We start from the raw sequence: 49,167 nt of genomic DNA, 5'->3' as shown, positions 1-49,167 counted from the left end.
GCTTTGAAACATTCTATTTGAAGGCTTCAAACTGACTCGTTAGTTACCGCAATAATGGCGTGAGCCGCTTGCCGTGTCAGTGGTTGCGCATTATAGGGAGCTTAATTTTTTACGCAAGGGCTTTTGTGTAAAAAGATCATCTTTTAGCGATCTTTTTTCACCTTATCCACTTAACTACACGATACGCACCATTTACCCCCAAAGTTATCCACAATTTTATATTTTAAGGTCATTTCAACACTCTCTCTAATGAGGGATAATACGATTCGTTCGCGGTTTAGCTACTGCTAAAAATGAAAAGGCAGCCAAATAAGGCTGCCTTTAACTGACTGAGTCTGATTTATTTGTCTTTAATAAGTATCTAAGACGGTCATCAGCTTACTATTGGTTAGCTTAATTTGCCGTGACACTGTTTGTACTTTTTACCAGAACCACAAGGGCATGGATCGTTACGGCCCACTTTGTCACCTTCGCGGATCATTGTCTTTGGCATCTCATCGCTTGGCTCTTGCTCATCATCTGTTAATGCTTGCGCTGCTGCATGTTGGTAGTCACGCTGGATCTTAGCTTCTTCCTCACGATGACGCTGTTCCATGTCGTCCACATCAGATTGTGCTTGAACTTGCACTTTAGACAGCACGCTTATTACATCATGCTTCAATGAATCTAACATCTGCTGGAAAAGCTCGAATGATTCACGCTTATATTCCTGCTTAGGATTCTTTTGCGCATAGCCACGTAAATGTATGCCTTGACGTAAATGATCCATCGCTGCTAAATGCTCTTTCCAAAGTCCGTCTAACGTTTGCAGCATAACTGCTTTTTCAAATTGACGTAGCACATCAGAACCAACCATGGTTTCTTTAGCTTGATAGGCTTCACTCCATGAAGCTACGATGCGTTCACGCAAGGTTTCTTCATGCAAGTCTTCTTCTGTCTCTAACCATTGCTGAATTGGCAACTGAATGCCAAACTCATGATTAAATCTCTGTTCGAGCCCTGCTACATCCCAAAGCTCTTCCAATGATTGACGTGGAATGTATTGATCAACAAGATCGTTAATCACATCGGCTTCAATATTTTTAATGGTATCTTGGATACTTGTGGCGTCCATCAATTCATTACGCTGTGAGTAAACCACCTGACGTTGATCATTTGCAACATCATCGTATTCAAGTAATTGCTTACGAATATCGAAGTTACGCGCCTCAACTTTACGCTGAGCATTTTCAATTGCCCTTGATACCCAAGGGTGCTCAATGGCTTCGCCTTCTTCCATACCAAGCTTTTTCATCATGCCTGATACTCGCTCTGATGCGAAGATACGCATTAAACTGTCTTCCATTGATAAATAGAAGCGTGATGAACCCGCATCGCCTTGACGACCTGAGCGACCACGGAGCTGATTATCAATGCGACGAGACTCATGGCGCTCTGTGCCTAAAATATGTAAACCACCCGCTGCAATAACAGCATCATGATGAACTTTCCAATCAGCACGAATTTTTGCGATTTGCTCATCGGTTGGATCAGTTAAGTTTTCAATTTCAACTTTCCAGTTACCACCCAAGACGATATCCGTACCACGACCAGCCATATTGGTGGCGATAGTTACCGCGCCGCTGCGACCTGCTTGAGCTACAATCTCAGCTTCTTTTTCATGGAATTTAGCATTTAACACGCTATGAGGTATTTTGGCTTTTTTCAGTAATGACGCTAACAGCTCAGACTGCTCAATTGACACAGTACCCACGAGTACGGGCTGCCCGCGTTCACGACAAGCTTCTACATCTTTAATAATCGCGGCATATTTTTCACTTGCGGTCAAATAAACCAAATCAGCCATATCATTACGAACCATAGGCTTGTTGGTTGGCACCACTACAGTGTCGAGACCATAGATGTGCTGAAATTCAAATGCTTCAGTATCGGCAGTACCCGTCATACCAGCAAGTTTTTCATATTGGCGGAAATAATTCTGGAATGTAATCGAAGCGAGCGTTTGGTTTTCATTTTGGATATGAACCTGCTCTTTGGCTTCCACAGCCTGATGTAAGCCTTCTGACCAACGACGTCCTGGCATAGTACGACCAGTATGCTCATCAACGATGATCACTTCATTGTCTTGTACTATGTAATCCACATCTTTTTCAAATAAGGTGTGAGCACGTAATGCTGCTGTCACATGATGCAATAAAGAAATATTGGTTGCTGAATACAGAGAATCTCCTTCAGCTAACATGCCTGCCTCGATTAACAGCAGTTCAACTTTCTCTTGACCACGTTCAGTTAAATGCACCTGCTTTGCTTTTTCATCTATGCTGTAATCGCCTTCACCTATTTCATCTTCGGTATCTTCTTTATCTTGGCGAATGAGCGATGGAATAAGCACGTTAACTTTACGGTAATGCTCTGAACTATCTTCAGCAGCACCGGAAATAATCAGCGGCGTACGGGCTTCATCGATTAGGATCGAATCCACTTCATCGATAAGTGCGTAATGCAGTGGACGTTGCACGCGCTCTTGAGGTGAGAACGCCATATTATCGCGCAGATAATCGAAACCAAATTCGTTGTTAGTACCGTAGGTGATGTCAGCGTCATAGGCCATCTTCTTTGCTTCTTGGCCAATACCTGCTACGTTAATCCCAACTGATAGACCTAAAAATTCAAATAATGGACGGTTATTTTCCGCATCACGACCTGCCAGGTAGTCGTTCACTGTAATTACGTGCACGCCTTTACCGCTTAAACCATTTAAATAAGCGGGCAGTGTCGCTGTCAAGGTTTTACCTTCACCTGTACGCATTTCTGCAATACGGTTACTGTCCAACACCATGCCGCCTAAGAGCTGGACGTCGAAAGGACGCATATCGAATACACGAACAGAAGCTTCACGCACAGTAGCAAAAGCTTCCGCCATAATGTCGTCTAAGGTTTCACCTTTTTCTAAACGCTCACGAAACTCAAGGGTTTTTGCTTTGAGTTCATCATCAGAAAGCTTCTGATAGTCAGCTTCTAAGGCGTTAATTTGGGTGACGATTTTGCCAAGGTTTTTTAAGGTACGGTCGTTTCGACTTCCGAATAATTTTGTCAGTAGTTTGCCTAACATCTTAATCACTATCTCTTGTAGGTTGAGTTTAATTGAGTGCGCTAACCGCTAATGCTATTAACTTGTCTTGCGATAGACATATTTTCGAGGATCGATTTGCTGTCCACTACGTAATACTTCGTAATGTACATGGGGACCGGTAGACCGACCTGAACTTCCCATTTTGGCAATCTTCTCGCCTTTGGCAACCACGTCACCTACGTTTACTGACAAAGCCTTATTATGCCCATAGCGGGTGCGCAGACCATTACCATGATCTATCTCCACTAACTCACCATAACCAAACATGTTTCCGGCCCAAGTGACAACACCAGCTGCTGTTGCTATCACATCGGCCCCTTCTGTTCCGGCGAAGTCTATGCCTTTATGCATAGTCCTGCGACCATTAAAAGGGTCATTTCGTAAACCATAGGGCGAAGATAACCAACCTTTATAGATTGGTCGCCCTGATATATAACGCTCTTCATCTATATGGAGATTAGATGCCACTGTTTCAAGTAGAGACAGCTGAACATTATTATTATCAATTCTTGAAGCCAGCTTATCCATGTCATCGATAAGCTGATTTAATTCAATACTAGAGCCTAACTCACTCGGTCCACCGACTCCGATTTCATTGGTGAAATCAAATTGGTCATCGAGAAGATTATGTTGAGCCACTTGTTGACCAAGGGCTTCGAGGCGGGTAATTTTTGCTTGCATCTTGGCGACATGAGTCACTAACGTCACCAATTGAGATTCGGTTGCATTTTTAAGTTGCAGTACTTGCTGCTTTTGTTGTTCGCGCAGTTTTTGATTTTTGTCAGCTTTAGCCTGCTGGCTTTCAAAGCGCTCACTGCTATATTGATATATGCCCGTGCCGGAGGCGAGCAAAAGGATAGGCAGCAGTAACCAACGCTTGCTCGGTTGCCAACGGGTTACGCCATTTCGGCCTTGGATAAAAACTGTTACACTCATAGCCTAAACCAGCCATTTTATTATCATATGAAAAAGCCCCCCCAAGACCTCAGCAATTTAGTATATCAATTCGGAAAACTGCCCGAAATGGCTGAGAAAGCAGAACTATTGAATAATCTTAATCAATACGTAAAACAGATACTCAATGGCCCTGTGGCGCAGGAGCTGAAAGTCGCTAACCTTCGCCAGGGTGTTCTTGTGATTGAAACCACATCGGCAGCGTGGGCCGCCAGGATAAATTTTCAGAAATCTGCACTATTAACTCAACTGCAGAATGAAACGCTCCCAATGCTTACCGCTATTGAGGTTAAAGTCAACCCAGGATTAGCATTAGCGCAATCGAAAACCAACATTGCTCACAATCAATTGAGCTCGGTCGCCGCTGAACACTTGCAGGCACTAGCTGAACACGTGGAAGGATCCCTAGGGGAGAAACTAAAACGGCTGGCTGCTTTGGCCAGCCGTAATAGGCAATCTTAACGCGTCATGCTAAGGCTTGAGCGCCTGGCACCATAAAACTCACGGGGACATCAGCCTCTTTGTCGAAGCTTACTAATTCCCAAGCGTCTTGCTGTACTAATAAGGCTCTAACTAACTGGTTATTCAGCGCATGGCCGGTTTTGAATGCACAAAACTCGCCTACTATCGCATGACCTGCTACATACAGATCACCGAAAGCATCAAGGATTTTGTGTTTTACAAACTCGTCCTCATAACGCAGACCATCGGGGTTAAGGACGCGGTATTCATCTAACACAACCGCATTTTCCATGCTGCCACCCAGGGCTAGATTATTAGCACGCAAGTACTCAATATCGCGCATAAAACCAAAAGTACGTGCACGGCTGATGTCTTTTACAAACGCTGATGTCGAAAAATCCATCACCATATGTTGCTGACTGCGGGCAATTTCAGGATGAGCGAAGTCAATTTTAAAATTAACTCTAAAACCTTTGAATGGCTTTAACTCAGCCCATTTCTCACCGTCTTCGACACGTATAGTCTTATTGATTTTGATGTATTTTTTAGCTGCTGCTTGCTCTTTAATACCCGCACTTTGCAATAAAAACACAAAGGGACTCGCACTGCCATCCATAATGGGGATTTCAGGGGCATCAACTTCGATAATCGCGTTATCAATGCCAAGTCCAGCTAATGCTGCAAATAGGTGTTCAATGGTTGAGATACGGATACCGGCATCATTCACAAGCGCGGTACACATAGTGGTTTCACGCACTAAATCAGCCTTGGCAGGGATAGACACTGCTGGGCTTAAATCAGTACGGGTTAATACTATTCCAGAATTAACCGGTGCAGGCATAATGCGCAGCGTCACCTTGTTGCCGGAATGTAATCCAACACCAGTGGTCTGTACCATTTTTTGAACAGTTCTTTGAAAAATCATTCAGTTACCCGTCGTAGTCTCAATAAAAATCTCATTAAATACTGCCATGACTTTAGCTCAAGCGGCAGACAAGAGCGATATGCTAGCATAAATTTAGCTGATCACAAAAAAATCAGTCAGAAAGACTACTGCAATCGTCACCTTTAACAACATCTGCTTGCAACTATTCAGCGCGCTGCACTCATGCCATAGCTAAGACTTAAGTGCATCACTGGTTCATACTTAATCGGCTTGCTTGCGCAAAAAAGCCGGGATATCTAAGTAATCACCATCGGCACGTGACATAGGTGCAGGGCTTGGCGCACTAACACTTTGCATCGCTGCTGCTGTGTTGCCATTGCCTTTTGTCGACATGTAGTTTTGCATTGGTTCTTCTACAGGCTCTGGACGCACTTCAACTGCGGCAATTGGTTCAGGGCGGCTAACAGGCTTAGCAACCAATTGAATATCAGCCTTTTTCTCGGCACCAATACCTGTTGCAACCACAGTCACACGTAGCTCATCGCTCATTTCTGGGTCGATAACCGCGCCCACTACCACAGTCGCGTTTTCAGAAGCATAGGCTTTAACATGGTTACCCACGGTTTCAAGCTCTTCGATGGTAATATCCATACCCGCTGTAATGTTAACTAACACGCCACGCGCACCGGCTAAATCAATATCTTCAAGCAGTGGACTTGCCACCGCAGCCTCGGCTGCTTCTTCGGCGCGATCATCACCACGTGCCACCCCTGTGCCCATCATGGCATTACCCATTTCTGACATCACGGTTTTCACATCGGCGAAATCGACGTTAATTAAACCAGGGCGAGTGATTAGCTCGGCAATACCTTGTACCGCACCAAGCAATACATTGTTAGCTGCGGCGAACGCATCCAATAAAGAAGTACCACGACCCAGTACTTTTAATAGCTTTTCGTTAGGGATAGTAATTAACGAATCTACATGCTTTGCAAGCTCGGCAATACCTTGCTCTGCATAAATCATGCGCTTCTTGCCTTCAAATGGGAATGGCTTGGTCACAACGGCAACGGTTAAAATGCCTTGTGAGCGAGCAATTTCAGCAACCACTGGCGCCGCACCTGTACCTGTACCGCCACCCATACCCGCTGCGATAAAGATCATGTCCGAGCCGCGGATAGCCGCAAGGATATTCTCTCTGTCTTCTTCAGCAGCTTGGCGCCCCACATCTGGATTAGCGCCAGCGCCTAGGCCTTTAGTCACATCGCGGCCAAGCTGAATTGTTGAGCCTGCACTTGATTTACGCAATGCCTGAGCATCAGTATTTGTAACAATAAACTCAACACCTTCGATGCTGTGCTTAACCATATGTTCGACAGCGTTACCGCCGCCACCACCGACACCGATGACCTTGATCACCGCTTCGTCTGAATGTGTATCCATGATCTCAAACATAGTCTGATCTCCGTTAGTCTGCGTTATTAAAATTCACCCTTAAACCAGCTTTTGACCCGATTCAAAAAGCTAGTAACCCCTTGGCGCTCTGGTCGCTCGAACTGACGCTCGATGACTCGTCTAGCACCATAATGAAGCAAACCTATTCCTGTTGAGTAAATAGGTTGATCAACATATTCGTATAATCCTTTTACTGGTAGCGGCGATGCTACCCTAACTGGCATGCCAAAGGTAGCCTCGGCAATATCCACAGCGCCAGAAATCGACGCGGTGCCTCCGGTGAGGACGATACCAGCTGCGATTTGATCTTCAAATCCACTTTTTTGTAATTCTTTAAGCACCAATTCAAACAGCTCTTGGTATCTTGGCTCAACCACTTCGGCCAAGGTATGCCGTGACATGCTCCGAGAAGGTCGGCCTCCCACTGAAGGCACTTCAATACTATCTTCACGGCTTACCATGGCACTACGCGCACTGGCAAACTGCACCTTAATTTGCTCAGCATGAGTCAAGGGAGTTCTAAAAATCTTAGCGATATCTGAAGTCACTTGGTTACCCGCAACCGGGATCACTGCGCAGTGACGTAAAGCGCCATTGGTGTATACCGCGATATCTGTGGTGCCGCCACCAATATCGACAATGCATACCCCTAAATCTTTTTCATCATTAGTCAGTACTGAATCTGCTGAAGCAATACCTGAAAAAACCAAATCATCAACTTTAAGGCCGCAGCGCTCAACGCTTTTAGTGATATTTTTTGCCATATCATTAGCACAAGTCACTATATGTACCTTGGCTTCCATGCGCATGCCCGACATGCCGATGGGACTCTTAATGCCGTCTTGCACATCGATGGCGTATTCCTGTGGCAGCACATGAAGAATACGTCGCTCTGTTGGGATCTTGACCGAACGCGCCGTGTGGATCACATTGTCCACATCTTCTTGAGTCACTTCTTCATCATTAATCGACACCATGCCATTTTCATTTTGACAATGTATGTGCTTACCCGAGATGCTCAAATACACTGATGATACTTGGCAATCTGCCATGAGTTCGGCCTGATCTAACGCCCGCTGTACGCTGCGCACAATAGAGTCGAGGTCGTTAACTCCGCCTTTATCCATTCCCCGAGAAGGATGATTGCCTAAGCCGACAACACTAATTTCGCCGTCAGGTAGCACTTCGCCAATGATCACAGCCACTTTAGAGGTGCCTATGTCTAGCCCGACGATGAGGTTTCTTTCCTGATTTTTGATCATTTATTGTCGACTCTCTTGTTTTGTCTCATTCCAGCCCACCGCAAATCCTGTGTCATAGCGTAAATCGACCTTGGCAACGGGCTTACTACTCTTTTCTAATGTCGGATACACATTAATAAATCGTTGCACGCGGGACATTTTATCCTCGCGGCCAAGTTCAAGCAAAATGCCATTGTCTAACTGAGCACGCCAAGCGCGTCTCGGGCTTAAACTTAAACTCACCAATTTAAAACCGTTTATCGTCAATAAATCATTGAGCTGCTTAAAACTAGTAAGCACTTCATTGGCCATGGTTTCTGGCCCCCAAAGTGCAGGTAGTGCTGCAAGTTCTGTTAACAAGGGCGCTTCAAACACTTCCCCCTGAACATTAAGCCAGGCTTTGTCGTTCCATCTAGCGACTGTCACTTGCTCTGTTAAGTGCACTTTAAACTGTGCCGGCCATTCCCGGCGTACCTTAGCCTTATACACCCAAGGTAAAGATTCTAATACCTGCTGTACCTGAACCACGTCGGCACTAAAGAAGCTACCTTGCATCAAATCTTGTAATGCATCTTGGATCTCATCGTCCTTGGTAAACATCCGTTCGCCTTTGACCGCAATCGCTTCAATGGGCAAAGCATCTGCATCATTAAGTAAGGCATGTAATTGCACACTGCCCCAGCCAATGCCAGCAAGAACACTCACAAGAAACACCAGACCAGAGTAAAAATACCAATTCACCCTAGATAAGGCCTTTCTGAGTTGACGCCCCTTATCACTCCACGACACGCTATTTTCGCCCCTGAGTCTGTCGCAGAAGGTGCTTCTGCCGATCGGTCATTGTATCGACCTTTATCATTAAACTAAAGCTATCAACTAACACCAATCAATTGATTGTTAGCTGATTTATTAACCGTTTTGCTATTCGAAACCTAAATTTGTACTTGCCAAGTGCTTTGACAGGGCGCCTATATTGCCAGCGCCTTGGGTAAAGAGTAAATCCCCGTCTTGTAATACATCAGGCAGCACACTGGCTAATTGCTCTGGACTGGCGACAAAAATAGGGTCTATCTGCCCACGCAAACGAATGGAGCGACATAATGCTCGCCCATCGGCGCCAGGGATTGCGGTTTCACCTGCTGAATAAACATCAAGCAACAATAAGCAATCAACTTGAGATAAGACCTCAACAAAGTCATCATATAAGTCACGGGTACGGCTATATCTGTGGGGCTGATAAGCCATCACCAGGCGCTTTTCCGGCCAACCAGCACGCGCCGCTTTAATGGTCGCCAGTACTTCACTAGGGTGATGACCATAATCATCCACTAACATCACTTGACCATTACTGGTGTTGAACTCGCCCAAATGCTGGAAACGGCGACCTATGCCTTCAAATTCTGCTAATGCTGTAACGATAGACTCATCATCGATATCATCTTCGCTGGCAACAGCGATCGCAGCCAAGGCATTTAAGACATTGTGTTCACCAGGTAAATTTAGCACTAAGGCTAAGTCTTCTTTACCTCTTCTTCGCACCACAAACTGGCTTTGGTGACCAATCTGGCTAAAGTTTAACGCCTGTACATCTGCGTCTTGGCTAAAGCCATAGGTGACAATTTGACGGCCGACCCTAGGCATGATTTCGCGGTTAATGTCATCATCTATGCACATCACTGCCACGCCGTAGAAAGGCAAATTATGCAGAAAATCCACAAAGGTGGTTTTTAATTTCTCAAAATCGCCACCATAGGTATCCATATGATCGGCTTCAATGTTAGTGATAACGCTGACCATAGGTTGCAGGTGCAAGAAGCTGGCATCACTTTCATCGGCTTCAGCAATCAGATACCGGCTAGTGCCAAGACGCGCGTTAGTGCCAGCACTATTAAGCAAACCACCAATCACAAAAGTAGGATCTCGCTGCGCCTGTCCATACACGCTAGCGATTAAGCTAGTCGTCGTGGTTTTACCATGAGTCCCTGCAATGGCAACCCCATGGCGATAGCGCATCAATTCGGCGAGCATCTCGGCTCGGCGAACGATAGGAATACGGCGCTCTTTAGCGGCAATAATTTCTGGATTTTCATGATTAATCGCCGTCGAAACTACCACCACATCAGCATGCTCTACACTTTCAGCATGATGACCAATAATCACTTTAGCCCCTAGGCTAATTAATCTGTCGGTGACGCTGTTGGTGGCAATATCAGAGCCACTAATTTGATAACCTTCATTGACTAGTACTTCGGCAATACCGCCCATACCAGCACCGCCAATACCGACAAAATGGATATGCTTGATCCGTCTCATTTCTGGGATCATGCTACGTAATTGCTTGTACTTCTCGGTATTTGTCATTTCAATTCTTTCTCGCAAGTTCGGCACAAATCTCGGCCACTTTATTGGTTGCATCTAACACGGCAACCTCTCTAGCTTGTTTGCCCATCTGCACCAATACCTCAGGGTTATTGGCGAATAAGCTCAGTTTTTCGGCTAAATTGTCACTGGTTAATATGGCTTGAGGTAATAAAAAGCCCGCGCCTGCGTCCACTAAGATGGCGGCATTGACAGTTTGGTGGTCGTCCACCGCATGGGGATAAGGCACCAAGATACTCGGCAACCCCACGGCAGCAAGCTCAGACACAGTCAAGGCGCCAGAGCGGCACACTACCACATCGGCCCAACGATAAGCCGCTTCCATATCATCAATAAACTCGGCTACATTCACATTGACGGCCTGGCCCATCTGCTGGTAACTGGCTTTAGTGGACGCTAAATTGTTTTTTCCCACTTGGTGCCAGACGGTAATCGACAGGCTGCGGCTCAGCTGAGCCACGACGCTAGGCATCACTTCATTGAGTACCTTAGCCCCCAAACTTCCGCCCACTACAAGCACTTTTAACGCATCATGTTGCCCTTGCTGCTTCATGCTACCCAAGAGTGCCAGCTCTTCTCGAACAGGATTACCGACAACTTGCACATCCGCGTCCTTTAACCCAAAGGTATTGGGGAAGGCACATAACACCTTAGTCGCGATACGAGCCAACAATTTATTGGTCATCCCAGGGATGGCATTTTGCTCATGGAGCACTAATGGAATGCCGGCCAAACGCCCCGCCACACCACCCGGACCACTGGCAAACCCCCCCATGCCTAAAATGACTTGCGGTTTAAATTCAGCAATCACTTCACGGGCCTGCATGATAGAGCGCATGATTTTAAACGGCGCCGCTAAGGTGCGCAGTAAACCATTACCGCGCACTCCTTGGATATCGATAAAGTCAATATCAAAACCATGTTGCGGTACTAGGCGAGCTTCCATTCTGTCAGCTGTGCCCAACCAACGTATTTGCCAACCTTTTTCGGCTAAATTCTTGGCAACCGCTAGCGCTGGAAACACATGACCGCCAGTGCCGCCAGCCATGATTAAAATTCTTGGTGCCATGGGATTTACTGTCATTGTCTTACTCTCCCTTCTATGGCTTGAATGACGTTTAAACGGCGCTCATGATCGATACGAATAAGCAACATAGCCGCCGCTGTCATCACCCATAAACTACTGCCGCCATAACTAATAAATGGCAAGGTTAAGCCCTTGGTCGGTAGCATGCCTATGCTGGCACCGACATTCACCACGGTTTGAAAACAAATCCAAATTCCAATACCGTAAGATAAATAGCCTTCAAAGGGCTTGGCATTGATCAAGCATAAATTACCCAATCGAATAGCCCTCAGCGCCACAAAAAACAGCACTGCCAATACACAGATAATGCCAATAAAACCTAACTCCTCACCTATTACCGCAAATATAAAGTCGGTGTGGGCCTCAGGCAAATACGCCAACTTCTGAATACTATTGCCTAAGCCCTGACCGAACCAATCGCCTCGGCCATAAGCCATCAAAGACTGAGTGAGCTGATAACCACTGCCGAAGGGATCTTCCCAGGGGTCCATAAATGAGGTCACTCGGCGCATACGGTAAGGTTCAAACAACACCAAACCAACAAAAGTGATGACACCAAACATCACCAGCACTAAGAAGTCGACAATTCTAGCGCCAGCTAAAAATAATAAACTCACAGTACAGACGAATAACACCACCACAGTGCCCAAGTCGGGCTGCAAGATGATAAGTAAAGCAAACAAGCTGTAGACGCCGATAGGCTTATAGAAACCTTTACGGTTCTCCCTTAGCTCACCATGGCGGCGCACTAAGTAGCCCGCCATGTAAATCACAAAAACAAATTTTGCCAATTCAGCCACTTGGATGCGAATAGGTCCAATGGATAACCAGCGTGTTGCGCCGTTTACTGTGGTACCTACAACCAATACTGCTATTAACATCAACAGCACCACAAGCACCAAATAAGGGCTGTATTCCTCCCAGCGGCTCAGCTCAGTGTTAAGCACCAAGTAAGCAATCACAGCACAACCCAGCAAGTAAGCAAGATGGCGATAAATAAAATGAAACGGATCATCAGTGAGTTTTTGTGCTTCTGGCATAGAAGCCGACATCACCATAACAAAACCGAAACAAATCAATGCGATAATAGCAAACAACAAACTACGATCGTAAACCGCCATCGTTGGGCTCGCGTTATCGCCAAGTAAGCGATTCCAAGACAAATTCATGCCCTGGCGCTGTGATTGAAACTGCGACTCGTTAGGCACCATCTGGTAGTCGCTCCACCAACTGCCTAAAATCATCACCCCTTGCCATAAAATTCTTATACATATCTAAACTGGCACAGGCAGGAGATAGCAAAACTATATCACCAGAAAACGCCATTTCAGCGGCTTTTGCCACCGCTTCTTCCATGGTGGCAACTTCAATGGTGCCTGGCTTTAACTTAGCAATTTTATGGCCATCACGACCTAAGGTGATAAGTTGCACCACATTACTCAGTGCTTGAGTTAGCGGCCTAAAATCAGCACCTTTACCATCGCCGCCAGCAATTAAATACACTTCACCAAGGTGGGTACTTAAGCCTTCTAATGCCGCCACTGTCGCCCCAACATTAGTCGCTTTAGAGTCATTGATGTATGACACCCCTTGCTTAACACCCACCAATTCACAGCGATGAGATAACCCACTGAAGGTGCTAGCAACCTTAATCATTGGCTCTTTGCCAACACCGCAGGCATGCACCAGCGCCATGGCCGCTAATAAATTACCGTGGTTATGGCTGCCGATCAGCGCCACATCAATCAGGTTGATAATATCGCTATCGCCATGGAAAATTTTGCCATCACCTAAGCCCCAAGCATCACCTTCGGGCACACCTAAACCAAAATGATTCTGATTCATTGGCTCATGGGGGTAGGTAAGCTCGTCATCGAGGTTGTACATAATAAAACGGCTTTGATCATATAAACGCAATTTAGCGTTGCGATAAGCGGTTAAATCGCTGTATCTGTCCATATGATCTTCAGAAATATTCAAACAAGTGGCGGCGATGCAATTTAAGCTATAGGTGGTTTCTAGTTGAAAGCTGGACAGTTCCAGCACAAAATAATCCGCATCCATATCCAGCAAATCCAGCACCGGAGTGCCAATATTACCGCCAACCGCAACCTTTAACCCTGCAGCCAACATCATTTCAAACACTAATGTGGTGACAGTGGTTTTGCCATTAGAGCCAGTAATGCCAATGACGCAAGGCTTTCTGTCGGCAATGGCGCGGGCAAACAACTCCACATCACCAATAACTTCTATGCCCATGTCGATGGCTGCGCGTACTTCTGGAGTATCTATGGCAATGCCCGGGCTAATCACTATCTGCTGTGCTTGTACCAAATAACGGCAATCGAAGCCACCCGCAATCAGTTCAATATCGGCAAACTCTTGTGCTAAGGCATCAACACCTGGTGGATTACGTCTGCTATCCATCACCAAGGGTTTGATACCTTGAGACACCAAATAACGCACTACAGAAAGTCCCGTGGCTCCCAGTCCTAGTACAATGTGCGTAAATTGAGTTTGCATATCTAGTTACCTTAACTTCAACGTGGCTAGGCCAAGTAACACTAAAAACAGTGAGATAATCCAAAAGCGCACGATAACGCGTGGCTCGGGCCAACCTTTAAGCTCATAGTGGTGATGAATTGGTGCCATACGGAAAATACGCTGACCACGCAACTTGTAAGAACCCACCTGCAAAATCACTGACACAGTTTCCATGACGAATACACCGCCCATGATCACTAACAGGATCTCTTGACGTACCAGTACAGCAATTGCACCTAATGCGGCGCCTAACGCCAGCGACCCCACATCCCCCATAAAGACTTGTGCTGGATAAGTGTTAAACCATAAGAAACCAAGGCCAGCGCCCACAATGGCGGTGCAGACTATCACTAGCTCACCCGCTTCAGGTAGATGAGGAATGTGCAAATAATTAGCGAACTGTACGTGACCCGATAAATACGCGATAAGTGCAAACGCACCAGCCACCATGACTGTGGGCATAATCGCTAAACCATCCAACCCATCAGTCAGGTTAACCGCATTACTGGCACCAACAATAGTGAAATAAGCCAGCACTATGAAGACCAATCCCAATTGCGGCATCACGTCTTTAAAAAATGGCACCACAAGCTGGGTTTCACCTGGCAAGGTTGAGCTGCTATACAAGAACACTGCAACCACAAGCGCAGCTAAAGACTGAAGAATATACTTCCAACGGGCAATTAAACCTTTAGTGTCTTTACGCACCACTTTACGATAATCATCGATAAAACCAATAGTGCCGAAGCTACCTAAAACAAACAGCATTACTAGCACATAGCGGCTTTCAAGATCGCCCCACAGCAACACGCTGACAAAAATACCCGCGAGGATTAGCAGCCCCCCCATGGTTGGGGTGCCGCGCTTAGAGAAATGAGATTCTGGGCCGTCATTACGTACTACTTGACCGATTTGCAATAACTGCAAACGACGGATAAGTATGGGACCACACCAGAGACTGAACACTAATGCAGTCAACAAGCCTAAGATGGCGCGAAATGTCACATAAGAAAACACGTTAAACCCAGTGTGAAATTGGGTTAAATATTCGGCTAGATAAACCAGCATCTACACTAACTCCCCATGCTCGTAAGCATTTAATAAATTCTCTACCACTCTTTCCATCCGCGCACTGCGAGAGCCTTTAACCAACACAGTAACGGTACCGCGATTTGCCTTAATGACCGATGTTAATTCCACAAGCAAAGCAGGCAGCTCAGCATAATGCTGGCTGCCAAAGGCTAAACTGGTATGTTCGGTCAAGCTGCCACAACAAAATAGCCCATCAATTTGTGCTTCTTTTGCCTGTTGGCCGACTTGTTTATGTAAAAGGGCGGCATTGTCGCCTAATTCACCCAAATCTCCCAGCACTAAACAACAAAAACCATCACGATTTTTAAGCCAGTCTATGGCGGCGCTGACAGAACTAGGGTTGGCGTTATAACTGTCATCGATGACCAACAGACGCCCTAAGGGGTGAGGCTGCATTCGGCCTTTCACTGGTGCAAGCGCTGAAAGGCCACTGACGACCTCACTCAAGCTAATACCAAGCGCTAAACACATGGCGCTAGCGGCAAGTGCATTACTGACTTGATGAATGCCAGCCAAAGGCAATTGCACTGCAAGTTGTTGCTGTTGATAATTAATAATAAAGCCATAACAACCTGCAACATCCATCTTAAGTGCAGTAGCCTTAATGTCTGCGTGCGTATTAGCCTCACGGGAAAAGCTCAGTTGCTTAAAGGCTGCGGCCTTAGTTTGCATCAATCCAAAAAATGCATCATCGGCATTAATAACCGCAACGCCATCAGCACTTAAATGATTAAAAATTTCCGATTTTGCCTCGGCGATCCCTTCAATGGAGCCAAAACCTTCTAAATGAGCACTACCTATGTTGTTAACCAGAGCAACACTCGGACGCACTAATGAAGAGGTATAGTCGATTTCCCCCTTATGATTAGCGCCCAGTTCAAATACCCCATACTCATCGCCCTGAGTTAAGCGTAGTAAGGTTAACGGCACGCCAATTTCATTGTTAAAGTTGCCTGCAGTGTAAAGCACTTGATGCGCTTGAGACAAAATGCTCGCGACCATTTCCTTAACACTGGTCTTACCGTTTGAGCCCGTTAATGCCACACATTTAGGTGAGACGATTTGGCGTATAAGCGCGCCAATTTCACCCATGGCTTTTTGACTATTTGCAACGACAAGTTGGGGAATATCCACTGCAAGCTCACGTTCAACCAACAGCGCTTTCGCGCCATTATCTATGGCTGTTGCGGCAAAATCATGGCCATCGAAACGTTCACCTTTAAGGGCGACGAATAAACAAGATGCTGGGATTGCACGGCTGTCAGTACTGACATTTGCAATCGTCAAATCTGCGCCAAGATGTTTAGCATTTAAATGCGCTGCTAATGCAGCCAAGGTTAATTCAATCATAATGCCACCTGAGATAAAGCCAATGCCAAGGCGCGCTCGTCATAATCTAAACGCTGCCCGGCTATTTCTTGATAGGTTTCATGCCCTTTTCCCGCCAATAGCACGATATCTCCTGGCTTTGCCAGTGTTGCAACCAGCTTAACAGCACTCGTCCTATCCACTTCTATTAAGGCATTATCAGGCTGAGTTAAGCCCTTAAGCACATCACTAATGATGTCGCCTGGGGCCTCACTGCGGGCATTGTCACTAGTAACCATTAACTTATCGGCAAACCGCTCCGCCGCTTGGGCCATCAAGGGACGCTTGCCTTTGTCTCTATCGCCGCCACAACCAAACACACACCATAACTGTCCATGGCAATGAATACGTAGCGCTTTGAGAGCTTGCTCAATGGCATCTGGCGTGTGGGCATAATCCACCACTAAGCTGGCACCTTGTGGCAGGGGAAAGCGCTCCATTCGCCCAGCAACAGGCACTAGCATTGGGGTAACACTTAATAAATCCGCCATCGCCACACCTTGAAGGTGTAATGCTGCAATGGCAGCCAACAAATTAGACAGATTAAACTCGCCTAGTAGCGGTGATACCAAGCGTGCCTTATGGGGGCTTGACGCAGTTTCATTCCATTGATAGTAATAAATATCGGCTTGCACACCGGCATCATCGAAATGAAGTGCATCAGTGTAATAACTGGCCTGAGAATCGGCCTTGACGCTAAAGCCTTTACGCTTAGTAACTGGGAGATCAGCAAACCACCGAGCACCAGTTGCATCATCAAGATTTAGCAGTGCATGTTTGAGGCTTGCGAATTGAAATAGACGCTTTTTCGCACTGGCGTAAGAGGCCATATCGCCATGATAATCAAGGTGGTCACGAGTTAAATTGGTGAATACCGCAATATCAAAGGGCACTGCCGTAACGCGGCTTTGCACTAAACCATGGCTTGATACTTCCATGGCGCAAACATCGCAGCCTTTGGCATTAAAAGCATTCAGCTGAGCCATAATGGTCACAGCATCTGCTGTGGTATTGCCGCTATCAATTAACTCACCCCATAAGCCATTGCCTAAGGTGCCCATCACCGCAGCTTTACCGCCCAATAAACAGGTAAGCTGAGCAATTAACTGGCTAACAGAGGTTTTACCGTTGGTGCCAGTAATGCCGATTAATGCCATTTTTTGTTGCGCGTTTTGTGGCATTAGTGGGTAAAACTGCGCTGCAACCGCTGAAAGCTGACTATTTAACTGAAAGAAATTGATAACTGGCCACGGCGTCATGCCGCTACCTAAGTTTTCGACTTTGCCATGAGAATCAGGATCGTCAGTATGCACTAAAGCCGCTACCGCGCCTTGGGCTTTAGCTTGCTCGATATAAGTACGCCCATCCACTTGATGCCCAGGCAAGGCGATAAATAAGCCCCCCTGAGTGACCTTGCGGCTATCTAGGTTTAAGCTTGAGGCTGACTCAACGCCAGCATAATGAAACCAAGGTGCTAAAATATCACTTAAACGCATTATTGAGCCCTCCTAGGCGCAGCTGCAAGTTGCACTTGTTCGCGCTCAGTAATGGGCTCCACATTCAGCATTTGCAATGCTGCCGACATAATTTTACCAAAGGCAGGACCTGCCACATCGCCGCCATGATAACGATCGCCCTTAGGCTCATTGATCACTATCGCAATCGCAAGTCTTGGGTTGTGTACAGGCGCAACCCCAGCAAACAGCGAGACATAATTGTCACCATAACCACCAGCAACCGCTTTACGACTGGTACCGGTTTTACCTGCAATGGGATAGCCTTCAATATGAGCCTGAGTTGCTGTGCCGCCTTTTTCAGTAACGCCCACCAGCATTTGCATCACATCGCGAGCGACTTTCTCGTCGATAACACGCTCGCCTTTAGGGGCTTGTCTGAGTTTAAGTACTGACACGGGATAGGATATACCGCCACTACCTAAAGTGGCATACATGCGCGCTAATTGCAGTGGCGTGGCAGTTAAGCCATAACCATAAGATAAAGTCGCACGTTCAAAATCAGACCAGCGGCGACGGTCATGAATAACGCCTGCGCTTTCACCACCAAGATTAATGCCAGAATAATTCCCTAAGCCCATGGCTTGATAAGTGCCAAGTAGCTGCTCTACTGGAATGGCTAGCGCGACCTTACTAATGCCGACGTTACTGGATTTAACCAAAATTTTAGCCAGTGACATATCGCCATAATTAACAACGTCTCGCACTTGGCGTCCGCCAACGCGCATCCAGCCTGGTGATGTGGCAATCACATCATCCGCTTTAATCGCGCCCGCTTCTAAAGCGGCAACCATAGCAAAAGGCTTAATGGTCGAGCCGGGCTCAAAGGTATCGGTTAAGGCACGATTACGCATACGGTGAGACTGTAAATTGTCCCGTGCATTGGGGTTATATGAGGGGGTGTTGACCATGGCCATCACTTCACCGGTATGCACATCTATGATAATTGCAGAGCCTGAAGTGGCTTGGTTCATTTCTGTGGCGCGTTTTAGCTCGCGATAAGCTAATTGCTGTAAACGCTGATCAATACTGAGCACTAAATCATTTGAGCTCTCGCCTTCCTCGACTATATCGAGGCGCTCAACCACTTGACCATCGCGAGACTTGCGCACTTTTTGCTTGCTGGGCGTCCCCGTAAGCCAGTCATTATAGGTATTTTCTATGCCCTCAATGCCCACATCATCAATATTTGTAATGCCGATAAGCTGCGCCGCCGTTTCACCTGCGGGGTAATAACGGCGAGATTCAGCTTTAAGGTAAATGCCACCAATTTTTAACTGCTTAATATAATCGGCAACCGCTGAGGTGACTTGGCGCTTTAGATAGATAAAACGTCTTTTAGGATCCCGCTTAACTTTGTTAACAACTTCATCCACAGGCTCTTGCAGCACATCAGCCAGAGCTTGCCAACGGCGCATATCTTTGAATGCATCTTGATCAAACGAATGCTTAGGATCGGCCCATACCGCCATTACAGGGACACTAACCGCTAACATCTCACCATTTCTGTCGGTAATAAGCCCACGCTGAACCTGATTACTGCTGGTTCTTAGGGTGCGCATGTCACTTTCATAGCGCAATCTGTCGGGCTCAATGACTTGAATATAAGCCGCGCGTGCAAGCAAACTGGTAAATAACAGCAGCACAAAACCCACCACTACGTATAAACGCCATGGAATGAGTTCTGGATTGGTTTTTTTTGCTTTTAGCTTCGCTTGTTTAGCCATTATTCCTATCTCATTGAAGTCTGATGACCACCTCTTGGCTCGGTAGCGGTCTGGTCATATCCAGATCCTTAGTTGCTATCCGCGTTACTCGACTGTGTTCAGATTGCGATTGTTCTTCTAATAATAAATTGCGCCACTCGATATCCAGCCTGTCACGTTCTTGCAATAAAAAGTCCCATTGTGAGGTCAATTTACGGCTCATGTGGCTGGTATACACCACAACTACAGCGTTGGAAATCACTATTATTGACAGTAACAGCACCCATTTATGCAGCCAAATATCCTGTAAAACCAAGCGGGACAATTTCAATGGCGATTGACTCACAACCCACTCCTGCCTTAATAATCCAACCGCTCAGCAACCCGTAACACTGAACTACGTGCCCTTGGGTTTTGCTCAACTTCAAGCTCTGAAGGTTTCATGGCTTTGCCTAAGGTCTTTAATTTTTTAGATTTATTGATTTCAGCTTCAGTGATCGGCAATCCATGTGGCACACTTTCGCCTTGGCTATGGCGGCGCATAAAACGCTTCACCATGCGATCTTCTAATGAGTGAAAACTGATAATCGACAGCCGCCCGTGAGGAGCAAGCACATTGACGGCGCCTTCTAAGGCCTGATCAATTTGCTCAAGTTCGCTATTGATGTAAATACGAATAGCCTGAAACACCCGTGTTGCTGGGTGCTTATTACGTTCTTTGTTTTTAGTGATACGTGCGATTAAATCGGCCAAATCTTTGGTTCGCAGAAACGGCGTTTTCTCGCGATCTGCAGCAATACAGCGGGCAATATGACGAGAATTTTTCTCTTCGCCGTAGGTTTTAAATACCCATGCCATATCTTCAATTTCGGCGCGGGCTATCCACTGGGCAGCTGTCTGGCCTTGGCTGTTATCCATGCGCATATCTAATGGGCCGTCACGCAGGAAACTAAAGCCACGCTCGGCATCATCAAGTTGCGGCGATGACACCCCTAAATCCAGCAGCACACCATCAATCTTACCCACAAGTTCAAGCTCTGCCACATACTCTGCCAGCTGGCCAAAACCACCATGGACGATTTGAAACCTAGGATCGTCAGCAAACTGCTTTGCAGCCTCAATGGCTTGCGGATCTCTGTCGATAGCGATTAAGCGACCATTTGGGCCTAAATGACTTAATACATGGCGCGAATGCCCACCACGACCAAAGGTGCCATCAATATAGATGCCATCTGGCTGGATATTTAAGCCATCTACCGTTTCTTTGAGTAATACGGATAAGTGGGCAAACTCTTGACTCATTAGTGTCTTCTTATTTAGTTATTGTGCTTACAGTGAGAAATCGGCCAATCTGTCTTGGCTGCTAAGATCTTGGCTTTGGATCAGTGTTTGACTGTCATCCATTTGTTGTTGCCAAGCAGCTTCATCCCATAATTCAAATTTATTCAGTAAACCGACCAACATGGCCTTTTTATCCAGACCAGCATACTGCCTTAATGTCGGCGGAATTAACACACGGCCGAGACTATCAAGCTCGCACTCATGGGCATGGCCTAAAAGCCTACGCTTAAAAGAACGTTCTACTGGGTTAGTATCAGAAAGGGTTAACAACTTCGCTTCAATCAACTCCCATTCTTGCAGAGGGTAGATTAAAAGGCATTGAGATTGGATATCTATAGTGACAACGATAAGCCCTGCGCCATGGACATGCAGCGGGTCCCGGTATCGCATTGGAATCGCGATCCGCCCCTTGGCATCCATATTGATGGCACTAGCACCTCGAAACACGATATTTCATCCTTGTTTTTTCAAATGAAACGAATAGATCCACAAAAAACCACATTTCTCCACGAATGCTAAGTTTAGGGATAGTCTACAAGTCTTGTCAAGCTATGTATGGATATTATAAATCCAGCAGCCAAGCGGGTTAGAAGCAAATTTTTGCGTCAATAAATAGGGTGGTAAAAAGTGGCTTGAATAGAGGTAAATCAAAGAAACCATAGACATATATGGTTAAATTTTTACCTAACCTAGATAAGAGTTGGCAATAAACTCGCCAGAAAACTGACTTAATCAGGCAAATTTATCGTTTTTTATCGCAACTTAGTGGTAAAAAGATCGTTAAAATTTTATGTTACTCACATTTAAAGCGACGAGTCCTCTAGGTTATGTCTGTATCTCACCAAATTCGCCGAGCTCATAAGTGGCTAGCATTATTTAGCGCTATTCAATTACTGCTCTGGCTTGGCTCAGGAGTTTATATGGTGGTGATGGATATTGATTTTATTCATGGCGATAGTTTAGTGGCGCAAAAAAGTGAGCCCATTAATACCGATAAACTCAGCCTAGCACTCGATGAGGTATTGGCGCGCTACCCTGATGCCAGTCAACTCAGGCTTTTTGCCGTGCATGGCTTAGCCTATTATCAGCTTACCGTCGACGGTAAGCCGCTACTGCTTAGTGCAACGACTGGCCAAACACCAGCTTTATTGACGCAAGCTCAAGCCACCGCTTACGCGCAAACCTATTATCGAGGTGAAGATAAGCCTAGCAATGCCACCCTCTACCTTGATAATCCACCCGCTGAAATCAGCCCACGGATATTACCTGTGTGGCAAGTGAACTTCGAAAGTAATCTCAATGCCAGCCTCTATCTCAATGCAAACACCGGCGCCTTAGTGAGCAAGCGCCATGATTACTGGCGTTTATTCGACATAATGTGGATGCTGCACATCATGGATTATGACACCCGCTCGGATATCCATAATCCCTTGCTCACCATCATGGCTTTAGTTGCCTTGCTCACGGCCCTTGCTGGCATAGCCTTAACTTACATCAGCTTTAGAGCCGCCCCAGCTACCCATAACGCTTCTGCCAATCCGTTAGTTAGCACTCACAAAGGGGAGGCACCATGATGGCTTTACGCTGGCAAGTACTACATAAATGGCTCGCGCTGCTGATAGGCTTGCAGTTATTGCTGTGGATTGTATCTGGTCTTGCGCTAAACCTTATTCCAAGTGAGGTGTTTAATACCGAATTGCATCGAAACCAAGCCAAGCCCGTTGCTCTGGGTATAAATCAACCCCCGATGATGAGCCTAGCAACCTTAGCCGCCAAGTTACCGAACCAGCACCTTTTGAGCGTGGAGCTGATACAGGTTCATGGCAAACCTATGTACAAATTGTTGCTTAAAGACAAGCTTCAGTTAACCCCGCCGCAGACAGCTTATTATTGGGCAATGGGCTCCACTGCAGACTTTAACCCTGTCAGTTGGGATCTTAAGATGTTAGCCGAGCTTGCCCGCAGCAGTTATCAGCCCTGGCCGCTGCAATCCTCTCGGTTACAGCAAGACTCTGAGCCACAGCAAAATTCTGAGCCACTGGAAACTATCGCCCAGCCTCATATAGCTAAGCTTCACTTTTCTGCGCCGCAATTACTGCAACATGGGGAAGGCGGCTTTCAAACTCAAGATCCAGTCTATCTAGTGACAGTGAATGATGAGGCGCAAACGCGGATTTATCTTAATGGTGCATCAGGAGAAGTCTTAGCCCATAAGAACAGCCGCAGTAACATTAAAGAGTGGTTATTCATGCTGCACTTTATGGATTATGCCCCCGACAACGGCTTGAGCTTTAATCACCTGTGGACTCAAATTGTCGCCTTATTGAGTTTATTACTGGGCATAAGCGGCGCGGCCTTACTTATAAAACGCCTCTATCAAGGTCATTTCTCTCTCAAGTCATATTTCCAGCAAGGATTTAAGCCGAGCTGTATCCAAGTATTTGGTAAGCACGATGAGCCTTTGAGTCGTTTGTCATTGCAACCAGGGATGTTACTGACAAGTTTAAATCACCCCAAAGAGCGGATTGCAACTCAGTGTGGTGGCGGTGGCAGTTGCGGTTTATGCATGGTGCGCTTTATGGGAACTGCGCCCATCGCCCAAGAAGCTGACCTGGCTAAAATTAGTCGCCGTAAACTGGATAAAGGCTATCGACTCAGTTGTCAGCATGATGCTGCTGATTGCCAAGCGCTCATCCCTGAACGAACAGAACTCAACATCGCCCTAGCGACTCTAGGGCAGTTAAGCACATGGAGTGATTAAAAAAACAGCAAGTAAGGCCGATATAAGGATATACTAGCAATACAGACAAAATGGAGGTTATATGGGCTTAGACAGCATTTACGCCATGCTTGCCAGACCCGTGCAGGCGCTTTACAACCGCAAACGTAATGTGAGCAAGGTGAGTCTCACAGACGATATACACCCAGATAGCCATGAGTCACCTCAATCACAGTTGCCACCAAATGCTGACACTCAGCAAGAAGCCAGAATAAAGCCTAACCTTATAAAAGCTAAAGAAAAGACTTCAACAAACTCAGGCAACATAGATGCAACTACCGGCGGGGCTCCGCATATTGAAATGCAGAGCATCGAAAAGACGAGTGTTGTCATTGCGGGCGTTGAAATCTCTAATGATGACACTGCCGATGCAAACAGCGCAGCTGCTCATAACAAGACAGCTAGCGATGACACGGATATCGTGCTCCCCAATGGCGAGCACATTAAGCACATAGATATCGAGGTGTGAGTCAATTATCAGCTTAATTCTGGCTCCGTTAAGCCTCTGTCGTCATCACCTGCTTCACAGCATTCTGCCAACCAAGATAACGACCATCTCGCTCAACATCTGTCATATTGGCGTTAAATGTTTTGTCGATATTGGTGATATTGTGCAGCTCTTCAATCGACTCCCATACCCCAACAGCAAGGCCCGCAAGGAAAGCCGCTCCCATGGCCGTAGTCTCAGTATTTTTTGGACGGATCACAGTGACGTTAGTAATGTCTGATTGAAATTGCATTAAAAAATCATTTTCTACCGCGCCGCCGTCCACGCGGATTTGTTTGATATCAACCCCAGAGTCCTTCACCATAGCATCGAGTACATCGCGACTCTGATAGGCGATGGCCTCTAACGCAGCGCGCACTATGTGCTTACGATTAGCCCCTCGAGTCAAGCCTACTAACGCCCCTCTTGCATCGGCATCCCAATAAGGCGCGCCGAGCCCCACAAACGCGGGCACTAAATACACCCCGTTGGTATCTGACACTTGCTTAGCTAAGGTTTGGCTGTCTCTGGCATGTTCAATCATGGCCATTTCATCTCTGAGCCACTGAATAACCGCGCCGCCCATAAACACCGCCCCTTCCAAGGCATAATTAACCTGAGTTTGCGGCCCAATGGCAACCGTAGTCAGTAAGCCATGTTGTGAGGTAACCGCTTGTTCACCGGTATTCATCAACAGAAAACAACCTGTGCCGTAGGTATTTTTCACCATGCCTTGCTCTACACATAACTGACCAAATAATGCCGCTTGCTGATCCCCTGCCATACCAGCAATAGCAATCTGGCCACCAACGATATCTGTGTGGCCATAAATGGCGCAGGAAGGTTTTACTTGGGGTAATAATGACGGTGGAATATCAAAGGCTTCGAGCAACTCTTGATCCCAACTTTGGCTATGAATATTAAACAACATAGTCCGTGAGGCATTGGTGGGCTCAGTAACATGCACAGCCCCATGAGTCAGTTTCCAGACCAGCCAAGTATCTATAGTGCCAAATAATAGCTCGCCCGCCTCAGCTTGGGCTCGCGCCCCGGGCACAGTATCTAAAACCCATTTAATTTTACTGGCTGAAAAATAGGGATCCAACACTAAGCCTGTCTTTTGCCTGATCATAGCTTCAAGGCCTTGGGCTTTGAGCTGCTGACAAATTCCCTGACTACGACGACATTGCCACACAATGGCGTTATAGATAGGCTTACCTGTGCGTTTATTCCAAATGACGGTAGTTTCACGTTGATTAGTGATGCCGATAGCCGCAACATCCTGAGTTTCAATGCCTGCTCGGGCTAACACTTCAATTAAGGAGGAGCTTTGGGAAGACCAGATTTCCATTGGGTCGTGCTCGACCCAGCCGGCTTGAGGATAACGCTGAGTAAACTCACGTTGGGCAGTGGCGACAATATTAGCTTGGTGATCAAATACTATGGCTCTGGAGCTGGTAGTGCCTTGATCTAAGGCGACAATATATTTAGTTGGAGTGGTTTTATCGGCCATGGTTGCAACGTCATTCCCTGTGCAAACACTCCCTTAGCTTGGCTAATTCATTATGACAATGGCTCAAGCTAAAGAGTGAACTCTATGATATTGCCGCTTAATTTACCTTAGCCTTAGTGTCATCGCAAACATGAGCAGGGTAATACCAGACGCTGGAAATTTTATTCTGCTTAAAATGGTACACACCCAGACTGCACTGCATGAACCATTTGCCTTCATTTTGCCATGTCACTTGCTCAACGGTACTAATAAAGTCTCCTGAGTTAACTAAGGTAATAATTTTGGCATTGGCACTGCTGTAACCGGTGAAGTAATTTTGCATTGCTTCGCCAAGCTCTTCCTTATCCGAGGTTTCTAAGGCCATTGCGGCTTCAGATATAGAAAACCATTTCACATCATCCGTGGTGTGACCCTGCATCGACTGCACATTCTTTTGGTTAAAACCTTCAACAAACTGCTTAACTGTAGAGATCTGCGCTTCGTTTGCATGACTAGTTTGGCTAAATAACGCCGCAGCCATTAACACCCACACTTTGTTCATTTAATGCTACCTAAGGCGGAAAAATTCGCCGAATTCTAACATGGAATACACTATGCGCCAGTAGAAAAAACATCAAAAACAGAAAATAAAAAAGCCCTGTAAAAACAGGGCCCTAGACTATTTAACTGGCAAGTTATTGCAAATTAGAACTTATAGCTCATCTGGCTGCCAACTAACCATACATCACCACTGGCTTCACCATTAAAGCCAATATCCACAAGACCCAATAAACTCTGGCTCTCATTAATCGGTGCATCACCGATTGAACGAATATAAGTCACAGCAAAATCAATCATCAGATTTTCTGAGACTTGATAAGCGGCACCCGTGCTAAACCATAAGCGATCAGAGTCAGGAATCGTAGTGGTTCTATGGGCATTATCAACAGCGGTTTGATCCAAAGCTACGCCTGCACGAATTAACAAGGCATTGTTAACTTGATAGCTTGAACCTAAAGCAAAACGCCAGTTGTCTTTGAAGTTCTCTTCTTTTACAAGATCTGTCTCAAGGTTGCCAACAGGTTTCACATCACCTGGGAAATGCGCCACTAAACGCTCAAATACACTCCATTGAGACCAGTTAACACTTGCATGAATAGCAAAGTTATCAGTCAACTCATGGTAAGAGGCAAGTTCAGCAAATGCTGGTAATTCAAGGGGTAAATAACCTTCGATATCGACGTTTTGACCGCCGGTATAGCTCAATCCTGCCGCAGTACCATCAAGCTCAAACTCCACGCCACTGTGGTAAGCCAAACCAATTCTGTTACTTGGATTGATTTGCCAGCTTGAACCTAAAGTCCAACCATAGCTTATATCATCACCTTTCATAGACTTAAGCTTGGTGCCCGCTGCAGGCAGGCGTGCTGCAATGCTTACTGGGACATTAGGATTACTGCCTATCGCACCAACCCAAGCAGGAGTACTTGCTGAAATTTCACCTTCGCCATAAACAACACGTATGCCTGCACCTAAAGTGAAAGCATCATTAACGCGATAAGCAAGATTAGGATTAAACTCAACAGTTTTTACCGAAGTGTGACTGCCAAAAATAGCGGCGGCATGATCCGCCGGTACTTCAGTGGCTAATCCATAATTAGAATTAACGCCAAAACCCAAAGTCCAGTCAGCATTTAATTGATTAGAGTAGTAAAAATTAGGAACTAATGCGCTATCTGCCACATCTTTACCGTCGGCAGGAATAACGACTGCATTAGCGCCAAATAATGGCGAACGTAGGGAAACGTCACCATCAACATCGACATTAGTCATCACATAGATGCCACCGAAAGAGACTTGTTGGCCTTCAAGGTAGCTTAACATGGCAGGGTTGCGCGCCTGAGTCGAGGCGTTGTCAGCCATGGCAGCTTCGCCAGCAAAAGCACGACCTTGACCTGTGGCTGAGTACTCTGCAAGCTGGAAACCAGCCGCATTTACTTGAGCGGTTGAACCTACTACTAAGGCGCTGATGGCCAAGGTTAACACGGTTTTTTTCATTATGATTCTCTGTGTCTATTCAAATACTAGATTGCTATTTAGGGTCGGCAATAGAGTAAAAACTCAACGCCATGGCGGCAGTGTACTGACGCAGTATAAGTTTGCAACCTTTGACCATGAAATAGTTTATTAAACTAATATTTTGAATTTTACAGAATTTTATTCTACCAAGATAAGCATTGATTATATTTACAAATACAATTGAGCGTACAACAGTTCAACTATCAACTACAAAAAACTTATCAATTTATAAAAATAACAACCTTTATCAATACCTTAAAGAGTTAAAGTCGTTATTAGTAATGATTTAGATGTTCGCTCAATGCCAGCAGCATAATTCACCTAACGCTAATACTATGTGGGTGATGAAAAAAAACAACCTTAAATATCAATCAAGTATATTTATTCATTGAGCTTAAATTTATTAACCACAAGCATTTAGGTCAAAAATAAAGCAACATAACAACGCCTTATAATGATAAATATACAAGCGTACTCTCAATGCATTAAGTAAACCGATTATCCAACTTTTGGTGCTGCAAAACGCTGGTATTCCGTCAGCCATAAATACACTTGGTTGCACTTGAAAGTTAACTCCTGGGCATTAATTTGATGGCGATTGACCGCTGCTGTGACATAATCCCAATCTCCTTCCATATAGGCTATAGCTAGCGCAAAACACTGGCCTAGCTCACCTTGTTGATGCAATAACGCATTATTGATTTCTGGGGCTAAAGGTAAAGAACGCAGCACCCTGTCCATAGGTCTGTCTAAAATAGCATCTAAAGTCGAAAATAATCCCATTAAAAAAGCCGCATCGGCGAGCTTGTCTAGCCTCATCACCTTAGCCACAACCTCACAGAGTCGCGCTCTTATCATAGTATTTTGGATCAAGACCGGCGGCTTATTTGGGTTTAATTCCGCAATAACGATCAGACTGACGAACTTACGTAACTGATCTTCGCCAAGGAAAATCATTGCCTGCTTAATTGATGAGATGTCTTGAACATGCTCAAAGTAACTAGAGTTAACAAAGCGCAATAACTTATAGGTTAAATCCATATCCTGAGTGAAATAAGTTTCCAGCTTTTGATAGCTAAAATTAGGCCTCATCACCTCACTATAAATAGACATCAAAAACGGCTGAGACGATTCAATTTCATTGCCGATAACAATTTCAGGCTTATAAAAGAAATACCCCTGAAAATAGTCAAAGCCCAGCTCTTTGGCTTGTAAAAAATCCGCCATGGTTTCAACTTTTTCAGCCAGTAATTTAGCTTTATAGCGGCGAAACAGGGGTAATAGATGAGCAATTTTGACCAAGGGGGTGGCAATAATATCTATTTTTATCAATTTAAAAAAAGGTAAAAATCTATCCCATGCTGGGCTATAGATAAAATCATCCAAGGCTAAGTAATAACCTTGATGAAATAGCTGCCGTAAAATGGCAAAGTTTTCATCGTTAGGCTCTACCGTTTCCAGCACTTCAACCACCATATTCTTATATGGCAAAATATGGACTAAGTACTCTTTTAGCAAACTAGAAGGGAAATTAATCAAGGCAGGTTTGCCTTCAGTCATGTCTTCGATATCCATGCTCATATAGCTGTTTATCAAAATTTTAGCCGTAGCTACATTATCTGGCACATCCACAGGAAAACAGTTGTTATGGCTGTCTCTAAATAATAACTCAAAAGCAACAACCCGTTGTTTACGGTTCAAAATAGGCTGTCTTGCCGTGTAAAAATGCATTCATTGCCTCTTATTTCTTTTTTTACTGCGAATGTCGATCCTCCATGAGTATGATCTACAGGGTGAATTTTGTCATGAGCAAAAACCAACAATTTGCTCATGGACAGCTAATGATAATAGCAATCATATCATCGAGAGAATCAGAACTGCACATTGAAAATGTACATTTTTTGCTCAACCTGACAGCAGGGTGGCCGATAGCTTAGAGAGATACCAAATAACAAGGATGCTATATGTCAGGTCTAGACAGTCTTTATGCCATGTTGGCAAGACCCGTGACGGCAAACGTCAAACTGAAACGTAAGGTGGTACAACCCCATCAGGGCAAAGACATAACTGAAGACAGCCATGAGTCACCTCAATCACAACTGCCTCCAAGAATTATTCGCCCAAAATCAGAGCGGCGAAATGCCAGTAATAACCGTTATATCAAAGCCTATGATAGGCGGCAAAAACAGACTAAGTTAGCGTCTGATCCCGCCCCTAATATCGACATTAATATTTGATTTAATTAAGATTAAACCTCACTTAAAGCCTCCCGTCCTAGGCGTACCAAACCGGAAGCTTAGCCTCATAGGCTGAAATCATCTGTTCATGAGTCAAGGTTTCACCGATGGCATCAAGACCATTGAGCAATTTATGCCGCGCCGACTCCACTAAACTAAAAGCAAACTCAGCGCCGCTGGGCGATGTGACTCTAAGCGCAGTAAGATCGACTGAAATTTTAGATCCCGACGCCCCTTGCACTTCATTAATCAATTGCTGCACTTGAGCGTGAGTTAAGATGACAGGAAGTAAGCCATTATTAACAGCATTACCAAAAAAAATATCGGCAAAGCTTGGTGCTATCACAACTCGAAAGCCAAAATCGGCGAGTGCCCAAGGTGCGTGTTCTCGACTCGAGCCACAGCCAAAATTCTCCTGTGCCAATAAAATTGAAGCCCCCTTATAACGGGGTAAATTCAATACGAACTCTGGGTTAGGCTTATCACCGGCCTCATCTAAGTAACGCCAGTCATGAAATAAATGCACCCCAAAACCGTCCTTAGTCACTTTAGACAGGAACTGTTTGGGAATAATTTGGTCGGTATCAATATTAGCGCTGTCAATGGTTACCGCTAAGCCGCTATGGGCAGTAAATGCTTGCATCTGGTTCTCCTGTATCGGCTTAGTAAGGGGCGCGAATATCAACAAAATGGCCTGCGATAGCAGCTGCTGCCGCCATTGCAGGACTCACTAAATGCGTGCGGCTACCACGGCCTTGGCGACCTTCAAAATTACGGTTACTGGTAGACGCGCAGCGATCGCCCGCCTCTAACCTGTCATCATTCATGGCAAGGCACATGGAGCACCCCGGTAAGCGCCACTCAAACCCTGCATCAATAAAAATTTTATCTAAGCCTTCAGCCTCTGCCTGCAACTTCACTTGACCTGAACCCGGCACCACGATAGCCACAACACCCTCGGCGACTTTACGGCCTTTGGCATGGGTCGCAGCCGAGCGCAAATCTTCGATGCGTGAGTTGGTGCACGAGCCAATAAATACCTTGTTGATGCTGATATCAGTCATCTTAGTGCCAGGTGTTAAACCAATGTACTCCAAGGCTTTCAACATGCTGCTGCGTTCTGTGCTACTGGTTTCATTGGCAGGATTGGGCACTTCACCATCTATGGCGACCACTTGACCTGGGTTGGTCCCCCAAGTTAATTGCGGCGCAATGTCTTGAGCCTCTAACACCACTTCAGCATCAAATACTGCATCTTGATCACTGCTAAGCTGTGACCAAGCTGCAATCGCTTGCTGCCAATGCTCACCTTTAGGGGCAAATTCACGGCCTTTTAAGTAGTCAAAGGTGGTTTGATCCGGTGCTACCATGCCTGCTTTAGCTCCCATTTCGATGGCCATATTGCACAAGGTCATCCGCCCTTCCATGGACAATGCGCTAATGGCTTCACCGCAAAACTCCACCACAAAACCTGTACCACCATCCATACCAAGCTTACCTATAATGGCAAGCACGATATCTTTAGCCGTCACGCCATCAGTCACTTCACCGCGCACTTCCACTCGCATGGTTTTCGCTTGTAACTGCCTTAAGGTTTGCGTCGCAAGCACGTGCTCAACTTCTGAGGTGCCAATGCCAAATGCTAAGGCGCCAAAAGCCCCATGGGTCGCGGTATGTGAGTCACCACAAACAATCACGCTACCTGGCAGAGTAATGCCCAGCTCTGGTCCCATCACATGCACTATGCCTTGATTAGGATGATGAATGTCATACAGTTTGACGCCAAAATCTTTACAGTTTTGCGCTAAGGTTTCCACCTGAGTGCGCGCCATGGGGCTTAAGGCATCTAGGCTTGCGCTCTTAGTTGAAGTGTTATGATCCATGGTGGCGAAGGTTTTTTGCGGTGCCCGTAACGGCCTGCCCGCAGCCCTTAGGCCACTGAACGCTTGGGGAGAGGTCACTTCATGCACCAAATGACGGTCGACATAAAGGATCGCGGCTTCACCTGCTGGACTTGCCACTAAATGCGCATCCCAGACTTTTTCATACAAGGTTTTGGCGGTCTCTTTTATTGCGCCTTTTACAGCCTGCTTAACAACGGATTGCCCCATTACACACCTTCCCTTATTGCTGCTGCAATATAATCACCCATTTGAGTCGTCGACTTTGCTTGATGGCGCTCATCCGCACTCAATAGCTCAGCAGTTAAATAACCCGCCTCTAGAGCTTTAGCTACGCCGCGCTCAATAGCGCAAGCGGCCTCTTCTTGCTTTAAGCTGTGGCGCAACATTAATGCTGCCGATAAAATTTGTGCCACAGGGTTGGCAATTCCAAGCCCCGCTATATCTGGAGCGCTGCCACCTGCGGGCTCATACAAACCAAAACCAGTGCCATTCATACTCGCCGAAGACAATAAGCCCATGGAGCCGGTTAACATAGCAATTTCATCAGATAGAATATCGCCAAATAAGTTTGAGCACAGCATGACATCAAATTCATTAGGGCGGCGCAGTAACTGCATGGTGGCATTATCTATGTAGATGTGTTCTAGGGTGACATCAGGATAATCCACAGCGACTTCTTCAACCACTTGGCGCCACAGTACTGAGCACGCCAACACATTAGCTTTATCTACTGAGGTCACTTTTTTGCGACGTCCCCTTGCGGCCTCAAAGGCAATCAGCGCAATACGGCGGATTTCTTTGCGGCTATAACGCATGGTATCGAAAGCTTCTTCTGACTCGCCTTCGCCTTGGCGACCTTTAGGTTTGCCAAAGTAAATTCCGCCAGTTAATTCACGCACACACAGAACATCAAAGCCCCGAGCTGAGATATCCGCTCGAAGTGGTGACATGTGCTCAAGACCTTGGTGCAACTTAGCCGGACGTAGATTGCAAAACAGTTCAAAATGAGCCCTAAGCGGCAGCAAAGCGCCACGTTCTGGCTGGCTATCTGGGGCTAAATGCTCCCATTTGGGTCCGCCGACACTACCAAAAAGAATGGCATCTGCGGCTTCACAGCCCTTTAGGGTTGAGTTTGGCAAAGGGCTGCCGTGATTATCTATGGCAATTCCGCCCACATCATATTCACTGTATTCAATGTTTAACCCAAAGCGCAGCTCAACTTCCTTGAGCACTTTGTGGGCCTCTGTCATCACCTCTGGGCCAATACCGTCTCCTGCTAACACTGCTATTTGATAACTCATACCCCGGCGTGCTCCCTGTTAAATTGAATTTGTGATTTGATGTCCGCAACTTTGTCGGCGCGGCAAATAAGATTCATGACGTGCACTAACGCTTGGGCCGATGCCTCGACCACATCGGTTGCCAAGCCCACACCGTGGAAAGTGCGTCCTTGATACTTGGCGGTAATATCCACTTGCCCCAACGCATCTTGCCCTTGACCTTTTGCGCTTAATTTATAACTGCTGATCTCAACCTCACGGCCACTGGCGCGGGCTATGGCCTTGTAAGCTGCGTCCACAGGGCCATTACCGATAGCCGCCTCGGTTAAATCTTTCCCCTCGACTGCAATTCGCACTGTGGCCGTGGCAACGCCTTCGCTGGAATCTGAGTGCACAGACAGATGCTGTAAGCGGTAGTGATCGTCCTCCGCCACTTGGGCGGCCATGAAGACGATAGCTTCAAGATCATAATCAAACACCTGGCCTTTTTTGTCGGCAAGCTTCAAGAACTGCTCATACAAGGCGTCCATCTGATAATCATCACTGTGATAGCCCATTTCCTCCATGCGATGCTTGATTACATGTCGCCCTGAGCGAGAGGTCATATTCAGGTTATTTCTGTGAAGGCCTATGCTCTCTGGGGTCATGATTTCATAAGTGTTCTTGGCCTTTAACATGCCATCTTGATGAATGCCCGAGGAGTGAGAAAAGGCATTACTACCAACAATAGCCTTATTGGCCTGAACTGGCATATTGCATAGCTGGCTCACAAGATTTGAGGTGCGGTGGATTTCTTTGGCGATGATCCCAGTCTCAAGCCCTAATTTATCTTTGCGGGTGGCTAAAATCATCGCGATTTCTTCCAATGAGCAATTGCCTGCTCGCTCGCCTATGCCATTGACAGTACATTCAATTTGCCGCGCGCCCTTCTCAATAGCACCAATGGAATTAGCAACCGACAAGCCCAAATCATCATGGCAATGCACAGAGATAATCGCTTGATCAATATTGGGTACTCGATTAAACAAGGTTTCTATGATGGCGCTAAATTCGCTCGGTATGGTGTAACCCACGGTATCTGGGATATTAATGGTGCGAGCGCCAGCCTTTATTGCCGCCTCAACCATGCGGCACAAATTATCAATTGGGGTGCGACCCGCATCCTCACAAGAAAATTCGACATCATCGGTAAAACGCCGCGCATATTTAACCGCGTTCACCGCCATCGCTAACACATCATCGAAACTGCGTTTTAATTTGCTTTCAACATGTATGGTTGAGGTGGAAATGAAAGTATGGATGCGAAACTGCTCTGCCACAGCGAGTGCTTGCGCCGCCGCATCTATGTCCGCAGGCAAGGCCCGAGCTAAGGCGCAGACGCGGCTATTTTTAATGGTTTTGGCTATGGTTTGCACTGAATTGAAGTCACCCGGGGACGATACAGGAAAACCTACTTCCATCACATCGACCCCTAAGCGCTCTAAGGCTAGAGCAATTTGCAGTTTTTCTTTCACCGATAAGCTTGCGGCTAAAGCCTGCTCGCCATCTCGCAATGTGGTATCAAAAATAATTACTCTGTTAGGCATAGTGTCTCCAAAATAGTCAATTAATTTGCTTGGTCACTGGGCCTAAAAACAAAAAACCCGCGACGATTAGCGCGGGTTTTGTGTTAATTTTGCTGTTTTACTTGCAACACCACACACTCCGCACAAAAATGTCAGAGAGGAGAAGGAGTCCGAGTTGCAAGTAAGTATTTGTCATATTTATCGACTCAAAGTTAACCGTTAAATCAAACAGCAAACCCAAATAAGGTTTGCCTGCTGAGCACTATTGATAGCCTGTGGCTATAAAAGTGTCAACCCATTTTTTACTGTATGAAAATGATTCATTATCAATTCCACATGAGATCCCACATGTTATCTAGGATCATTTAGCCCACAAAGCTGAAGCTGATACTAAAAGCTATGCTCATTTTCGCTGCAGATTATCCTGCACCAAGAAACAAACCTAGGTATACTGGCACGTTTTTTAAGCCTTTCTTGTGAGTCGATTGTCGATGAAGTTGTTTGTGTATTTATTCTGTATAAGCTGTAACGCACTATTTTTTAGCAGCCTCTCTTTCGCGTTAAATGCGCAGTCTTATAACAACTACAGTAGCAGGTACACTAGCGATGCTAACCCCACTCACAGCGCACGTATCAGCGTTGATGGCGTCACAGCCAGCGTCAGTGAACACTTAAACAAACTCAATCTTTTAAATTATCAATATCCGCAACAAGCTCAAGCTGCATTAAGCTTAATTGAGCAAGCGACAAAGACTGATTTACTCACTAAAACTGAGCAACTGCGTTTTGAACTGCTGCAATGCTACAATTTGCTAGAACAAGGCGAATACCAAGCCGCCATCAACAGTGCTCAACGGGGAGAAACCAAGGCTAAAACATTCAAATTAGATCATGTCAGAGCTTATTTCATTCTCTGCCAAGCAGATGCGTTAAACTACCTAGGGGAATTGGACAAGGCTTTACCGCTAATAGATAACGCTCTCGCATTAGCCCATCAATATCAACAGCCTCAAGCCATAGTGAATGCGCTTTACCTGAGGGCGACAATAGATCTTCGGATCGAAAATGCAAATTCCGCTATGGAGGATTTGCGTTTAGCCTTAGATATCTACCCTCAAGCGCAAACTCAAACCCCAAGTTGGCAGCTCGCTCCGAAAACTTATTTATTGGCAGCAATGGGAAGCTTATTTTTTTCGACGGGTGATGTGTCACAAGCGATTTTCTTCACCAATAAGGCCAGAGCCGATGAAGCTGCTATCGGTAAGATTGAGTACCTACTACTGATTAATGCGGCATTAATCACTATCCACATTAATGAACAACAAGCCGATGATTATATTAACCATGCAAAAAAACTGCTTCCCAATACGAATCATTCAATAGAATTGGCTTACAATTATGCTTCATTGTCTGTGTTTGATTTACTTAGAAATAGGCTAAGTAGTGCTGAAAAACAAATCAATATCAGCATTGCCACCTTTTCAAAATATAACCATCCCCTATATCTTGCACGAGCCAAACGCACTCTGGCCCAGATACGTTTCAAGCAAGGCCGCGATCAAGAAGCCTTAGCCATTATGGATCAAGCAATTGAGCTTGCTAAAGGCGAAAATCATCAGCTAGATTTACAAGAATATTACTCTATCTTAAGCCAGTATTATGCAACCAAGAATGCCTTTAAACAGGCCTACGAATACCAAGTATTACGCTTTGAACTCGAGAAAAAAATAGCCGCGAAAATCAATCAAGCACGCTTTTTACAATTCAAAGCGCGGGCTAATGAACAAGCTCAACTTACTAATGCGCAAGCCACACTTGCCCGTAGTCAACGTTACTTAACCTTAGAACAAACCTATGCCTTAGTTGCACTGGGTTTATCATTACTGTTTATCAGCATATTATTTTTTATCAAAAAAGACCCAAAGCTTCCCCCTTTAATTAAACAAGTCGCTCAGCAAGAGGAAGAGATCGGCGGCTTGTTAAAAAATGCCAAACGCGCCGGATATCCATTAAGCATTTTACTGCTTAACATCAGCGGCGTTCGCTTGGTTGATTTAGGGGATTTGCAAACTCATCTGGAGCACACACTACGAGAACAAGATAAATTCTATCGCCATTCACTAGAGGAAATTATTGTTTTCCTGCCTCACACCTCATTACAAGGTGCAAGACGGGTCGCTGCGCAGGTGAGTTTAAGCATAGAGAACTGGCAAGCTAACACCAATGTTCCCACTGGGATAGCCAGCTTGCAGCAATTAGACAGTTTTGAGCAATTAATCAAAAAAGCCCATTTAGATCAAATAACTAAAAAAAATCGACAACCATCAATGACTAATCGCCAGCAAGGTAGTGACTAATCTCATCGAGGAACTCGCCACCAAAACGGCTCAATTTACGCTCACCCACGCCGTTTACAGCAAGCATCTCACCTGGGCTTGTGGGCAACATGGCAGACATTTCTGCCAAGCTTGCATCGTTAAACACTAGGTAAGGTGGGATGTCATTTTTCTCGGCAATTTCACGGCGCAGTAGCTTAAGACGGGCAAACAGTTGTCTGTCGTATTGCTGTGGGGCGCGGCTATTACTGATTTTACGCTTACTGCTCACCAACTGAATACGTGGCTCTGCAAGCATCAAGGCTTGCTCACCTTTAAGCACAGGCCTTGCGGCATCATTAAGCTTTATGGATGAGCCTCGGGTCACGTCCTGACTGGCAAGCCCTAAATGGATCAGCTGGCGCGTTACGCTGAGCCAATGCTCAGGGCTCTTTTCTTTACCTATGCCCCAAGTCGATAACTTATCATGGCCTCGGTCTAACACATTGGCGGCTTTGGAGCCCCTAAGCACTTCAATTAAATGATTAATCCCAAAGCGCTGCCCTAAGCGAAACACGCAAGATAACACCTTTTGAGCATCTTCACTGCCATCATAACGCTTAGGCGGATTGATACAGATATCGCAGTTACCACAAGGTTTTGAGGCGCTTTCATCAAAATAATGCAATAACACTTGCCGGCGACAGGTTTGCGCCTCGGCAAACGCCGCCATGGTATGTAATTTATGAAACTCGACTTGCTGTTGTGGTCCGGGTTCAGATTGCTCAATGAGGTGCCTAACTCGGCCAATGTCGGCGGGGTCGAACAACATATAGGCCTCGGCATCTAAACCATCACGGCCCGCGCGGCCGGTTTCTTGATAATAAGCCTCTACACTTTTGGGGATATCGTAATGCACCACAAAGCGCACATTGGATTTGTTAATTCCCATGCCAAAAGCCACTGTGGCCACCACGATTTCAAGCTTATCTTTGAGGAATTTATCTTGTACATCTGCGCGCTCTTCTTGACTGCGGCCAGCGTGATAAGCCTCAGCCCTCAAGCCCTGTAAACGCAGCCGTTCAGCCACTTCATCCACGCGCCTGCGACTACTGCAATAAATAATGCCGTTATTGCCTGACTGAGACGCGATAAATTGCTTAAGCTGGCTGGCAGCATTGAGTTTTTCAGCCACTGTGTAGCGAATGTTAGGCCTATCGAAACTGGATAATAAACAGAAAGGTTCGATATGCAATCGCTCACAAATGCTCGTGCGGGTTGCTTGATCTGCGGTGGCCGTCAGCGCCATTAGCGGCACCTGAGGGAACAGCTGCTTTAGACGGCCAAGTTCGGCATACTCAGGTCTAAAATCATGACCCCACTGGCTGATGCAATGCGCCTCATCTACAGCAAACAAGCTAAGGTGAAGATGCTGTAAACGCTCAATAAAATCATCACGTAGCAAGCGCTCTGGTGATACATACAGCAGTTTTATTTCGCCACTGTGTAGCTGGCGCAATACATTCATGCTCACTTCACGAGGTTGAGAGGAGTTTAAATAAGCGGCAGGCACACCAGTTTGAAGCAGGCTGTCGACTTGATCTTTCATTAATGAAATCAAAGGTGAGACAACAATAGTTAGCCCAGGAAACAATAATGCAGGCAACTGATAGCAAATACTTTTACCGCCACCAGTGGGCATGATGACCAAAGTGTCCTCACCCGCCAAGGTGCGCTCCATGACTTCTCGCTGCCCCTCTCGAAATGAACGGTAGCCAAATACTTGCTGCAGACGTGCACTCAGCTCATCTTGCGATGCCGTTATTGCTGGGTCCAAATCTGGGCTTAAATTATTCATTTCACTTCTGCACTCGCTGTTGGGGCTGACATTCTAAAACAGCTGACGCCCTATGTCTTGGCGTAACGAATAAAAGCTGACATTTTACCTATTTGCAACCTAAGCCAACTCAGGCTAGATTAATTGCTCTACCCTAAATTACCTTATCGTGATGACACAGGTGACAAATGAATAACAATAAGAATAAGGATAAGGATATCTATGAGTAATGATATAAAAACCCAAGCCCTACAACAGGTGGCCCAAGTCTTCGACCAATTTGTGCCTTTTCATAACCTACTGGGCCTACAGATCAAGCATTACGATGAAAACGGTGTCGAAGTAGTGATCACCATGAAGCCCGAGTTAATCGGCAACATTCACCAGCAAATTCTCCATGGCGGCGTGACGGCGACCGTACTGGATATCGTTGGTGGCCTCACCGCCTTTGCAGGCTTGGTATCCAGCCGTGATGATTGGACCCTAGAAGCACTACAGGAAAGGCTCACCACCTTAGGTACTATCGATTTACGCATAGATTATTTAAGGCCTGGACGCGGCGAGGTGTTTACTGGCACAGGCAGTGTTATTCGCTCCGGCAACCGCGTATCTGTGTGCCGCATGGAGCTGCATAATGAACAAGGCACCCATATCGCCTTCGGCACAGGCACTTACATGGTTGGTTAAATGCCCAATAAAATATGAGCAGCGGCAAATGATGATCTGGCCATAATTCAGTGATAGAGGTCAAAACAGCCTAATTTATCGTTTTGTTTACGCTTTACCCTTGGCTCACAGCAAAATGAATCAAGGCTTAGCCTTGAGTCTCACAGAAGTGGCGCCTACAATCGCCTCTTCATTCTCAAGGTCATCATTCCATGTCTGAACTCGAATACCGTAAAGGCGTCATTCTCGCTATCTGTGCCTACTGTTTATGGGGCGTTGCCCCATTATATTTCAAACTTATTCAGCAGGTTTCTCCTCTTGAAATTCTAATGCACAGGGTACTCTGGTCTTTTGTGCTTATGGTAGTGCTAATGCAGTTTGTTGGTGGATTTAGCCGCCTGAGACAAGTATTTAAACAACCTAAACAATTGTTAGTGTTACTGATCACCTCCCTGTTGATCGCGGGGAATTGGCTAATTTTCATCTGGGCGATTAATAATGACCATATGTTAGATGCAAGCCTTGGCTACTTCATTAACCCGTTATTTAACGTGTTGCTGGCCATGCTATTTCTCGGTGAGCGCTTGCGTAAACTGCAGTGGGTTGCGGTGGCGTTGGCAAGCTTAGGGGTGATTATTCAGCTGATTTCTTTTGGTTCTATCCCGCTGGTGTCTTTAGTATTAGCCGCCTCCTTTGGTTTTTACGGCTTATTGCGTAAAAAAGTTAACGTGGATGCTAAAACCGGCTTACTGGTAGAAACGGCAATTTTAGCACCTGTGGCCTTAGGTTATTTATTGCTGACTTTAGACAGCTCCAGTGCCAGCATGCTTACCAATGCTTGGAGCCTGAATTTGATTCTGCTGGCTGCCGGTATCGTCACTACCGTACCGTTATTATGTTTTGCTGGGGCGGCGGTGCGCATTCCGTTTTCTATCTTAGGATTCTTTCAATATATTGGCCCAAGCATCATGTTTATCTTGGCAATCAAACTCTTTAATGAACCCTTCGATATAGAAAAGGCCATTACCTTTGGGTTTATTTGGGCAGCGTTGATGATCTTTGTCAGTGATTTATTACTGCAACGCCGCCACAATAAAAAAGCCAAACTCGCTAGCCCAGCCTAGAGTTTAGAGTTAAAAATTAAGACATAAAAAATGCCGACTTAAGTCGGCATTTTTACATCTGAACTAAGGTAACTAAGATTTAATAGACTGATACTTCTGGAGCTAAACCCTATAAATCCAGCGCTAAAATTTTCGAGCGACGATGGAAATTGTATAACTGTTTTTTCTTATTTGGCAAAGCGTCCACTTCGACAATATTAAAGCCGTGCTCTAAAAACCAATGGATACTGCGAGTCGTCAACGCAAATAAACGCCCATAACCACGTACCCTAGCTTGGCCTATGATGTTATTGAGTAGCACGCTGCCTCTGTCTGCATCACGATAATCAGGGTGAACCACAAGACAGGCAAACTCACCGGCATTGTCTTCCTCGAAAGGATAGAGCGCCGCGCAACCAATCACTAAGTTATCGCGCTCAATCAGCATAAACTGCTCGATTTCCATTTCCAGCTGCTCACGGGAGCGGCGCACTAGAATACCTTGCTCTTCCAATGGGCGAATAAGGTTTAAGATGCCGCCAATATCACTGATGCTGGCACGGCGAAGACGCTCGGCGCTTTCTGTGACGATTTGGGTGCCTATGCCCTCACGGGAGAATAACTCTTGCAGCAATGCGCCATCATCGAGATAACTGACCAAATGGCAACGAGGTACACCCTTGCGGCATGCATCAACACTGGCTTTTAGGAATGCCATAGTGCCCACTGAGGCACAGGGGTTTTGTGCCATATCGGCCAGCATTGCCTCGACTTGGTTAGGCATCAATTCCGCTATCACTTCACCGTTTTCGCCCATAATGCCGTTGGTTTCACTAAAACCGATGATTTTATCGGCTTTAAGCTTAATCGCGACCTGAGTCGCCACTTCTTCAGCGGTCAGGTTAAAGCTCTCACCCGTTACCGATGCAGCAATGGGGCCCATCAGGACTATGCCATTATTATCAAGCTGACGACGTAAACCCACAGCATCGATGCGCCTTACTTTACCGCTGAGGCAAAAATCAACGCCGTCGTCGACACCTAAAGGTTGAGCAATGACGAAATTACCACTGACTAAGTTAATCTGCGCATTTTGCATCGGCGTATTGCCAAGGCTCATAGATAAGCGCGCCGTGATATCGAACTGCACCGCACCGGCCACTTGCTTAATAATTTTTAAAGTATCTTCATCTGTGATCCGCACCCCATTGTGATAGGCAGGCTCAATACCTGCGGCTTTTAGACCTTCATCTATCTGTGGCCGTGCCCCATAAACTAACACCACTTCAATGCCTAAAGAATGCAACAAAGCAACATCATTTAAAATGCCGCGAAATTGGGGGTGGGCAAGGGCTTCGCCACCTAGCATGACGACAAATGTCTTGCCTCTATGTGCATTTACATAGGGGGCCGAATGACGAAATCCATCTACTAGTTCAGTGGTTCTCACAGGTTAATTCACCTCATATTGGTAAGTTGTAGAGTCTATATCACTGATATAGCACTATTAGTAATACGGCCAATTATATATCCACACTCTATATTTCCAAAGCATGTGGAATCAATAAAAACGCAATCCTATTGCATTTTAATGCAGTTTAAAATCATTTTTATCAACAGAAATGATTTATTTTACCCACACAAGTGTAGTGTATTTTATTACAGGCATAAAAAAAGCCCCTCAAGAGGGGCTTTTTAAGAGTCAAAAAATCAATTATTTGATTTTAGCTTCTTTGTACATAACGTGCTGACGAATAACTGGATCAAATTTCTTGATTTCCATTTTCTCAGGCATGTTACGCTTGTTCTTTTCAGTAGTGTAGAAGTGACCAGTCTTAGCACTAGATACTAATTTGATCTTCTCACGATTACCTTTAGATTTAGCCATTTTCTATTATACCTTCTCGCCACGGGCACGAAGTTCTTTAACAACTACTTCGATACCTTTCTTGTCGATGATACGAATACCTTTAGTAGATACACGTAGTTGCACGAAGCGCTTTTCTTCTTCTAACCAAAAACGGTGGTTTTGTAGGTTAGGTAAAAAACGACGACGAGTCGAATTTTTTGCGTGCGAACGGTTGTTACCAACCATTGGCTTCTTGCCAGTTACTTGGCATATTCTTGACATGTCAATCTTCTCCAAAACAATTTTTAACGCTCGAGCATAAATGTGCCTCGTATGGCCGTCGCCCGAGGCACAAAGAGGGCGCATTTTATACACGTTCCCAGAGCTAAGGTCAAGTGGTGTTTAAATTATCCACCCTCGTTCTGCGAAGGAAACTATCTCTTGATCACCAACAACCATATGATCTAACAAAGAAACATCAATAGTTGCTAATGCATTTTTTAATCGCTCAGTTATTCGCCTATCAGCCTGGCTGGGCTCAGCAACACCAGACGGATGATTATGACATATGATAACTGCCGCAGCCCTTTTTTCTAGCACTAAGCTCACCACTTCACGAGGATATACTGAGGCAGAATCTATGGTACCACGGAACAATTCTACAAATTGAATCACTCTATGTTGGCTATCCAACAATAATAAGGCGAACACTTCATAGGAGCGGTCTGCTAATTGTCTCATTAAATAGTCCCGAGTTAAATCAGGATTTGTCAAAATCTGCCCTCTTTGTAGGTTTTCCCGTGAAATTCGCTTAGAAATCTCCGCTGCAGCCTGTAATTGGGCATATTTTACCGGTCCTACCCCAGGAATTTTGCACACCTGTCTCTCAGCAGCACTCATTAAATGGCGTAAACCACCAAAATGATTGAGTAATAATCGCCCAGTTGTTAATGCATTTTGGCCCGATGTGCCATTTCTTATTAGCACAGCCAGCAATTCTGCATCACTGAGCTGACCCGCACCATGAGCCAATAACTTATCCCTTGGGCCTTCCCCTTGAGGCCAATCTTTAATGGCCATCAGCACTCCTTAGCTTAATGATGGAAAGCATCCCTTGAGTATGGTCTAAATTTTCAGTTTAGAGTGTCACCAAGGGTCACGCTTTATGATATCTTAGCCGCAATTAAGACTTAGCCTAGGTGATGACAGTCATGCTAACAGGTAAGAAAATTTTACTCGGAATTGGTGGCGGAATAGCCGCTTATAAAACGGCAGATTTAATTCGCCGCCTCAAAGAACGTGGTGCAGATGTGCGAGTGGTAATGAGCCTAGGTGCTCAGGCATTTATTACTCCGCTGACCATTCAAGCGTTATCGGGGCACCCTGTTTCTAGCGATTTACTCGATCCTGCCGCTGAAGCTGGCATGGGGCACATTGAACTGGCTCGCTGGGCCGATGCTATGATTATCGCTCCTGCTACCGCCAACCTAATGGCTCGCATCAATGCTGGTATGGCCGATGAGTTAATCACCACCACTTGCTTAGCCACCAGCGCCCCGATTATTTTATGCCCCGCAATGAATCAGCAGATGTATCAAAATGCGGCAACACAAGACAACTTAGCTAATTTGCAGCGCCGCGGCTTTACCGTATGGGGACCCGCTTCTGGCAGCCAAGCTTGCGGTGAAATTGGGCCAGGACGCATGTTAGAGCCACTGGATATTGCATTGATGCTTGAACAATTTTTTGCACCTAAGCTATTAAACGGCCATAAGTTACTACTCACAGCTGGGCCCACCCGTGAAGCCATAGATCCTGTGCGTTATATTTCCAACCACAGCTCAGGCAAAATGGGTTTTGCCTTAGCCAAAGCCGCTGCAGAAATGGGCGCCGAAGTGACTTTAGTCGCTGGACCGGTGAACTTAGCCACGCCTAATGGTGTCAAGCGTATCGATGTAGAGTCTGCCGAGCAGATGTTAGAAGCCGTGATGTCGCAAGTGGATAATCACAATATCTTTATCGGCTGCGCCGCCGTTGCCGATTACCGGATTGCGAGTGCATCAGATCAAAAAATCAAAAAATCTGCCGAGCAAATGCAACTTGCGCTAGTGCGTAATCCTGATATCTTAGCCACGGTTGCACAGCACAAACCTAGGTTATTTACCCTAGGTTTTGCCGCAGAAACTCAAGATGTAGAGCAATACGCTAGAGGTAAACTAGAGAAAAAACAGCTGGATATGATTGCTGCCAATGATGTTTCTATTCAAGGTTTAGGCTTTAATGCCGATGACAATGCACTTATGGTATTCGATAAAGAGTCCAGCCAGCATTTGCCCGCAACCGACAAGCTCACCCTAGCGCGCCAACTACTGACACTGATAGCACAAAGAATCACTGCACAATGAAAACAGCTATAGAAGTTAAAATTCTCGACCCACGTATAGGAACCCAGTTTCCCTTACCAGCCTATGCCACTCCAGGCAGCGCGGGTATGGATTTACGTGCCATGTTAGAGACAGAACTCACACTTGCACCGGGGGAAACCAAACTTATTCCCACTGGTATCGCCATCCATGTGGCAGACCCAAACTTAGCGGCAGTGATCTTACCTCGCTCAGGACTCGGTCATAAAAATGGTATAGTGCTGGGAAATTTAGTCGGTTTAATCGACTCGGATTATCAAGGCCCACTTATGGTGTCTTGTTGGAATAGAAGCGATACGCCTTTCACCTTAACCCTAGGTGAACGGCTTGCACAATTGGTATTTGTCCCTGTGGTACAAGCAAAATTTACCTTAGTGGACGAGTTTGAATGCTCAGATCGTGGTGAAGGCGGGTTTGGTCACTCAGGTACCAAATAGTCTTCTAAAGTTGTCACTGAGCCAAGGAAATGATAATGGCCGTTAGCCCAAAAATAAATCGCCGCGAGCACATTTTACAGTGCCTCGCTCAAATGCTGGAAACCAGCCCAGGACAAAGGATCACCACAGCGAAACTCGCCGCCGAAGTCGGGGTTTCAGAAGCGGCCTTATACCGGCACTTCCCTAGCAAGGCTCGGATGTTTGAAGGCTTAATCGAATTTATCGAAGATGCTATTCTATCGCGCCTCAACCTCATCATGGATGAAGAAAAAGATACCATGACACGCTGCCAGCTGGTGTTGCAGTTACTGTTAGTATTCTCCGAGCGCAACCCAGGGATATCGCGGGTACTCAACGGTGATGCACTTTTAGGTGAAAACGATAGGCTGCGTAGCCGCATTAGTGTGTTATTCGCCAAGATTGAAACCCAGCTCAAACAGATTTTAAGGGAAAAAACCTTAAGAGAAGGACAAGGTTTTAATTTAGACGAAGCCATCTTAGCCAATCTGCTACTGGCCGTAGTAGAAGGCCGCATCGCGCAGTTTGTTCGCAGTGAATTCAAGCAAAAACCGACACTGCATTTTGATGAGCAATGGACCTTCATCCAACAGCAACTGCTTAGAAGCTGATGCCATGACGTGCTAAATTAACAAAGAAATGGAATGCAATCTGTTAATTTAGCACGCGACTTTGTAGAATACCCACCAATTTTGTTAACCACTTGTACAAGGATGTTTATGTTTAGGACTATTTTACTGCTCAGTGCCGCCTTATTTCACTGCGCCGCGTTTTCCGCTTCCCCATCTCAGCCAGAACTATTCAGTAAAGGCGCCGAATATGCCAATGTGAAGTTATCGCCTTCAGGTAAATATTTAAGTGTCGTTACTAAGCGTGACGGAAAAAATACCTTAATAATATTATCACTCGACGATAATAAACTCGTTGGTGCAATTAATTTTCCAGGAAATGCGCAAGTAGGTAACTATGAGTGGGCTAACGATGAACGGCTAGTTTTACAAAAAGAATACCTAAAAGGCTGGACTGATGCCCCCCAATACTATGGCGAACTCTATGCGGTCAATGCAGACGGTGGCAGAGGCACCTACTTATTTGGTTACCAAAGTAGTGAACAGCAAACAGGCTCCAACCTTAAGAAGAATACCCCCATTAGAGCCACAGCCTATATTTTAGATCCTTTAGTTGACGATGAAAGATATATATTGGTCAATGCTATTCCTTGGAACGGCTCCCGCACACTAAACTATGAAGCCTCACAAGATATCTATCGAGTCGACCTCTACCGTGGAACACGCAAGCGACTCATGGGGTCACCTATCGGTCGAGCTCGTTTTATGACAGATCACTCGGGCAAAGTGCGCTTTGCTGCCGGCGAAGACAAGAATAACGACACCAAAATCTATTATCGTCAAGCGGGTGAATGGGTTGAGAGCAGTAAACTTAAACTAGAATTAGAAGACTTTAGCCCTATTTCATTTGCCGACAATCCGCATAGCATCTATGCCGCTGGCCGCAAAAACAGTGAAACTATGGGGGTGTATAAAATTGATCTCAATACTGGTGAGCAGCAAAAAATCATCCAAGATGACAAGGTAGACCCTGCTAATTTCTGGATAAACAACCAGACCAAGCAGCTTTATGCAGTAGAGTTCAATGAAGGCTATCCAACTTACGCCTTCGTCAACCAAGATGATAAACGCAGTACATTACTTAAAAAATTGCTCGCCAGCTTACCTGGGCATCAAGTGCAAATAGTCAGTGAAACCCGTGATGGTAGCAAACTAATTATCGCTGCCTTTAATGACAGAAATCCTGGCGATTATTACATTTATGACACTCAAAAGAACACTCTCGCTTTTCTATCTCCATCAAAAAAATGGCTAGAACCAGAGTTAATGGCTGAAGTTAAACCTATCAGTTTCACCAGTCGCGACGGGGTTCAGATCTCCGGCTATCTTACTTTGCCAAATGGGATTGAAGCTAAAAACTTACCCTTAATCGTAAACCCCCATGGCGGTCCGCACGGTGTTCGTGATTTTTGGGGCTTTGACCCAGAAAGCCAACTGCTTGCCAATCAAGGCTATGCGGTATTGAAAGTCAATTTCCGTGGCTCTGGCGGTTACGGTAAAGCGTTTGAGGAAATGGGCCACCAAAAGTGGGGCTCAGATATCCAGTTTGATATTATCGATGCCACTCGCTATGTCATTGAGCAAGGCTTTGCCAATAAAGAACGTGTTTGTATCGTCGGAGGCAGCTTTGGCGGTTACAGCGCATTGCAAAGTGCCATTATCGAGCCTGATATGTTCAAATGTGCCATAGGCTTTGCCGGCGTATACGACTTGCCTATGATGTTTGAGGAAGGTGACGTGGCTGATACTCGATCGGGCACTAGCTTCTTAAAGCAAGTGTTAGGAACCGATCAAGCAACACTTAAAGCCATGTCACCAAGTTATAATGTCGAAAAACTCAAAGCCAAGTTACTGTTAGTTCATGGCGGTGATGATGAACGCGCTCCCATTGAACAATTTGAATCATTAGAAGATGCCCTAAAAGCCCGTAATTATCCTTATGAAAAGTTGGTCATGGATGATGAAGGCCACGGTTTTTATAACGATGACCACAGGGCAAAATACTATCAAAAGATGCTCAGTTTCATAGATAGCAACCTTAAACTCTAAGCTCGCCACTCACATTTACACTTAAGATAGAGCCGATACCTGAGTAAATAGGTCGGCTTTTTTATTGCCTCTAGTATTAATTTGCAGCAAATCACGCTATTCTCCCTCCCCTTGCGGTGTAAGCACCCTAGGTTTTTTAAGGTACACTCATAAGCAGTATGACAGAGTCGTTGGAGGACAAGATGGCATTAAGTGACGCCGCAATCAAAGTACAAGCAGCACTGAAAGAGCGCGGGCTAGAAACCCCTATGCTGCCAAAAACTTCAACGCCTGAAGAGCGCAAGATTAAGATTGAGCAGCATATGCGTGAGATCTTAACCTTGATGTCCTTGGATTTAACCGATGACAGCCTGATGGACACCCCAAGACGCATCGCTAAGATGTATGTGGATGAGATTTTCTCAGGCCTAGATTATGATAATTTCCCTAAGATCACTGTCATAGACAACAAAATGGGCTTCGATGAGATGGTCAGGGTGCAAGATATCAGCCTCACCAGCACCTGTGAGCACCATTTAGTCACCATAGATGGTCTAGCCACAGTGGCGTATTTACCACGGGCTAAAATCATAGGCTTATCAAAAATAAACCGCATAGTGCGCTTCTTCGCCCAGCGCCCACAAGTACAAGAAAGGCTAACGCAGCAGATTTTAGTGGCGCTGCAAACCTTGCTCGAAACCAAAGACGTAGCGGTAAAAATTGATGCTGTGCATTTCTGCGTTAAATCTCGCGGCGTGATGGACTCCACCAGCTCGACCACGACCACCTCCTTAGGCGGAATTTTTAAGTCCAACCCAGCCACCCGCGCTGAATTTTTACAGCAAGCCAAATTCTAGATTTTAGGTTCTAAGTGCTA

At 45.7% G+C, this 49,167-nt stretch carries 43 protein-coding genes; 13 read left to right on the top strand and 30 right to left on the bottom strand.

Annotated elements, in window-relative coordinates; all coding sequences use genetic code 11:
• Positions 1-388 precede the first annotated feature (388 nt).
• Positions 389-3,112 carry a preprotein translocase subunit SecA gene (gene secA / locus H5073_RS13165; protein WP_182680029.1) on the bottom strand — a complete coding sequence of 908 codons (2,724 nt, stop codon included), beginning with the start codon at positions 3,110-3,112 and terminating at the stop codon, positions 389-391.
• 57 nt (positions 3,113-3,169) lie between these two features.
• Positions 3,170-4,069 carry a M23 family metallopeptidase gene (locus H5073_RS13160; protein WP_182680028.1) on the bottom strand — a complete coding sequence of 300 codons (900 nt, stop codon included), beginning with the start codon at positions 4,067-4,069 and terminating at the stop codon, positions 3,170-3,172.
• 27 nt (positions 4,070-4,096) lie between these two features.
• On the opposite strand from H5073_RS13160, the gene H5073_RS13155 reads away from it, so the two are divergent.
• Entirely contained in the window at positions 4,097-4,549 is a 453-nt protein-coding gene (locus H5073_RS13155) for a DUF721 domain-containing protein (RefSeq protein WP_182680027.1), read from the top strand.
• A gap of 4 nt (positions 4,550-4,553) precedes the next feature.
• Here H5073_RS13155 and lpxC read toward each other — a convergent pair whose 3' ends face one another.
• The 15 genes from lpxC to mraZ all read right to left on the bottom strand — a co-directional run bounded on the left by lpxC (position 4,554) and on the right by mraZ (position 21,609).
• On the bottom strand, positions 4,554-5,474 hold the full coding sequence (gene lpxC, locus H5073_RS13150) for a UDP-3-O-acyl-N-acetylglucosamine deacetylase (protein WP_182680026.1): 921 nt from the start codon (positions 5,472-5,474) through the stop codon (positions 4,554-4,556).
• A 222-nt stretch (positions 5,475-5,696) separates the two neighbouring features.
• Complete coding sequence (gene ftsZ / locus H5073_RS13145) at positions 5,697-6,890, bottom strand: cell division protein FtsZ (protein ID WP_182680025.1); 1,194 nt, start codon at positions 6,888-6,890, stop codon at positions 5,697-5,699.
• Between the two features lie 26 nt (positions 6,891-6,916).
• Positions 6,917-8,152, bottom strand: coding sequence for a cell division protein FtsA (gene ftsA, locus H5073_RS13140; RefSeq protein WP_182680024.1), 1,236 nt, complete (start codon positions 8,150-8,152; stop codon positions 6,917-6,919).
• On the bottom strand, positions 8,153-8,920 hold the full coding sequence (locus H5073_RS13135; RefSeq protein ID WP_182680023.1) for a cell division protein FtsQ/DivIB: 768 nt from the start codon (positions 8,918-8,920) through the stop codon (positions 8,153-8,155).
• Between the two features lie 132 nt (positions 8,921-9,052).
• A complete protein-coding gene (gene murC / locus H5073_RS13130) occupies positions 9,053-10,492 on the bottom strand; it encodes a UDP-N-acetylmuramate--L-alanine ligase (RefSeq protein WP_182680022.1) in 1,440 nt (479 codons plus the stop codon).
• Position 10,493: 1 nt separating this feature from the next.
• Complete coding sequence (gene murG, locus H5073_RS13125) at positions 10,494-11,594, bottom strand: undecaprenyldiphospho-muramoylpentapeptide beta-N-acetylglucosaminyltransferase (protein ID WP_259394898.1); 1,101 nt, start codon at positions 11,592-11,594, stop codon at positions 10,494-10,496.
• The gene (gene ftsW / locus H5073_RS13120) at positions 11,591-12,766 is read right to left on the bottom strand and encodes a cell division protein FtsW (protein WP_259394899.1); all 1,176 of its coding nucleotides are present in this window, start codon (positions 12,764-12,766) and stop codon (positions 11,591-11,593) included. Before ftsW ends, murG begins: the two co-directional genes overlap by 4 nt.
• 31 nt (positions 12,767-12,797) lie before the next feature.
• Positions 12,798-14,120, bottom strand: coding sequence for a UDP-N-acetylmuramoyl-L-alanine--D-glutamate ligase (gene murD / locus H5073_RS13115; RefSeq protein ID WP_182680020.1), 1,323 nt, complete (start codon positions 14,118-14,120; stop codon positions 12,798-12,800).
• 6 nt (positions 14,121-14,126) lie between these two features.
• On the bottom strand, positions 14,127-15,209 hold the full coding sequence (mraY, locus tag H5073_RS13110) for a phospho-N-acetylmuramoyl-pentapeptide-transferase (RefSeq protein ID WP_182680019.1): 1,083 nt from the start codon (positions 15,207-15,209) through the stop codon (positions 14,127-14,129).
• Positions 15,210-16,583, bottom strand: coding sequence for a UDP-N-acetylmuramoyl-tripeptide--D-alanyl-D-alanine ligase (murF, locus tag H5073_RS13105; RefSeq protein ID WP_182680018.1), 1,374 nt, complete (start codon positions 16,581-16,583; stop codon positions 15,210-15,212).
• The gene (gene murE, locus H5073_RS13100) at positions 16,580-18,100 is read right to left on the bottom strand and encodes a UDP-N-acetylmuramoyl-L-alanyl-D-glutamate--2,6-diaminopimelate ligase (protein ID WP_182680030.1); all 1,521 of its coding nucleotides are present in this window, start codon (positions 18,098-18,100) and stop codon (positions 16,580-16,582) included. The genes murF and murE overlap by 4 nt, the downstream gene beginning before the upstream one ends.
• Positions 18,097-19,842 (bottom strand): penicillin-binding transpeptidase domain-containing protein, encoded by a 1,746-nt coding sequence (locus H5073_RS13095; protein ID WP_182680017.1) that lies wholly within the window; start codon positions 19,840-19,842, stop codon positions 18,097-18,099. The genes murE and H5073_RS13095 overlap by 4 nt, the downstream gene beginning before the upstream one ends.
• A 10-nt stretch (positions 19,843-19,852) precedes the next feature.
• Entirely contained in the window at positions 19,853-20,167 is a 315-nt protein-coding gene (ftsL, locus tag H5073_RS13090) for a cell division protein FtsL (protein ID WP_182680016.1), read from the bottom strand.
• 14 nt (positions 20,168-20,181) lie between these two features.
• The gene (rsmH, locus tag H5073_RS13085) at positions 20,182-21,123 is read right to left on the bottom strand and encodes a 16S rRNA (cytosine(1402)-N(4))-methyltransferase RsmH (RefSeq protein ID WP_182680015.1); all 942 of its coding nucleotides are present in this window, start codon (positions 21,121-21,123) and stop codon (positions 20,182-20,184) included.
• A 27-nt stretch (positions 21,124-21,150) separates the two neighbouring features.
• The gene (gene mraZ, locus H5073_RS13080; protein ID WP_182680014.1) at positions 21,151-21,609 is read right to left on the bottom strand and encodes a division/cell wall cluster transcriptional repressor MraZ; all 459 of its coding nucleotides are present in this window, start codon (positions 21,607-21,609) and stop codon (positions 21,151-21,153) included.
• A gap of 380 nt (positions 21,610-21,989) precedes the next feature.
• Here mraZ and H5073_RS13075 point away from each other — a divergent pair, with 380 nt between their 5' ends.
• From H5073_RS13075 to H5073_RS13065, 3 genes are all read left to right on the top strand, one after another.
• Entirely contained in the window at positions 21,990-22,736 is a 747-nt protein-coding gene (locus H5073_RS13075) for a PepSY domain-containing protein (RefSeq protein WP_182680013.1), read from the top strand.
• Complete coding sequence (locus H5073_RS13070; protein WP_182680012.1) at positions 22,733-23,923, top strand: PepSY domain-containing protein; 1,191 nt, start codon at positions 22,733-22,735, stop codon at positions 23,921-23,923. Before H5073_RS13075 ends, H5073_RS13070 begins: the two co-directional genes overlap by 4 nt.
• A gap of 61 nt (positions 23,924-23,984) precedes the next feature.
• A complete protein-coding gene (locus tag H5073_RS13065; RefSeq protein ID WP_182680011.1) occupies positions 23,985-24,410 on the top strand; it encodes a hypothetical protein in 426 nt (141 codons plus the stop codon).
• A 28-nt stretch (positions 24,411-24,438) separates the two neighbouring features.
• On the opposite strand, the gene glpK is transcribed toward H5073_RS13065, so the two are convergent.
• The 4 genes from glpK to H5073_RS13045 all read right to left on the bottom strand — a co-directional run bounded on the left by glpK (position 24,439) and on the right by H5073_RS13045 (position 29,730).
• Positions 24,439-25,941, bottom strand: a complete 1,503-nt coding sequence (gene glpK / locus H5073_RS13060) for a glycerol kinase GlpK (RefSeq protein WP_182680010.1) — start codon at positions 25,939-25,941, stop codon at positions 24,439-24,441.
• Positions 25,942-26,038: 97 nt separating this feature from the next.
• Positions 26,039-26,482: a nuclear transport factor 2 family protein gene (locus H5073_RS13055; RefSeq protein WP_182680009.1), complete on the bottom strand. Its 444-nt coding sequence runs from the start codon at positions 26,480-26,482 to the stop codon at positions 26,039-26,041.
• A 143-nt stretch (positions 26,483-26,625) separates the two neighbouring features.
• Complete coding sequence (locus H5073_RS13050; protein ID WP_182680008.1) at positions 26,626-27,978, bottom strand: outer membrane protein transport protein; 1,353 nt, start codon at positions 27,976-27,978, stop codon at positions 26,626-26,628.
• A gap of 519 nt (positions 27,979-28,497) precedes the next feature.
• Positions 28,498-29,730, bottom strand: a complete 1,233-nt coding sequence (locus H5073_RS13045; RefSeq protein WP_182680007.1) for an EAL and HDOD domain-containing protein — start codon at positions 29,728-29,730, stop codon at positions 28,498-28,500.
• Positions 29,731-29,963: 233 nt separating this feature from the next.
• On the opposite strand from H5073_RS13045, the gene H5073_RS13040 reads away from it, so the two are divergent.
• A complete protein-coding gene (locus H5073_RS13040; RefSeq protein WP_182680006.1) occupies positions 29,964-30,236 on the top strand; it encodes a hypothetical protein in 273 nt (90 codons plus the stop codon).
• Positions 30,237-30,273: 37 nt separating this feature from the next.
• Here the strand turns inward: H5073_RS13040 and leuD are convergent, their stop codons facing one another.
• From leuD to leuA, 4 genes are read right to left on the bottom strand one after another with little or no spacing between them, the layout of a single operon-like run.
• Positions 30,274-30,879, bottom strand: coding sequence for a 3-isopropylmalate dehydratase small subunit (gene leuD / locus H5073_RS13035; protein ID WP_182680005.1), 606 nt, complete (start codon positions 30,877-30,879; stop codon positions 30,274-30,276).
• A 19-nt stretch (positions 30,880-30,898) separates the two neighbouring features.
• Positions 30,899-32,347 carry a 3-isopropylmalate dehydratase large subunit gene (leuC, locus tag H5073_RS13030; protein ID WP_182680004.1) on the bottom strand — a complete coding sequence of 483 codons (1,449 nt, stop codon included), beginning with the start codon at positions 32,345-32,347 and terminating at the stop codon, positions 30,899-30,901.
• Positions 32,347-33,441, bottom strand: coding sequence for a 3-isopropylmalate dehydrogenase (gene leuB, locus H5073_RS13025; protein ID WP_182680003.1), 1,095 nt, complete (start codon positions 33,439-33,441; stop codon positions 32,347-32,349). Before leuB ends, leuC begins: the two co-directional genes overlap by 1 nt.
• A complete protein-coding gene (gene leuA, locus H5073_RS13020; RefSeq protein ID WP_182680002.1) occupies positions 33,438-35,006 on the bottom strand; it encodes a 2-isopropylmalate synthase in 1,569 nt (522 codons plus the stop codon). Before leuA ends, leuB begins: the two co-directional genes overlap by 4 nt.
• Before the next feature lie 470 nt (positions 35,007-35,476).
• On the opposite strand from leuA, the gene H5073_RS13015 reads away from it, so the two are divergent.
• Entirely contained in the window at positions 35,477-37,342 is a 1,866-nt protein-coding gene (locus H5073_RS13015) for a hypothetical protein (protein ID WP_182680001.1), read from the top strand.
• Here the strand turns inward: H5073_RS13015 and recQ are convergent.
• Entirely contained in the window at positions 37,317-39,158 is a 1,842-nt protein-coding gene (gene recQ / locus H5073_RS13010; protein ID WP_182680000.1) for a DNA helicase RecQ, read from the bottom strand. The genes H5073_RS13015 and recQ overlap by 26 nt on opposite strands.
• A 201-nt stretch (positions 39,159-39,359) precedes the next feature.
• Between recQ and H5073_RS13005 the strand changes: the two genes are divergently transcribed.
• Together H5073_RS13005 and rarD are read left to right on the top strand one after the other, a co-directional pair.
• A complete protein-coding gene (locus tag H5073_RS13005; RefSeq protein ID WP_182679999.1) occupies positions 39,360-39,824 on the top strand; it encodes a thioesterase family protein in 465 nt (154 codons plus the stop codon).
• A gap of 191 nt (positions 39,825-40,015) precedes the next feature.
• Positions 40,016-40,927, top strand: coding sequence for an EamA family transporter RarD (rarD, locus tag H5073_RS13000; RefSeq protein WP_182679998.1), 912 nt, complete (start codon positions 40,016-40,018; stop codon positions 40,925-40,927).
• A gap of 109 nt (positions 40,928-41,036) precedes the next feature.
• Here the strand turns inward: rarD and argA are convergent, their stop codons facing one another.
• The 4 genes from argA to radC all read right to left on the bottom strand — a co-directional run bounded on the left by argA (position 41,037) and on the right by radC (position 43,835).
• Positions 41,037-42,356 (bottom strand): amino-acid N-acetyltransferase, encoded by a 1,320-nt coding sequence (gene argA, locus H5073_RS12995; protein ID WP_182679997.1) that lies wholly within the window; start codon positions 42,354-42,356, stop codon positions 41,037-41,039.
• Between the two features lie 264 nt (positions 42,357-42,620).
• Positions 42,621-42,794, bottom strand: coding sequence for a 50S ribosomal protein L33 (rpmG, locus tag H5073_RS12990; RefSeq protein ID WP_011494790.1), 174 nt, complete (start codon positions 42,792-42,794; stop codon positions 42,621-42,623).
• A gap of 6 nt (positions 42,795-42,800) precedes the next feature.
• Positions 42,801-43,037, bottom strand: a complete 237-nt coding sequence (gene rpmB, locus H5073_RS12985; protein ID WP_041405635.1) for a 50S ribosomal protein L28 — start codon at positions 43,035-43,037, stop codon at positions 42,801-42,803.
• A 120-nt stretch (positions 43,038-43,157) separates the two neighbouring features.
• The gene (gene radC, locus H5073_RS12980) at positions 43,158-43,835 is read right to left on the bottom strand and encodes a DNA repair protein RadC (protein WP_182679996.1); all 678 of its coding nucleotides are present in this window, start codon (positions 43,833-43,835) and stop codon (positions 43,158-43,160) included.
• A gap of 122 nt (positions 43,836-43,957) precedes the next feature.
• Between radC and coaBC the strand changes: the two genes are divergently transcribed.
• From coaBC to folE, 5 genes are all read left to right on the top strand, one after another.
• Positions 43,958-45,160 carry a bifunctional phosphopantothenoylcysteine decarboxylase/phosphopantothenate--cysteine ligase CoaBC gene (coaBC, locus tag H5073_RS12975; RefSeq protein WP_182679995.1) on the top strand — a complete coding sequence of 401 codons (1,203 nt, stop codon included), beginning with the start codon at positions 43,958-43,960 and terminating at the stop codon, positions 45,158-45,160.
• Positions 45,157-45,615, top strand: a complete 459-nt coding sequence (gene dut, locus H5073_RS12970; protein WP_182679994.1) for a dUTP diphosphatase — start codon at positions 45,157-45,159, stop codon at positions 45,613-45,615. Before coaBC ends, dut begins: the two co-directional genes overlap by 4 nt.
• A gap of 35 nt (positions 45,616-45,650) precedes the next feature.
• A complete protein-coding gene (gene slmA / locus H5073_RS12965; protein WP_182679993.1) occupies positions 45,651-46,244 on the top strand; it encodes a nucleoid occlusion factor SlmA in 594 nt (197 codons plus the stop codon).
• A 102-nt stretch (positions 46,245-46,346) separates the two neighbouring features.
• On the top strand, positions 46,347-48,311 hold the full coding sequence (locus tag H5073_RS12960; protein WP_404948399.1) for an alpha/beta hydrolase family protein: 1,965 nt from the start codon (positions 46,347-46,349) through the stop codon (positions 48,309-48,311).
• Between the two features lie 182 nt (positions 48,312-48,493).
• On the top strand, positions 48,494-49,147 hold the full coding sequence (folE, locus tag H5073_RS12955; protein WP_182679991.1) for a GTP cyclohydrolase I FolE: 654 nt from the start codon (positions 48,494-48,496) through the stop codon (positions 49,145-49,147).
• Positions 49,148-49,167: the final 20 nt, after the last annotated feature.

The sequence above is a fragment of the Shewanella sp. SR44-3 genome (assembly GCF_014163735.1).
Classification (GTDB): Bacteria; Pseudomonadota; Gammaproteobacteria; order Enterobacterales; family Shewanellaceae; genus Shewanella.
The sequence above is the reverse complement of the archived record's forward strand: the minus strand, read 5'-3'. Positions and strand labels throughout refer to the sequence as shown.

Excerpts from the sequence above, each read along its gene's own strand:
- secA (WP_182680029.1), bottom strand. The coding sequence starts at position 3,112 with ATGTTAGGCAAACTACTGACAAAATTATTCGGAAGTCGAAACGACCGT.
- H5073_RS13160 (WP_182680028.1), bottom strand. The coding sequence starts at position 4,069 with ATGAGTGTAACAGTTTTTATCCAAGGCCGAAATGGCGTAACCCGTTGG.
- H5073_RS13155 (WP_182680027.1), top strand. The coding sequence starts at position 4,097 with ATGAAAAAGCCCCCCCAAGACCTCAGCAATTTAGTATATCAATTCGGA.
- lpxC (WP_182680026.1), bottom strand. The coding sequence starts at position 5,474 with ATGATTTTTCAAAGAACTGTTCAAAAAATGGTACAGACCACTGGTGTT.
- ftsZ (WP_182680025.1), bottom strand. The coding sequence starts at position 6,890 with ATGTTTGAGATCATGGATACACATTCAGACGAAGCGGTGATCAAGGTC.
- ftsA (WP_182680024.1), bottom strand. The coding sequence starts at position 8,152 with ATGATCAAAAATCAGGAAAGAAACCTCATCGTCGGGCTAGACATAGGC.
- murC (WP_182680022.1), bottom strand. The coding sequence starts at position 10,492 with ATGACAAATACCGAGAAGTACAAGCAATTACGTAGCATGATCCCAGAA.
- murG (WP_259394898.1), bottom strand. The coding sequence starts at position 11,594 with ATGACAGTAAATCCCATGGCACCAAGAATTTTAATCATGGCTGGCGGC.
- ftsW (WP_259394899.1), bottom strand. The coding sequence starts at position 12,766 with ATGAATTTGTCTTGGAATCGCTTACTTGGCGATAACGCGAGCCCAACG.
- murD (WP_182680020.1), bottom strand. The coding sequence starts at position 14,120 with ATGCAAACTCAATTTACGCACATTGTACTAGGACTGGGAGCCACGGGA.
- mraY (WP_182680019.1), bottom strand. The coding sequence starts at position 15,209 with ATGCTGGTTTATCTAGCCGAATATTTAACCCAATTTCACACTGGGTTT.
- murF (WP_182680018.1), bottom strand. The coding sequence starts at position 16,583 with ATGATTGAATTAACCTTGGCTGCATTAGCAGCGCATTTAAATGCTAAA.
- H5073_RS13095 (WP_182680017.1), bottom strand. The coding sequence starts at position 19,842 with ATGGCTAAACAAGCGAAGCTAAAAGCAAAAAAAACCAATCCAGAACTC.
- rsmH (WP_182680015.1), bottom strand. The coding sequence starts at position 21,123 with ATGAGTCAAGAGTTTGCCCACTTATCCGTATTACTCAAAGAAACGGTA.
- H5073_RS13075 (WP_182680013.1), top strand. The coding sequence starts at position 21,990 with ATGTCTGTATCTCACCAAATTCGCCGAGCTCATAAGTGGCTAGCATTA.
- H5073_RS13070 (WP_182680012.1), top strand. The coding sequence starts at position 22,733 with ATGATGGCTTTACGCTGGCAAGTACTACATAAATGGCTCGCGCTGCTG.
- H5073_RS13065 (WP_182680011.1), top strand. The coding sequence starts at position 23,985 with ATGGGCTTAGACAGCATTTACGCCATGCTTGCCAGACCCGTGCAGGCG.
- glpK (WP_182680010.1), bottom strand. The coding sequence starts at position 25,941 with ATGGCCGATAAAACCACTCCAACTAAATATATTGTCGCCTTAGATCAA.
- H5073_RS13055 (WP_182680009.1), bottom strand. The coding sequence starts at position 26,482 with ATGAACAAAGTGTGGGTGTTAATGGCTGCGGCGTTATTTAGCCAAACT.
- H5073_RS13050 (WP_182680008.1), bottom strand. The coding sequence starts at position 27,978 with ATGAAAAAAACCGTGTTAACCTTGGCCATCAGCGCCTTAGTAGTAGGT.
- H5073_RS13045 (WP_182680007.1), bottom strand. The coding sequence starts at position 29,730 with ATGCATTTTTACACGGCAAGACAGCCTATTTTGAACCGTAAACAACGG.
- H5073_RS13040 (WP_182680006.1), top strand. The coding sequence starts at position 29,964 with ATGTCAGGTCTAGACAGTCTTTATGCCATGTTGGCAAGACCCGTGACG.
- leuD (WP_182680005.1), bottom strand. The coding sequence starts at position 30,879 with ATGCAAGCATTTACTGCCCATAGCGGCTTAGCGGTAACCATTGACAGC.
- leuC (WP_182680004.1), bottom strand. The coding sequence starts at position 32,347 with ATGGGGCAATCCGTTGTTAAGCAGGCTGTAAAAGGCGCAATAAAAGAG.
- leuB (WP_182680003.1), bottom strand. The coding sequence starts at position 33,441 with ATGAGTTATCAAATAGCAGTGTTAGCAGGAGACGGTATTGGCCCAGAG.
- leuA (WP_182680002.1), bottom strand. The coding sequence starts at position 35,006 with ATGCCTAACAGAGTAATTATTTTTGATACCACATTGCGAGATGGCGAG.
- H5073_RS13015 (WP_182680001.1), top strand. The coding sequence starts at position 35,477 with ATGAAGTTGTTTGTGTATTTATTCTGTATAAGCTGTAACGCACTATTT.
- recQ (WP_182680000.1), bottom strand. The coding sequence starts at position 39,158 with ATGAATAATTTAAGCCCAGATTTGGACCCAGCAATAACGGCATCGCAA.
- H5073_RS13005 (WP_182679999.1), top strand. The coding sequence starts at position 39,360 with ATGAGTAATGATATAAAAACCCAAGCCCTACAACAGGTGGCCCAAGTC.
- rarD (WP_182679998.1), top strand. The coding sequence starts at position 40,016 with ATGTCTGAACTCGAATACCGTAAAGGCGTCATTCTCGCTATCTGTGCC.
- rpmG (WP_011494790.1), bottom strand. The coding sequence starts at position 42,794 with ATGGCTAAATCTAAAGGTAATCGTGAGAAGATCAAATTAGTATCTAGT.
- rpmB (WP_041405635.1), bottom strand. The coding sequence starts at position 43,037 with ATGTCAAGAATATGCCAAGTAACTGGCAAGAAGCCAATGGTTGGTAAC.
- radC (WP_182679996.1), bottom strand. The coding sequence starts at position 43,835 with ATGGCCATTAAAGATTGGCCTCAAGGGGAAGGCCCAAGGGATAAGTTA.
- coaBC (WP_182679995.1), top strand. The coding sequence starts at position 43,958 with ATGACAGTCATGCTAACAGGTAAGAAAATTTTACTCGGAATTGGTGGC.
- dut (WP_182679994.1), top strand. The coding sequence starts at position 45,157 with ATGAAAACAGCTATAGAAGTTAAAATTCTCGACCCACGTATAGGAACC.
- slmA (WP_182679993.1), top strand. The coding sequence starts at position 45,651 with ATGGCCGTTAGCCCAAAAATAAATCGCCGCGAGCACATTTTACAGTGC.
- H5073_RS12960 (WP_404948399.1), top strand. The coding sequence starts at position 46,347 with ATGTTTATGTTTAGGACTATTTTACTGCTCAGTGCCGCCTTATTTCAC.
- folE (WP_182679991.1), top strand. The coding sequence starts at position 48,494 with ATGGCATTAAGTGACGCCGCAATCAAAGTACAAGCAGCACTGAAAGAG.